The organism is Pseudovibrio exalbescens (assembly GCF_028737195.1).
GTDB classification, from domain to species: Bacteria; Pseudomonadota; Alphaproteobacteria; order Rhizobiales; family Stappiaceae; genus Pseudovibrio; species Pseudovibrio zosterae.
The window spans coordinates 1-57,671 of the sequence record NZ_JAQZAJ010000008.1 but is presented as its reverse complement, the minus strand read 5'-3'; the positions used below and the strand labels follow the sequence as shown (position 1 = coordinate 57,671).

The window sequence follows — 57,671 nt, the reverse complement described above, 5'->3', positions numbered from 1 at the left end:
CAGCTGCAAAAGGCGATCCGCGCCCTTCAGATTGAGGCCCCGACCTTGCCGGAACTGGATGAGCTGCGCAAAGCTGCGGCATCACTCCAGCGTCTCCAGATAGACACGCGGTATTTGAGCCATCTGCGCTCGCTGCGGCACACCATTGAACGCGCCAGAAGCACAGAGCAGTGGAGGGGCATCTTTGAGGCAGCCAACAGCATGAGGGCGCTCCGCAACCAGATCGCCCATTTCGAACCGGCGAGCGAACAACGCAATGCCAACCGTCCAGCCTACTCATTAGATGAGGAGGATGACGATGCCTGATGTATCCGTTTTGAGTGTGCGCCTCTATGGGGAAGAAATCGGCACGATCACCCATGTGGGAGCCGAAAAGACGCTTTTTGCGCTCAACGATGCCTATGTCGAAAACCATGAAAGGCCGACCCTCGGCCTCCAGTTCAAGGATGAGTTCGGCGACCTGATCACGGATTTTCGGCCATACAAGATCAAGCTGATGCCTTTCTTCTCGAACCTCCTGCCGGAAGGACATCTGCGCCGATACCTGGCTGAGAAGGCCGGCATTCATATCGACCGCGAGTTCTTCCTGTTGTGGGTGCTCGGGCAAGACCTGCCTGGCGCGATCACCGTCGTCCCAGCGGACGGCGAACAATGGCCGGACGTAGCGCACAACGTCCTGGAAGGCGAAGCGGCAAGGGAAGCAGCCGAAGACGCCATGCGGTTTTCATTGGCGGGTGTTCAGCTCAAATTTTCGGCAGTGCAAAGTGCTCGCGGCGGCCTGACCATTCCGGCGAGCGGCGTCGGCGGCAACCGGATCGTCAAGCTCCCCTCTCGCGAGTTTGCCAACGTTCCGGAAAACGAGTTCTCGATGATGAGCCTCGCCAGAATGGTCGGGATCAACGTGCCAGCAATCGAGCTGATCGATGTGCAATCGATCGGCAACCTGCCGGACGCTATTGAGAAGATCGGGCAACAGGCCTTCGTCATCGAACGCTTCGATCGCAATGAGGATGGCAGCGCCACCCATATCGAGGATTTCGCGCAGGTCTTTAACGTCTACCCTGAAGACAAGTACAAAAGAGCCAGCTACCGCAAACTGGTATCGGTGATCGCCTCGGAATCCGATCAAGATGATGTGGCCGAATTCATCCGCCGCCTGACGTTCAATGTCCTGATCGGTAATGGCGACATGCACCTGAAAAACTGGTCGCTCATTTACCCTGATCGCCGCAACGCGCGCCTCGCTCCAGCCTATGATTTCGTCTCCACGATCCCCTATATCGCGAATGACAAGTCTGCGCTGACGTTCAGCCGGACGAAGGAGTTCACCGGATTCACAGCGGACGAGCTGGCGCATCTATCGGCAAAGGCCAAACTGCCACGCAAGCTCGTGCTCGACACCGCCGAGGAAACCGTCGCGCTCTTCATGGAGCGATGGGAGAGCGAAAAGGCCAACCTCCCCATGCATAAAAATGTTGTCGAGACCATCGACAAGCATCTCCCGACTTTGCCAATTGTCACTGGCAAAGAGTGAAAGGACGCGGCCTAAGTCGCCGCCTCCATGTCACGGTGATTGGAAGCCAGAGACACCAGCCAGTTACTGGCTTCAGTGCCAAATACAGCAGAGATCGCGGAAAAGGCGCGTTCTCCAGCCTGGCCAGTCCGCTCGAACGCAGCGTGTGTTTTCGACGCTTGATCGTCACCTCAGCCACTAGGCGCGACAACGGGGGACAGTATCGGCAGGGAGGCAAGCAAGGCGGGAGCGCGGTTCCGGTCAAGCACATCGGCGGAATGAACGACCATGCCAACCATGAGAGATGGTTCTTTTGGTTTTACTTAAGGGCAATGCAAGATGGAGCCCGGGCCGTCCCGGGCTCATTGTTTTTACTGCGCACAAAGCTGATTGAACGCCTCGCGTGTCGCCATCATTTCAGGGGTGATGAGCTTGCCGTTCACTCGAAGTTCGTTTCCTGGTTCTTGCGTCAGGAAGTCTTCTCCCGAAAAGGCCATGGTTTGACAGAGCGTGGGGGTGTTTCTGATCGTGAGATCCCCGCTGATATTCTTCATCTGGCCCATGGCATGATAGATCCCGGTCGTGCCGGTCCCATCAATGACAACATTCTCCAAAGAGACGTTGGACATGCCCTCCCACATGTTCAGGAACATGCCGTTCTGCCCGATATTGGTAATGGTTACGTCTTTGAGCGCAAGGTCATCGATGCCTTGAATATACAAGCCATGACCTTCGGCGCCATCAATGCTGATGTTTTCAAAACTGTAGTTCTTGTTGGCGCTCGCGCGTGTTGCCTCATCAACTTCCGGGTCCCCCGTGTAATCAGTAATGTTGATGCCACTGGACCAGCCATATTCCGGGTTCGGAAGGTGCTTGGTGGATGCGTTGCGCACTGTGATGTTGCCGGAAACGACAAACGCCATCGCATCCTGCCCGAGAGTTTCAATGGCGACATTTTCAATCACTGCGTTCTGCACATTGTGGAACACGAAACCCTCATTCTGCGTGGAAGTGATTGAAAGACCATCTATGTTGGCGTTTCTGACCTTGTGGAACAGTGTGCCCATGGCCACTCGGTTCATATCTACCTGCGCGACATTCACATCGGTGACGTTGTAAAGCCGCAGACCAACGCCATTTTCCTTGCCATTGGGGTTGCTGTTCTGGAACTTGGAGTCATCGTCATAAGCAACTTCCCGCATGGCAATGTGCGAGATGGAAACCTCATCGCTGTTCATCACGTTGATGGCAGAGCCCGAGATATCATGGATGTGCAGGTTCGATATATGCACGTTGTCTGCGCCGTCGGCGAACACAGCGTGTCGTCCGCCCGTGATTTCAAAACCGCTCAAGCTGGTGTCGCTGGCCATGTGAACCATGTTTTGATCGTCATTCAAACCATGAAGCTGCAAAGCGCCCCCAAAAGACGCTGTGCGCTGGGTTTGTGGATGGATGACATTAAAACCCGATCCGACGGATTGGCCTGTTCGCAGTGAAATCGGGGAGGTCAAATCGATGCCGCCTGCAGGCCCCTGAACGAAAATGATGTCTCCGGTTTCTGCGCCTTCTATGCCAGCGCGCAAGGTGGTCTCGTCGCTGGCCGCAACAACCTTGACTTCTGACAGCTCGCGGCCCGTTGCGGCATCTACGCCAACTGATGTGCGTCCATAAGCACCAACGCTTGAAACGATATCAACGTCTCGTTGAATCGTATCGGTCATGCGCTGCTCAAGCGGGCTGAGTGTACCTGCCGGTTGGGCTGTTCCGTAAAGAGGCAGGCGCAGTTTGGCACCAAAGAATGTCTGGCTACCGCGTGGACTGTCGTGTTGATATTCCGCATTGATCGAGAGGCGGCTGCCAGGCGTTACAAGGTCAGCCAAAGTGTATTCAGCACGAAAGCGCGGACCGGAAATGGCGTCAACGCCGGTGTCGTCAAAATGGTAGCCGCCCGCGTAAAGGCGCAGGGCATCGGTTCCGTCCTCGGTAAGACTGGTCCATGGAACTTTCACGCCTATTTCGGCATCAAATCCCTGAAGGGCGCGTTCCTGCCCCTCTGTAAACAGTATACTTGATCCGGAAAGGGCAACCGTATCGCCTGCAGCACTGCTGTATTCGGTTGTGCCAATGGGTAGATACACATTTCCGCGCAGCTCAAAGGCCTCAGTTAGGACTTCAGCTCCGAGCGTGATTTGTTGAAATCGGTGCCCATACTCTGAGTTGCGAAGATCGTAAAAACCGTAGCCGCCGATGATGAATTGACCATTGAACAGTTTTCGCAGGCCTGCACCGACGTTGATTTCTTCAGAGCTATTGTTATCGAACCGACCTCTCACGTCACCAAACAACAGCGTTGTTTCGTTTTGGAAGAGCGGCACGAACACCGTCGTCTCGCCAATATTCCGGCTATTGCTGAATTTGCCGCCGACTTCCAGATGGGGATGCCATTTATGAGCATCGCCTGCCAGTGCCGTGCTGGCCAGCAGGCTCAGGGAGATGGCGAGGGAGGATGGTACGAGGAAATGAGCTTTTGAAAAATCTCTGAGTTGCATGGTTGGCTTTCGATTACGCATGACGTCGCCAGCGCGCCTTCCGTTGACGCGGGCGATAAAGGACGCGACCGCCTGGGATCGGGGCCTCGGGTGATCTGGGAGGGAGCTGCCTGATGCGTGGAAAAACACGTATTGGGTGGCGGTGCTTTCGCTTACCGCTAAGATTAACTTGAGTCAATAATTCATAATTATATTAAACAGTCTGGATACCCGGAAAAGCCGGTTGATTTGATGTCCAGATGAGGGCATGGCACAAAAAACCCGGCTCCTTTCGGAACCGGGTTGAACCGTTGCAACGCGCGACTAGCCCCACGTGGTTGGGGCGGGCAGGGTGGCCGCCGTTTAAAACTCCATGTTGAGGCGCACGGAGTAGGCAAAGTCCACATTGTTCTTGCCGCTCTCTTGATAGTGGGGCGTGAACATACGCGCCGACAGGTCCAGCGACCCCGCCTGCGTCACCGCATAGCTTAGTCCCGTCTCCAGATAACCGCGCAAGGCGTTGCGATCCCCGGAGAAGTCGATATCGACCGTTTCGAACCCCGGCAAGGTGGTGGTGCCTGTCAAGGTGTGGTCGTCCGACGCCAAGTCCACGTCGAAACCTGTGTCAATGCGCAGGCGGACGCTGTCGGTCAGTTGGTGCGCCACCTCAACGCCCAAACCGCCGTAAAATTCCGTCAGGTCCAGCGCGTCATAGTGGGCTGACGTATCCAGCTCCATGCTTTCGTCATAGGCCCCGCGATGGTGATGGGCCAGACCCAACGACGCGTGGGGACTGATCGTCAACCTGTCGAGGGCTTGATAGGTCAGGCGGGTGTCCAACCCCACATAAACAGAGTTGAAAGACGCATCTGCTTTGGTGGCCTGCACATTTGCATAGCCATCACCCCGCGAAATGGTGCCATCAAGCGCCGAATAGGCACCGGAGGCACGCACGTCCCACGTCCAGTTTTCCCCCATGGCCGGGCGATAGCTGGCAAAGGCGGCCAGGCTGTAGCCAAGATCAGCGGAAACCGTGTCGCCAATGCCGCCCCGGCTGGATACTCCAACCGCACCACCAAAGCCGAACCGCTCTGACAAGCGCATGCTGGCAGAAGCCATGAAGCTGTTTGACCGCGAGCCATCATCCAGAAGACCGTAGGTGCCGATGCCGATCTGCCGTTTGCCAGCTTGCGCGGGCAGGGCACCGCTGCGCGCCATCCATCTGGTCACCTCGGCCATGCGGTTGGTGGCAAGCCCCATATCGGTGGCCACGTCCTGCATGGAAGCAGCCACGTTGTAGGTGTCTTGCAAGGAATTGCGATAGATGAACGGCCGGATGGATGCATCGATTTCCCCGGAGCTGTCGGGACCAAAACCATTGTCCGTATCCGACAAACCCACAATTGTCTTGCCATCCTCGCTGATGCTGGTGGCATAGCTGGTGCCGCTGTTATCAGCCTTCAGCGTGCCCAGATTGGTTGCCACACCGTAGTTCCAAACGGTTGCCTTGAAGGCCCCGTCATCCGCCTGTGCGGCGCCAACAATGTGCTGTCCATCAGCGCTCACCGCCCGGGCAAGAGACTGGCCGCTCTGGTCGGCCCGCAGCGTGCCCAGATCCGTAATGCCGGTGCCATCCCAACGCACGGCGCGCAGCTCGTTGCTGTCATTGGACGCAAGGCCGACAATGACGGTGCCGTCTGAATTGACCGCCTGAGCAGAACTTTCCGCGCCAGCGCCCGCAGACAGGTTGTCCAGCGCCGACATGGTGCCCGCACTCCAAACAAAAGCTTGCGATCCGGCCAACGTGTAGGGTTGCCACTCATAAGGAAACAGCGTTGGCGCCATGGACGACAGCTGAGAGATGTCCGGCGCGCTATCGCCAACAACCGTGAGACCATCGCTGCTGATCGCCCGGCCATAACTTGAAGCAAGCGGTGAGCCAGAGGAGAACAGACCGCCGATATCGATCATCTGACCCTGGTCCGCCAGATCATTGGTGGACCAGTAAACGGCCGTGTACCCTTCCCCTGAATTGAACTGCATGGACCCGGTCAGGGCCATGTCATCGGCACTCACCTGACCGATGATCAAATCTTCTGCTGAAGTGGACAGACTATCGTATTCTGTAAGTGTCCATGTTGAGCTGCTATTCGGATCTACCCGGCTGAGACGCGTCGGCCTTCCTAACAAGGATGACCACGAAGAGTTCCCCGTATTGCCAATGATCAGATTCTTGTTACTGTAAGCTTCCGTGAAGAAAATCTGGATCCGAAAAGGCAAGAGCCCGGAAGCCCAAGAGGGCTCCTCTGCGAACACCCAGTCATCAATCGGATCAGCATTGGAAAACACCAGCAATCGGGTGCCGGATCGATTGACCTGAGGCAACACCGGCGCATCGATCCGAATTCCGATATGAGAACTATCAAACCATGGGTGATCCACCTGTTCGATAGCGGTCGCCGGGCTCAAGACAGCCATGCTGATGGCAGTTGTCGTCAACAAAAAGTGCTTCTTAAAAAAACCTGTACTCACCTGACACCTGTAACACTAGTGTTTTTAGTCACTATAAAATTGAGTTAGGTTGAATACACGCTTTACGGGAAAAAGCAAAGATTGCTAAACTTTTACGAATGCGAATTTCCTTGGGTTCAGCACCTACCATGCACCGGCTAGAAAAGCTGCCGATGTTCTCGCAACTTTTGCCGTAGACACTTGAAGCGGCACTCTTTTTTCCGAAGAAAAGGGGATCTAGTCTCACTATCTTGCAGGGAATTAAGGATCCGGCGCGGATGGGGTGCAGGACAGGGGCACATCATGCTCCTCCACTGATCGCGGGCTGGCTGACACCTGGTTCTCAGCAAGTTCACTGTCTCCAGAAGCTCATCGACTCCAGCATCGGGAGGGGCAAATGTATGACAGAACTTCACTGCGACGGGATATGAGCCAGAATAAGCGGGAAATGCTCTAGAAAGATATATCCTTCTACATGGCTTGCCAGCGCTTTACAGCAAAAACCTCAACTCCATCCGTTCGCCGCACCTATTTACCTGACGCCGGGCATCGTATTAAAACGGGCGGCGGCAAGTAACCCTTTCCTAGAAATTTGCGCTTGATTTCATTTTAACATGAGATTACCTTAAGTCACCAAATCCTATTCAAAGTATTAATGGGGTATAAAACTAATTTCACTAGTATAATACAAGGTCCCTGAAATACATCGCAAACTCAGCAACTCTCCGGTTGATCTAAAGTAAAAATAAAAAAGAACTGTCGTCAAAAGACAGGAGTGAACAGTGCAGCCAGAACATCAACAAGCAAGTAAGATTTCACTTTTCGCGCTGACTGCAATGGTCATTGGCTCCATGGTAGGTGCCGGAATATTCAATCTTCCTGGGCGCTTCGGCATGGCGACAGGTCCATTTGGCGCAATCATTGCCTGGTTGATTGCAGGTACGGGTATGTACATGCTCGCACGAGTCTTCCAATTTCTAGCGGAGCGTAAACCGGAGATTGACGCCGGGGTCTTTGCCTACGCGAAAGCGGGTTTTGGGGACTACATGGGCTTCCTCTCAGCCTTTGGCTATTGGTTGGGATCATGCCTTGGGAATGTATTCTATTGGGTTTTGATCGGCTCAACGCTTGGCAAGTTTTTTCCGATGTTTGGAGAGGGCAATACACTCATCTCCATTTTGGTTTCACTCGCCGGGGTCTGGCTGTTTCATACCTTAATCCTGCGCGGTGTGGAGCAGGCCGCTGCCGTCAACTTCATTGTGACTATCGCCAAGATTGTGCCTATCCTGGTCGCCATCATTGCCATGATAATTGCCTTCAACTTTGACACTTTCCGGGAGAACTTTTGGGGTGGTGTTGGAATGCCCGAAAAACCCCTGATCTTTCAGGTGCGCGACACCATGTTGATTACCGTGTTCGTTTTTATAGGCATTGAAGGAGCAAGTGTTTATTCACGCTTTGCCAAGAAGCGCTCCGATGTTGGCACTGCGACCATTCTGGGGTTCGTTGCTGTAACCGGGTTGATGGTGGCGATCACCCTGCTGCCTTATGCGATTGAGCCGCGCGCCGAGATAGCGGCCCTTCGTCAGCCCTCACTAGCCGGGGCGCTTGAAGCAGCAGCCGGTCCATGGGGACGTTGGTTCATTTCCATTGGCGTACTCGTCTCGGTGCTGGGAGCCTACTTAGCCTGGTGTCTCATCTGCGCAGAAGTCATGTTTGCTGCAGCCAAGTCTGGAGACATGCCACGTATCTTTGCTAATGAAAACGCCAATAAGGTGCCTGCCGCAGCCTTGTGGGCAACCAACATCGTGATCTCAGCATTCATAATCTCCACCTATTGGTCAGCAGATGCCTTCAATTTCATGCTCAACATGACAAGCGTCACCACCTTGTTACCCTATCTCCTTGTGGCAGGCTTTGGCGCGTTGTTGGTAAGGGATGACGCACTATATGCAGGCACACCCAAAGCCCGCCGTTCCGATATGATCGTCAGCTGGATTGCTATCCTGTATGTGGTCTTCATGTTTATCGCCGCAGGTCTGAAATACGTGATCCTCGTAACCGTGTTGTTCGCACCTGGAACGCTTCTTTATGTTTGGTCTCGTCGCGAGAACAATGCATCTCTCTTTAACAAGCGGGAAACAATGATATTTGCCGCTATTGCCATTGGAGCCATCCTGGGCATGGCCGGGCTGATAACTGGCCGAATAACACCATAAAACAAAAAAGCAGGAGGGTCAGATGACCGCACAGGCCGCATTTGGAGTCCATTCCGAAGTTGGTAAACTGAATAAAGTAATGGTGTGTTCGCCGGGTAAGGCGCACGAACGGCTTACCCCATCCAACTGCGACAACCTTTTGTTTGATGATGTAATCTGGGTTGATGTTGCAAAAAGAGATCATCTTGATTTCCAGCAGAAACTGCGTGACCGAGGAGTCGACGTGGTGGAAATGCACGACCTGTTAACTCAAACACTTGCAATTCCGGAGGCCAAGGATTGGATCCTGAACACCCGCGTAACGGAATATGAGGTTGGCATTGGGCTTGTTGAGGATGTGCGCAGCTATTTGGAGGAGCTAAATGATCGGACTCTGGCCGAGATCCTGATCGGCGGCTTGTCGGTTGAAGAATTCCCCCAAAATCTGTCTGGGCAGTTTATGGATTTGATCCGGCACAGCGGTGATTTAACTCAATACCTGATCTCCCCACTTCCAAACACACTCTACACACGAGACACAACTTGTTGGATATATGGTGGGTGTAGCGTCAATCCGCTCTACTGGCCACCACGAAAGGACGAGACGCTCCTTACTACGGCAATCTATCGTTTTCATCCAGACTTCCGTGACAAGACGAATATCTGGTGGGGAGATCCGCAAAAGAACTTCGGATTGGCTACTGTCGAAGGAGGGGATGTGATGCCTGCGGGAAACCGTACCCTCCTCATAGGAATGTCAGAACGCACGTCTCGACAAGGGATCGGGCTGCTAGCGAAATCTTTGTTCGAGCAGGATGTCGTTGATGTTGTGCTTGTGGCAGCCATGCCGAAGCTGCGTGCTGCAATGCATCTCGATACCGTGTTCACCTTCGCAGATCGCGATTGCGTCCTTTTGTATCCAGATATCGTTAACACAATTACGCCCTACTCCATTCGCCCGAAGGAAAACGGCGAACTTGATGTCAGAAGAGAAAACACAGACTGGGTGGGCGCGGTTTCAAAAGCACTCGGTGTCAAGAAAATGCGGGTCGTAGAAACTGGTGGCAATGCGTACGTTCGAGAGCGAACACAGTGGGATTCTGGCGCAAACCTCGTTTGTGTTTCACCCGGAGTCGTTTTTGCTTACGATCGCAATACCTACACGAATACGTTGCTCCGCAAACAAGGTATTGAAGTGATCACTATCTCTGGTTCCGAGCTTGGGCGCGGGCGGGGCGGCGGGCATTGCATGACCTGTCCGATCAGTCGCGACCCTGTCGATTTTTGAGCTTCGCGTCACCATGATCCAATAGCTTGGCTGTCGATCACTTCGACAGCCAAGCGCCTATGCTGGCAAACAACAGCAGCGAAATCCGAAGATCCAAAAGAATAAGAAGAGGACGGATAAATATGTCAGATCTGATTGTAATGGACTTTGACGGCATTGAGACCGCGGACATCGTATTGAGCAAGCTACGCGCCCTCGGCAAGGCTCATCTGATCGACCTAACCGACGCCGTCGTGGTCATCCGCCCGGAACAAGGCGATGTCCAGATTAAGCAATCGGTAAACCTTACGGCATTGGGAGCAAGTCACGGATTGAGCACAGGCGCATTGCTCGGAGGACTGGTCGGACTGTTGCTTTTAAATCCTCTGGCGGGTTTCGCTGTCGGCGGAGCGGCTGGCGCGGCTGTCGGTGCACTTACAGGCCGCCTTTCTGATTTCGGTATTAATGATGACTTCATTCGAGACCTCGGAAAAACCATCAAACCCGGCACTTCTGCTCTTTTTGTCCTCGTTGCGAAGGCAACTCCCGACAAGGTTATTGCCGAAATAAAAGAGCATTCGCCCCGCATTCTGAAGACCTCCTTATCGTCATCCCAAGAAGAAAAACTTCGCACGGCACTAGAGAACGATACATAATTTACACGTCACTGGCGGGGAGAGACGCAGTTAAGTGACCTTCTTGGCGTTTTACTACTTCATTCAAAATGAAGGAAGCGCGAAAGTTAGGAGTTTGCGAGAAGTCTCCCCGCATAAACCCGGAGTTCTGTGAATGCTGCTTTGGAGTGTGCTCGAGCCTTTTCTCCACACGATAAATCTCCGGCAGTCGAGACCGTGTCAGACCTTGAAACAATTTTGGTGTTTTCGAGCAGTCATCGTATGCGTGCTTATTACCTCATTCACTCTTTCCGTGAACCCGGCACAGTCTCAACTTCCAGCTACCACTATTGAGGCTGAACGCGAGGTGCTGCCGATCCGCACCGACAGCCCAAGAGCAACCTTCGAGTCCTTTCGTTGGCTTTCCCGAATAATGGAAACAGAAATTTTGGAGTATTTAGAAAACCCAACATTCTCTGGGGCCACACGGATCGCATTGGTGTCCGACCAGCTTATTGCTTTGTTCGATTTGCAGGAGGTTTCTCCGACCTCACGCAGGGAAGTAGGCATTTTGACCGCAAGTCATGTGATGGATATTCTCGGACGTTTAACCTCGTCATCCGCTCTGGATTTCCCGAATGCTGAGGAAGTTGAAGCAAGCGGTATACAAAGCTTCAGAGTTCCAGAAACCCCAATACGGATCGTTGAGATAGCGGAAGGAGAAAGAAAAGGAGAATTTTTGTTCTCCGGCCGGACAGTGCGAGATGCGCCGCGGTTTGCACGTGCAATAAGCCACCTACCACTCCAAACCCGCTTGCCGACCAACTCAATCGCCATATTCGGAAAACAACTCACCGGCCCACTTGTTCCTTCGTTTGTGGTTTCGAGTATTCCCAAACCCCTGACACTTCTTTGGCTGGACACTCCCATTTGGAAAACGCTGGTTCTGTTTATTGTTTTCGCGGCTCTAATCGTGCTGATCTTTTCTCTGAATAGCATCATATGGGCCGTTGACCCGCAAAAGCGTATGCTGGCGCTCATCCTGCAAAGTTTGCTGCCCTTGAGCCTACTATTCGCGGGCGAGATCCTACTTCCTTACTTAACCGGACAAATCAATATTTCAGGACGTTTCGCCGCGATTGTTCAAACTGCGGAGACTATCCTCGCCTACATTGGATACGCATGGCTCTTGTGGCTGGCCATCAGGATGGTATTCGAGTTGATTATTCGCTCGCCTCGCATCCCAGATGAAAGTCTAGATGCGGATATGCTGCGCTTGCTCTCCGCAACCCTCGGCATTATTGGCGTCATGACCGTGATGGCCTTCGGAGGACAAGCCATTGGCATCCCCATTTTGAGCATAATGGCGGGGCTCGGCATTGGCGGCATCGCAGTCGCCTTGGCCGTTCGTCCGACACTGGAGAACCTCATCGGTGGGGTTATCTTGTACATTGATCGTCCGGTAAAAATCGGCGACTTCTGCAGCTTCGGCGACCATACAGGAACAGTAGAACGAGTTGGCATCCGCTCCACAAAACTCAGAACATTGGATCGCACGCTCATCTCCATGCCCAATGCGCAATTTGCTGACATGCAGATCATCAACTGGGCAGAATGCGATCAAATGCTGATTGATGTTTCAATTGGCGTACGATACGAAACCACCCCAGATCAGCTGCGGTACCTCCTCGCTCAGCTGCGGAAAATGTGCCTTTCCCACCCTCGAATAGACAGAGAAACTGTACGCGTTCGCTTTTCTGGCTATGGTGACAGCTCTTTGAACATCAGCATTCGCGTTTATGCCCAAACGCGAGAGTGGAACGATTTCTTTGCCATTCGTGAAGACGTCCTACTCAGAGTTTATGATGTCGTAGGGCAAGCGGGCACAGGCTTCGCATTCCCATCACAAACCCTTTATGTTGCTCGTGATAAGGGGGTGAACACGGCTGAAAGCGAAGCAGCAGAAGCAGCTGTAGCCAGCTGGCGCAAATCCGGCAAGCTGCCATTCCCCAATCCCGCACGTGAAGAAGTAGACCAGTTGCAGGGCACGCTTGACTACCCGCCCACGGGAAGTGTGGAGGCGGGCCACCGCGAGGCTGAAACCAGCGCTAACATGGAACCCTTGTCAAACGCCGAACAGCAGTCACTGAATTCTGATCCAACAGAAGATGAGCGAAAGTAAATGTCCTTATACGAGTGGGGAAGGGGAGTTGCTGCGGTCGCTCCCAGAAGGCTCTTCGGCTAACTCACCGCGATTGAAGACGAGATCGTAAAGCACAGGCAAAACGAGAAGCGTGAGGAAAGAAGCCACTGCCAGCCCGCCCATGATGGCAAAGGCCATGGCTCCCCAGAACACAGTAAAGGCAATGGGAACGAGACCCAGAACGGTGGAGAGTGCTGTCAACAAGATGGGGCGGAGGCGGCTTGCGGCAGCCTCGATTACCGCCGCCCGCACGGGCTTTCCGGAACGACGCTCATCCTCGATCTGCTCGATAAGGATCACGGCATTCTTGGAAATCATACCCACAAGAGCAAGTACCCCAAGGATGGCCACAAAGCCAAGGGGTTGTCCGGAAAGCAATAGCGCACCTACTACGCCAATCATGCCAAGCGGTGCCATGAACAGCACCATTCCTACCAGACGAAAATCGCGAAGCTGGACCATAAGGATGGTTAGGACCAATAGGAGCATGAACGGTACGACTGCGAATACCGAGGCTTGCGACTCTGCGCTTTCCTCCACTAGCCCGCCGGTGTCTATAGTATATCCTTTGGGCAAGTCAGCCCGTAGCTCTGCGAGTTCTGGCTCGATCCGATCAACCACTGTGGCAGCCTGCAGACCGGGCTGGATATCCGCCTGCACCGTCAATGCGGCGACCCGATCCCGCCGGTGAACCAGCGGATCTGTGAGGTCGTAATCCAGCCGCGTAATCTGGGACAACGGTACCGTACGGCCACCGCCAATCGCGATTTGCAGATTGGCGAGCCGCTCAGGTGAGAGGGTTTGTCCTCCTTCAGCACGAGTGACTACAGGGATAAGGTAGATGTCATCACGGATTTGGGTGACCGGCGTTCCGGAGAGATACAGGTTTAACGCATTCGAGACCGCCGCCGCACTGATCCCAAGCCGGCGAGCTTCGTCCTGGTCCAGCACGACCCGGATATCTCGTGAAGGCTCCATCCAGTTAAAGCTCAAGGACCGGACATCGCCCACACCGGCGATGATCTCTGCTACATCACGCGCAATGGTTCGGACCTCTTCAAGGTTGCTCCCCGTAACTCGATACTGGATCGGCCATCCAACTGGCGGGCCGAGCTCCAACGCATAGACACGGGAGATCGCCTCCGGAAATTCTTCGATTAGGGTTTCCTCCAACAAAGGTTGAAGGCGAAGGCGATCCTCAATGCTGTTGGTCACCACCACGAACTGGGCGAAGAATGGGTTGGGCGTCTGTACATCGAGCGGCAAATAAAACCTGATGGCACCGCGACCAATATAACTGCTCCAGTGTGAGATGCCCTCAAGTTGTTCCAGCTTGGCCTCGAACCGATCAACTGCCACTCGGGTGGTATGGATCGAAGCTCCTTGGGGCAGGGTCAAGTCCACAAGAAGCTCCACCCGGTCGGAAGGTGGAAAGAACTGACGAGGAACCAACGACAGCCCGAGCACAGACAAGACAAACAGGCCAATCGTAGCAACCACAACCAAAATTCTGGCTCGCATGGCAAGGGCCAGCAGTGCGCGATACCCTAGCATCAAGGCGCTCTCACGGGTTTTCGCATCCGGTTTGGGAGGGCGCAGAACGGCCACCCCTACGACCGGGACAAACAAGACGGCGATCAACCATGATGCAATCAAGGCGATGGCTACTACGGCAAAGATGGAAAACGTATATTCGCCCGCCGAACTCTCAGCAAAACCAATGGGAACAAACCCGGCAATTGTGACGAATGCGCCTGTGAGCATCGCAAAAGCCAGCTTGTCATAAGCATAAGACCCGGCACGAAAGGCATCATCACCCGCAGCTAAGCGCCGCGTCATGCTGTCTACCGTTGTCATGGCATCATCCACCAGAAGACCGAGTGCAATGATGAGTGCTCCAAGCGAAATGCGTTGCAGGTCAATACCAACCAGTTGCATGGTCACGAACACCGCAGCCATGGTCAATGGAATGGCCACCGCAACCACGATGCCAGCCCGCACGCCAAGCGCGATAAAGCTTATGACCAAAACAATGGCGATGGCCTGCCACAATGACTCCGTGAACTCGGCAATCGCCGTGTCCACAATCTCCGGCTGGTTTGCTACGAGAAAACTCTCGATACCGATGGGTAGGTCCCTACGGAGTTCAGTTATTCGGGCTTCGAGGTTTTCGCCCAACGCAATCACATCACCGCCGTCCCGCATAGAAATGGCGATCCCGAGGGCGTCCTTGCCGTTAACCCGAAAGAGGGGTTGAGGTGGGTCGGCATAGCCGCGGCTGATACGGGCCACATCCCCCAGTCGCAACCGGGCGTCTCCTGCAGTCAGAACAATTTCGCGAAGATCATTTTCATCATTGAAGGCCCCAGAAACAGTGACGGTTATGGCATCCGTTCCTGTTCTCAAGGTTCCTGCTGGGGCAACCAGATTTTGCGCTCGCAAGGCATCGCGCACCGCACCAGGCGGCAACCCTAAAGCTGCGATCTCTGAGGGATCGAACTCCACGAATATGGTTTCTTCCTGGATGCCGAGGAGCTCGATCTTGGAAACATCTTCCACCCTCAGCAGTTCAGAGCGGATATGCTCGACATAATCCCGCAGTTCCCTCTGAGAAAAACCATCTGCGGTAAAGCCATAGATTACGCCGAATGTGTCGCCAAATTCATCGTTAAAGGCCGGGCCGATGACACCTTGAGGCAAGGTATGCGCCATATCTGCCACCCGGTTGCGCACATTCTGCCAGACCATTGGCACATCAGCTTTCGGGGTGCTGTCGAGCAAATGGACAAACAGCACGCTGTGACCCGGTCGGGTCTGGCTGTCTATTCGATCAAGCCCAGGCGTTTCCTGCAAAGCTCTCTCAAGCCGCTCGGTTACCTGAAGCAGGGTCTCATCGGTTGCAGCTCCAGGCCAGGCAGCCTGTACGAGCATGGTTCTGATGGTAAAAGGGGGGTCTTCATCGCGGCCAAGGTTCACAAAGGCTGTCACACCCGCCAAAATCACCAGTACCATGAAGTAGAGCGCTACCTTCTTGTTGCTCAGGGACCATGCAGACAAGTTGCCCTTCATGCTAGATCCCTCCACCAACGCGAACAGCTTGTCCGTTTCGCAAGGCTTGCGTACCCGCAGTCACGACAACTTCACCCTCAACTAGGCCAGAAATCACCATAACTTGTGACAAGTCAAATGTGCCTATTTCGACGGGACGCAGTTCCACACTTTCGGTCTCTGAATTAACGACAAATACGGCGGGTCTGCCTTCCACAGTTGTGAGCGCGGAAGCGGGCAAGGGGATCGCGGATGAGCCCTGAAGCGTTACGTTGCCCGTAACTGCGGATCCCAGTCGAAATTCTTCAGGTACGGGAGCCAGCCCCACCCGCACCTGAAACGTACGAGTAATGGGATCTGCTTGAGGGGAGACCTCTCGCACACGTCCCGTTGTGGTGATGGAGGGGTCACTGACCAACGCCACGCGAATATCCGCGTTATACGGAACCGCACGGAGTACGCGTTCGGGTACATCGAATACTGCATCCCGACCTTCTTCCCTTGCAAGTTGCACTACCATTGTGCCGGCACCAACTACCTCCCCCGGTTCAGCCCCCACAGCGGTAACGACGCCGGGTGCATCCGCGTAAAGGGCAGTGAAAGCCAGGGTCTCCCGTGCGTTCTCAAGCTGCGCTCGCGCGGCGTTTGCGCGGGCCTGTGCCTGGCGGTAGACCTGAAGGGCCGTGTCATAGCGTTGGCGGGTCGTGAAACCGCGTTCTAGCAACTCAGACTGCCGCGAATAGTCCACGCTCGTGCGATCTACATCGCCTTCAGCCGCAAACAGTTCGGCCTCTGCGCTGCGAACGTTATTCAGTTGCGTCACATCCTCAAGACGACCAATAAGATCGCCAGCCTCCACGCTCTCCCCTACACCAACGGATCGTGTGACGAGGCGACCACCTGTGCGAAAGCTAAGGACTGCCAGATCCTCCGCACGAATATCGCCCGTCAAGCGCAAGGTTTCACCGCTGGCCATGCTCTGGGCCAATATCACTCGAACCGGCCGCACTGGCTCGGATTGAGGGGCTACTTCGCCCTCACAAGCCACCAAAATCAGCAGCAACAGAAATGACAATTTTTGGGTTACGCGACGAGTTTTAAGATCGAACATGAGGCCGTCCCGGGTGTCCGGAGGACCTGGGCCATCCGGCGGTTGTTATTGTTATTGTTATTGCAGGGAAACGTTTCCCCTGAATGCTGGACCAATTAGCTGATGCTTCCACGTATGCCACGGCTCTGTCACCTTGTGTCACATGCCAATCCCTAGAATGAGCCGAGAAGACTGCCCAATAGAATGACTGCAACCAGAGCCAGCATGGCGCCGAGCACAGCGACGACAACGATATCCGCATAACTCTCCTTGTGGCTGCATCCGCACACGGCAAGCATGGTGACCACAGCACCATTGTGAGGCAAACTGTCCAACGTACCGGAGGAAATTACCGCAACACGGTGCATGATGGCCGGATCGAGGCCCGTTTGCGCAGAAATCTGCATAAAGGTGGGTCCCAGCGCGTCAAGCGCGATGGTCATGCCACCTGAGGCCGATCCCGTGAGAGCCGCGAGAATGTTTGTGGCTACGGCCAACGAGACGAGAGGCCCGCCCTCAATTCCCAACACCCATTCCTTCACCACAGAAAAGGCGGGGAGGGCTGCAACCACAGCGCCAAAGCCAACAAGGCTAGCCACGCTCATGATAGGCAGGACTGAGGCATTGCAACCCGCATCAACACTCTCGCGCAGACTTGGCAAGCGAGAGAACGAGGTTGCCAATAGCACTATGATGCCTGCAAGAAGGGCCAATGCCACCGCCCAGACCCCGCCGATGGCGCCAAGGCTGGTAGAGCCCCATTCAGGAAGTGCGAGAAAGGCAAAGTCCATTCTCGGCAGCACGAACTGCGACGCAACCAAGTTGACGAGAACCACTACACCGAGAGGTAAAACCGCAAACACGATACCCGGCGTGGTATCTGCCTTTTTTCCAGCTTGCACCTCTATTGGATCAAACTCCCGCGCCGTCGTGGCAAGTTCGCGCAAGGTTACATCCTGAACGATATTTGACTTGCCTTCCTGGGTGTCTGCTGCAGTGTCGGAACCGAAGCCTTCGCCCGCTGCCTCGGCTCGACCCTGGCGCAAACGGAGCCACCAGAAACCAAAGCCAAACATGATAGCAGCCGCAATGACCCCCAAGCCCGGCGCAGCAAACGCCGTTGTCCCGAAGAAAGGCATGGGGATGGCATTCTGGATGGCAGGTGTTCCAGGCAGAGCAGACATGGTGAAGGTTGAGGTGCCAAGAGCGATAGCCGCGGGCAGCAGCCTGCGAGGAACATTGCTGGCACGGAACAGGGCAAGGCCCATGGGCGCAATCACGAAAAACGCCACGAACAGGCTTACGCCGCCATAGGTGACAAGCGCACCAGCCAGAATAACCGCAAGTACGGCACGTTCCGGCCCGAGTTTGTACGTCATGTAATCGGCAATGGCATTGACTGAACCGCTGTCGTCCATGAGTTTGCCAAAAAGGGCACCAAGCAGAAAGAGGGGAAAGAACTGCGCGACAAACCCGGCCGCTGCGCCCATGAAAGTCTGTGTCCAGTGAGCGAGTAAAGGCTCGGCTGAGAATGCTGCGGCGATAAGTGCAGCGAGAGGGGCAAGCAGCAAGATGGACCAACCACGATAGGCAAGCGCCATCAACAGGACTAATCCAACAAGGATGCCCAGAAGTCCCATTTTACACTCCTTCCAGCAACGCGTCGAAATCAAACGAAGACCGGACGCCCACATCTTTGCCGTGATCACGCGCAAAATTGTCGGCAGCACGCTGGCCTTCTTGCTTGAGCATTTTCAGGAAGGCCCATTCGGCATTCAGCTTGGAGGAAGCGCTCAGCTCCACCATCGCCTCGCTCGAAATCCGGTGAAGGCGCATTTCACCCCATAAGCGGCCTTCGGAATTGCCCGGGTCTGCCACTTTGCGCATCAGGGCAACCATCTTCAGTTCCTTCAAAAGCGTGGCATTAAAGGACACTTCATTCACTCTATTGAGAATATCTCGGGCAGTTATGGGCACGTCTGGGCGGTTGACCGGGTTGATTTGCACCAAAAACGTGTCGAAGGACTCGCATTCTCGCACCAAAGGAGCAATCGTCGGATTGCCGGAATATCCACCGTCCCAATAGGCCTCCCCGTCTATGACAACCGGTTGATACAAGGTAGGCAAGCATGCCGACGCCAGCAGTACATCTGGCGTCACTTCATCACGGCGGAACACCCTTCCTCGCCCCGTGCGCACGTTTGTCGCCGTGATGAATAACTTGATGGGGCCCTCGGCGAGCACCCGGAAATCAATCGTTTCTTCGAGGATCCGGCGCAATGGGTTTGTCTCGGACGCAAACGGGCCAAAAGCATAGGGTGAAACGAACCGCGCCATTGTGTCTGCCATGATGTATGCCGGCGAGTAGTCCAAGGTCCAGTTGCCCATCATCCAGTCCAATGGCGTACGCTGAAACGGACTGAACCGGGCTGCCTGCGACACACTCCGCCAAAAGGTTTCCAAAGCCTTCCTGGCCCCTTCTGGCCCGCCCTCTGTCATGCCATAGGCAAACACCGCTGCATTCATGGCGCCTGCTGAAGTTCCGGATATGGCCTCCACTTTCAACCAGGGGTAATCCAGCAGCCGGTCGAGCACTCCCCAAGCGAAAGCTCCATGTGAGCCTCCCCCTTGTAGGGCAAGATCTACAAGCAACGGCTCACGTTCGCTTTGGTCTGTGTTGCCTTCTTCGCTCATCTGCAGGATCCATCTTGATTGCATTAACCTAGCGTCGTCAGCCTATTGCTAGGCTAAAAGTGTCACTATTCCGTTTGACTGGTAGATTTCAGGGAGCCTTGAGATCGGTTGAGGTACCATGCCATGCCCATCCCAAGAGCCGACAAAACTGACAGTATCCCAAAGGTGGGTTGCGTACCCCATTCACTTGCCAACCACCCAGCCAGCGAGTAGGCGACCACTAACACGGCATTTTGAATGGCAAGGCCCGCACCATAGACCTGCATCAGGCTCACATCTTGCGCCGCCCGCCTGATAACGCTGGCGGCGAGAGTCTGTATCAAGGCAACACCAACCCCAATCGCGAACCAGAGCACCAACAAGCTGTAATAGGCCTCGTGAAAGGGCCCTCCAAAGAGCCCTGCCACAATCAACACCGCGCCTGCGTTCATGATGTGGCGCTCCGTAGCAAGTGAACCAAGCCAAATGCCCGCTGTGGCGCCAACAACCACACCAGCTCCAAATGCACCAAAAGCAAATGCAATGTCGGCGCCTTGACGACTTTCATCAAGGCCGACCAACACCGGCGTGGTCGTCATAACCATTGCGATCCCCAATGCGATTGGAACCATGAGCCAAGGTAGCGGCCTGAGATTAGCCTCCCTGTAAAAGAGCTTCAGTCCCGCAAAGCTTCGCTGCGCATCAGATCTGGTAGTCTTGACCGCGATTGCAGGAAGTTGAGCTGTGAGAATACGCAACGCGGAGAGTAAGAAGGCTAAGGCGGTTGCCGCCAAAAACAGTGTCATGGGAAAGATGAACAGCAGCACACCCGCCATAAGAGGACTAATGAGGCTTTCTAGTTCATCAAGAATGCGGCTCTTCGAGATCGCCCGAGAAAAGGTCGCTTTGTCGGGTAGCATATAGGCGACATACTCAAGATAAATCACTTTAAATGAAGCTGTTGCCGCAAGAAATATACCCACCGCCAAGAGGAAACCGGCTCTTGTTTCAACGAAAATCAAAGATAAAACGGCAAGGGCACGTACCAAATCCAGTACGACCAACAAACGTCCACGCTTCAGTTGAACAACAACCAAAGACAAGACAAGCGGGGCAACAACAAAAGTCAGTGACTTGAGCGATAGCGCTGTCCCAAGCATCGCGCTTGAATCCTCACCCGCCAACTCAATGGCAACAACCGACAACTCAACCGTCGCCAATCCCGTAGCTAAAACCGTGAGCACTTTGGATTGAAAAAGCCTCACATATTGGGGGTTGCTGGGCATGGAGACTAAGCCCTCCAAAAGAGCTGGAGACGATCTCCAGAACGCTTAAACTGCACCGCACAATGCCCTTACGTCAACTATTTCGTTTTGCAAGATATGCTAAGCAAGGCCCACGCCATCTTTTCGATGAACCGTCAGTATCCAGATAGCAAACTGAGTTGCTGAATCCTGCTGATGTTAGATGGGCACGCGCAGGATAGCAGCCATGGGCGAAGACCCAGGCAAGTCCTCCTGACGAACACTGTACACCCTGCCACCCCGTTCCAACGTCCTGCAGGCAATTTCCGATAGGATATCATATGTTTCAGGCCCGGCAGCATCGGCCAGAACCACATCACCGGTGTCTTTATCGACGGTACCATGCAGTGTTGCATCCATATCGACCATCAGCATCTCGACCGCACCGAAGGTTGCTTTGCGGGAAATCTCGCTGACGCTGTCAGTTGCGCGGCGCGATCCGGCTCGAGCCGCGTAGGTCGCATGGAGCTCGCGCAGATAATCTTCATGAGAGGCATCAACCAAAGCCCGAGCAGCGGCTGTTATTTCATGGTTCGGGCTTTCTTCTGCGACCCCACTGGGTTGGTTGGGCAGTATATGGTGATAGCTGCAAATCTTCAAAAATATTGAGCGCAGCGGTTCATTTGCCACAAGAACAAGTGGTTCTTCACTGCCCGCCAGAAAGGGGCGCAACGCCGCATCCACCGCACGGGCATAAGCAACCAAATGCACCTTTTGGCCTTCACTGCCATGCAAGCGCCCTTTGGGTGAGCGCCCTAGAATACTGGCTTTTCGAGCCACACTGGCCGCATCCTCTGGCATGCGGGGCACATGGACTTCGCCAGCAGGAGTATCACCAGTCATTTCAATCACTCGCACGGCATTTTGCCCCAAAACCAAAACGATTGCGTGATGAGGAAACGTCAGGGCTCGCATGAGCGGTGTCAGGTGAAACCGGTCCGATACCTCAAACCCATCCACAAGGTGGTTTGGCAACCGAAAAGTTCTCACTTTTTTCGGCGTTGCAAACACAGCAAGGCTTTCTGCTTGATGGGCCCAGAACTCATCATCCTCAACGACATCTGCCAGATTTGCTTCTAAGTCAGCATACTCGGCCTTTGACAACTGGCCCCTATCTACCTGCTGCATGGCATCATGAGCAAGGTTTGACAGGCGCACCCGATCCTGTTGGGCCTTCTGGGTGAGGGGCGTGGTGCGCAAGAATAGGCTGATGCTCGCCGGATGACGATTATGAGCCAAGCTCTTGATATCGGCGATACTGGGTATGTCGTTGTACTGCATTAGGCCTCTCCGGCTTCTTGTGTTGTTTTAGGTAAATGCAAACACTTTATGACAATAAACAGGCATAACCGAAAAATTAAAGATCAATAAAAGCGACAATTTTCCAAATAATCTAATAGCTTTAATCGGCAAAAAGTTCTTTATCAACCTCTCGGAACTACTAGTTAAAATCAATTGACATGACACCTACAGAAGCAGGCTACCAATTAGCAAAGAAAAAACAGCAATACCGATAAAAACAATGACCAATGGCAGGATAAACCGGATATATTGATCATATCCAACCTTCGCCAATGCCAATCCTGCCATGAGGATAGCATTTGTTGGCAATATAAGGCTCATCACTCCTCCCGCGGTGGACCACGCAGTGAGGACAAGAGATCTTTCGATGCCAGCGAAATCAGCAAGTGGGGCCAAGACTGGGATCACCAACGCCGTGCCCGCAGAGCCGCCTCCAACAAGAAATGCGAGGGGCATAGACACTAAGAAAATGACGAGGGTAAACACACTTGAAGATGCTCCTGCAGTCAGCCCCTCCATGGTATGCAGGACGGTATCAATTGTTTTCGTGTTTGTCATAAGGACTGATATTCCCCGTGCGACCACTATTAGGAACGCAGGGCCGACGAAGCTACCAACACCTCTTAGAAACGCACGAGCCGTTTCAGCTTGCCCCAGTCGTCCGACAGCACCAACCACGATTGCCATGACACAAAAAAGAGCTGTCAGTTCCGGTAGCCACCAACCCAGTTCCCATGCGAACGGGCTGTTAATGCTTTCATGCTCATAGGCGTCTATCTTGGCATTACCCAAAATAGCCCCCCAGGGAACAATGGAGAATGTCATGAGACTGAATGTTCCTGCCACGAGGGAGACAATTATCTTGTCTGTTCGCGATAGCTTGGGCGGAGGGAGCGCGTCTGCTTCCGCCAAGGCTTTATCTTCCTCGCTGATGCCAGAGATTGAGGTTTGAGGATTGTTTTTTACTCTCTTGGCATACCTTAAAACATAAAGGATCAAGACGGCCATTACACAACAAAACATGACCAACCGAAGAGGCAAGCCGTCCACCAACGTTATTCCCGCTTTATCTGATCCGATGCCAATCACAAATGGATTGATTGTTGACGCCAATCGTCCAGCGAAGGGTGCAACAGTGACCACAGCCACGGTTGTCATACGATCGTATCCAAGGGCGATAATGAGCGGGATCATAAGAGCGTACAGGCCGAGAGATTCGTCACTCCAAAACATGACCGATCCCAAAACCCCAAATAGCAAACACAGAACAACGATCAGCCATTCCCCTTGCGATCGAAACGACCATGCAAGATGGTGAATGCCGCGATCCAAAGCGCCGGTAGCAAAGACAACAGTCATGAAGCCACCAATTGCGAGCACATAAAAGAAAACGGGCGCGGACCCAAACAACGGGCCAATATTAAACGGAGCAACTTGCCCCGTTTCTGGATCAACCGCCCCGTAGAGACCGTTTACGGGCGCGAGTGGCAACTCACCAAGGTGTTCTGGAAAGCTGAGTGGCTTGGGAACAGTACGAAAGCTTCCGGGTATTGGTGATCCAGTCTCATCAAGGATATATGCCCCTGAGGGGATAAAAAACGTTGCGATCCACACAACGCACAGCACTGAAACAAGGATTGTAAGCGGGGGCGGGAACTCTCGCATCCACCCATTTAAAAACCCGTTTCTTTTCACTGGGTTTGGGGAATTTGACTGATGCATATCAATTCCTTTGAAGCTTCTTTTCGGACAACGAGCGGCCGCGTCCTACATCTGCCGGAACCACACCACAATATGCCGCAATCTAATCATCGTTGGCGCAACAAGAGTTACGCTAGTAGACTTGGTTTTTATAAACTAATCAGGCAGTCAGTTGCACCTACCCTAAGTAAACCCATAGGATCTTTATACTTCTAAGATTAATTGGTAGTTTTCACAAAACTACAAACAAAAAATTAGCCTATTCCTGCCTTGACAGGATCGATCGGAGAATTCACGGAAATCCTAATAGTTGAAAACTGCAAATTATTTGTTTTTGCGATGCCTTCCTTTGGTGAATATTTCGAAATCATAACTAAGTTGGTGGATCTTGGTATATGACAAGCTCAATGCAGAATAGTGCAGCGCTGCCCATCAACGTTCCATAATATGGATTATGGGGCAATTCCGTGTTGCAGGGCGTGCGCGCAAAAATAAAATGTCCACACCTGCAAAGTAGACGTATCGCACCTCCCTGCCCAGCAAGCAGGATTGGAGTGTGCCAATGGGCGCTGGCAGGTTTGAACCTCAAGCCCCAGTCGCCGTGAAGTGCTAACACTTTACATATCCTGCCACACCCCCCTTTGCAAAAGTCTGCAAAAGTCTGCAAAAGTCCGCAAAAGTCCGCAAAAGTCCGCAAAAGTCCGCAAAAGTCTGCAAAAGTCTGCAAGAGGCCGATGAAGTTCCTCGCACCTTCCAGGACAGTGCGAAACAACTGCTCCGAATGAACAAAATCACCTCTATTGAACTTCGCTAAATGGGAACCAAGGAGTGTCGCAAGACGTGTGTGCGCGCTTTGTGAAGGCTGAGAATGCCTCAACAAAATTAGCGCGCCCCAGTTCGACCGTGGCACTCAAACTGGCCAGAAATACAAAGCCATCAATGACATTTTGCTGAACCTTGCCGAGGCACTGGAGACCGACCTGTGGACCCTCGATGTGCTTTGGTGGAGTGTTCTAGACGACGGGTTAGATCTCGATGAACCGCCTGTCACCGAGGAAGCAGCAATCGAGCGCAGGGGCTTTTCGCTGGAAAAGCAACTTCAGATTTTCCTGTTGGACAACTGGGCTCGAACCCAGATTGGCCAAGAGTGGGACCTTCTGGAAACGCCTGAAAACCCAGAGGCAGGCAGCCAGTACCACTGTCCTGCGGGCAGAATTGACTTCTTGGCCAAGCACAAAACAGATCCGCGCTGGCTGGTTATCGAGTTGAAAAAAGGCCAAACCTCCGATGAAGCAGTGGGTCAGGCCCTGCGCTACATGGGCTGGGTGAAGTCCGATCTGGCACAAGGCGAACAGGTTGAGGGTCTCATCATCGCGCTCGCGGGTGACAAGAAGCTGGAATATGCCGCCAGTATGGTGCCGCAGATTTCCTTTATGCGGTACGAGGTCAACTTCTCGCTCCGTAGCGCTTCCGAGGGCAGCGTCCAGGCAGCAGCGTGAACGGCACGCGCCGCCGGGTTGGCAACACGGCTGAGGTTGGAACACAAAGGCGGGTCGCCCGCCTGCCCCTCAGCTGGTTGTTCCGCATAAAAAACTCGTGCTAGGGTTCTTCAAGCGGCGAGACAGAAGAAGATTTCGTCTCTGTCTGGCAACCGCGATGGGACGTCGAATCTCCATCCGCGCGCCGCTGCGCCCGCCTGCCCCACCGCCACCACACTGGCCCCTTGAGCGCCGCAGCCGCGAATAGACATCAAGCAAGCTTCAGCGCTCAGCCGCCGCCGCCGCAAAGTGATATCACTTTGCCTATCCTGCCAGTCCTCGATGTGAGACCATATGAGAATTCGTGAGACAATACGAGACGATATGAGACGATATGAGACGATATGAGACGATATGAGAATATGTGAGACACAGAGAAGTCTCGGCCCGCTTTGCTCCAAAAAATATGAGAAAATAGGAGACGATGTGAGAAAGTGCGATCCGCAAAATAATGCGTTTCAGTTCCCTTAATAAAACATCAATACTGCCCGCCAAATCGGGCGAAGCCTCTCTCAGCCGCCTACCCGGCGGCGAACCACTCCGAAAATGCGCGCGACTTCCTCTTGCTTCTCTCAGCCGCCTACCCGGCGGCGAACTTGTCGGACCGGAGTGGCAGACGGTTCTTGCCTCTCTCAGCCGCCTACCCGGCGGCGAACATCGCCGGTTGCCACTCAGCAAGAAATACGAGTCTCTCAGCCGCCTACCCGGCGGCGAACAAATTCTAGGCGGTCGTCTGGCAGATCGGTGATCTCTCAGCCGCCTACCCGGCGGCGAACAGTTCCTCGAGCGCGGAAACCTTCATGATATCAATGACCTGAAACCCCAGGCGTTGTCAAAGGATCTTTTTTGCCCCCCTCCGCAACCCATTGATAGGACTGAATAATTTTTTGACCTCAAAAATTATCCTTTTCACAACAAGACCAGATGATCGACGATTTGCCTGATTTGATCTCGCATGCCGTAAAAAGCCGTGAAGAGAGGTTCTGATGGCGGTCACCATCCCCGGAACAGGTTTGGCGAAGCAGGTTTTAAGGTCCACGGCGCTGATAATTCCGGCCAGGCGAAGTTCAAATCCAGCGAAGTCGCTTTGCGCGCCACCTGGCCCTCCCTGTCGGTGCGTTCGTGCGTAACGCCTCTAAACCAACGCGTGGACTGCCCCAGATCACGCGCGCGCCAGATCCGCTTCCTCGTGCTCGAAGGCGGTCACCATCTCCCGGATCTCCCTTTCTGGCGCGCCCAAGGCACGGGCAACATCGCGCCAAGCCTTAGTCGCCTCAGCCACCTCTGCAATGATGCGATCAGCCTCCCCGCGTTCCAGAAGATAGGCTGCATGTTGCGCGCGGTGCAGGGTGATGCTGGCATCCGGATTGTCATCGTCCACATAGCTTTTGAGCACACGCGGTTGGTTCGGCACCGGGTTGATGTCATAGGCCGGTGAGAGGTGCCAGCCGCCCTGCCCCCGCAGAAATCCGTGATTGCGCATGTGGTCATCAAGGTTCGTCACGAGAATGGAAAAGGCGACCCGCCGGTAGAGTTCCTCTCGGTCTTGGTCGGGCGTGACGCTTTCTGAGGTGATGATGTCCGCCAGGTCCAAATAGCTGTAGCTTTCACCATCCTTGCCGCCCAGCATCGCCATGGCTGAGAGGAACGGGATCCGGCCGTCGTCGGTCCGGTCAAACCGATGGGACAAGAAAACCGGCTTGTCGCCCGCCATCTCAAGCGTGTGATCCGAAACCGCAATGCCTGCGCGCCTTGCCAGCTCCAATGCAATGGCTTCCCACCGTTCCACACAATAGGTGTCGGTCTCTTTCGGGAACTTCGCAACAGAAAGGCGGCCGTGTTGGTCTAAGATGCTGGCCTTCGGCCGAGCGCCGCCCAGAGAACTTCCCGGCGCAAACAGCATTTGAAGATCCTCAGCCGTCTCGTCCCCGCGCAGAACCCGTTGCGAGGCATCCAGCAAATCCCCCAGGCTCACGAGCGCAGGCACACCGATGCCCTCGGGCGCTTGAAACGCGCCATCAACCTTGAAGCGCAGCGCCCCCAGCCGGGTCTCGTCATTCACGCCAAGCAGGTAGTCTGTTTCTTGCAGCGTTGTCGGGCGTCGCCCCTCGGCCTCTGCCATGCGCCCCTCAAAACGCCGCATCACCGTTCTGCCCCAGGTATCAGGGGCGGAATCCCCAAGCGGTGCAAGCATGTCCTGCCCCGCCTCAGGCACGAACTGGCCTTTACCCAGAGGCATGCCGGGCGAAAGTCCAAAGGCATTTTCGTCGGCAAGCCAATCCTCATGATAGGTAAAGGACACCCGCTCTCGGCCGCGCCCCGCTGTGCGGTGAAGCGTGCCAACCCGTTTCAGCCCCTTCCAGTCGATCCAGACTTCAACCATTTTTCAGCCTCGCACGCTGCGGAAGGTCATCCAGGGCCATCTGCTTGCCAACCGGGTCATCGAGATCCCCCCAGCCTTTCAAAAGGCCAAGCGCCTGCAGAACGGCCACGTAAGTGCCGATCTTAACGGCGGGGTTCCCGCTTTCGATCTTGGCGATGGTCTGCCGCGTTGTCCCTGCGCGCTGCGCAACAATCTCGGCGGTCAGTTTGCGACGCAGTCGGGCAATGCGGATGTTTTCCCCGAGTGTCACAAGCTCCTTACGCGCCGCCCTGGGCATTTTGATCGCAACAGCCATAATGACACCTCCACGCAACACAAAGCCCTATAATGTTACACTGAGAAACCATTATTTTCAATGCTTGTCGCTGAGAACGACGCCTCCACGCCCACGCTCACGTCTTTTAATGTTATCTCAACATAACATTAAGCTCGTTAATGTTGCCATGAAGAAACGTCAATTGGGCTTGACACCGGCTGAGTGCAGAAGTGCCCTTGCTCAAACGCCAGAGCTGATCATATCTCGGATTTTCACGGCTTTTTCGAAGTGATCAAGCTCATGCGTTTTTATCCACCATTCCGCCGCTTCCATGAGAAGGTCCGGATCATCATTCCGATTGGCAAAAAATGCGTAGAATGAAAGGCCGACCGCTTCGCCCTTTTTGGCAATCTTTTCGTTGCAGACGGCAACGGCTTTGTCTCTCAATGTTTGTCTCATCGTGATTTCTACTTTTTATCTCGAGCTGTAATCATGAGAACATATAGTGAACTTGCAAGTGCAGCAATGCTAGTTCTACGATGGCAATGGGCTCTTTTGACACGTGAAACTTCATGGGTTTTCCGTGGCCCTCTGCCGCCACCTGTATTCGCCAGTGAGAATGACATATGCCCAGTAAAGGGGGGGGATGTGTGACAGGAGATAATCCGGTGCGTCCAACCCGGCCTTTTTGCGCGGTGCGACGGCGAAGCCGAGCTGCCGGTCGTGGGCCCGAAAGCCGCCCAAAAAGAACACTCGCCTGCCCTGCCCTGCACCAAGGACCTACCAAGTCCAAGCGGGATCGGACGGTTTAAGCTGAAAACCATAGGTCCCATTTGCGTGTATCACACACTCGGCATAAGGCCGACGCCTATCGCCACCATGCCCCTAACGCGCCGGGGATGGACGCCGTATGGCCGAGACTACAGGCTCGGTTCACGACAGCCCGCTCCCATTAATGGGGTGAACCTAAAACTCAAGAAGACCTTATTTCGGGCAGTATTTGGATTTGAAATCGCATTGCAATCAAAATTGGAATATTTGAGTATTTTCCGTCATCTAATTGCAGTCGCCAACTTTAATTAGATTGGCGCAATTGAAAAGCGCGACCTGACACCGAAGCAGACGGTATTGCTCCATTATTTCCGTTCTAATGCCTGGGCAAACAAACTTCGTGAAAACGGCAAAAAGCAAAGCTGGAATTGGGTTCGGGATTCGACACCGCGCATTTTTCCGACAAGGATGTCGCGCTCTACAACACACTAGACTATCCGTCCTATGCCCTGGCTGTTGAGAAGGTCCGACTTGCCTACCGAATGGAATATTGGCTGTTCGACAAGATCGCTTAGAAGGCTGTCCCGGCTATCACATCTCGCAAAATGAATTCGAGGTTAAGACCCTACGCGTTCTCAAACTGGCTCGCTCAGCGTTGATCTATCTGTCTCTAGCCGTTTATCGAGAGGAGCAGATGCGGCATACAGACGAACAAGGCCCCTTCCACCTTTTTTAGGGCTACCGGAGGCCTTGATTGTCGGTCATGGTCTGGCTCAAGCAGGCTCTGCAACCTTCAAGCGATCGTTGCGCAAAGCGCTGCCATTGGCGTCGAAAAAGTGCAGCAGGTTTTCATCGAACCGCAGTCCAATGCGCTCGCCCACCTTGGCGACCTTGAGACCGGACAGACGCACCAACAATGTGCCAAGCTCCCCCGCATCCACGTAAAGAAACTGGTCCGCGCCCAGATACTCCACCACGTCGATTGTGCCCGTCACGTGTCCCTCACCGACCGCACACACGTCAATATGCTCGGGCCGAATGCCAAGCTTCACCGGCGTTCCCTTGGCTAGATCAACCGGGTACGCCCCACGCCCCTGTCCCGGCAGTACGAACGTGCCGTCCTCGTAGCCAACCGGCATCACGTTCATTTTCGGCGATCCAATGAACTGGGCAACAAACAGGTTTTGCGGGCGTTCATAAAGCTCCCGAGAGGACCCCACCTGCTCGATGCGGCCCGCCTGCAACACCACAATCTTGTCGGCAAGCGTCATGGCCTCCACCTGATCATGTGTCACATAGATCATGGTGGCATCCAGTTGCTCGTGCAGTTTGGCGATTTCAAAACGCATCTCTACGCGCAACGCGGCGTCCAGATTGGACAGCGGCTCATCAAAGAGAAACGCGCTGGGTTCTCGAACGATGGATCGACCAATGGCCACCCGCTGACGCTGGCCGCCGGACAGCGCCTTGGGTCGTCGGTCGAGATGCTCTTCCAGTTTCAGAATGGCCGCCGCATCATTGACCTTGTTGTCGATTTCGGCCTTTGGCACGCCGGCCGTCTTCAGCGGGAACCCCATGTTCTCGCGCACCGTCATGTGCGGGTAAAGCGCATAGCTTTGAAACACCATAGCCAGCCCGCGGCCCGAGGGAGGCAGCGGCGTCACGTCCTTGCCGTCTATGAAGATGGAGCCTCGACTGGTTTCCTCCAGACCGGCAATCAGGCGCAGCAAGGTGGACTTGCCACAGCCAGACGGCCCAACAAAAATCACCAGTTCGCCGTCCTCGATCTCCAGATCAACCCCCTTGATCACCTGAAGATCGCCAAACCATTTCTCCACGTTGTTGAGGCGGATGGTACCCATGGTGCGTCCTCCTTACGCGGCTTGTTGGTGGCGGCTGGGAGACGCCCAGTTCAGCCAGATGGCAGAAGTCCAGGAAAAGGAGTTCCCACCCGCCCCTTGCCCGGAAATCGGGTCGAAGTATTCGGCAAAACCGCTTTTTTCGATCAGGGCAACCGTGTCCTTGCGAATGCGCTCTGCCCGCTCGGTCTCGTCAATCTCGGCAAAGCCGGTGGCGATCATGTAGTTCAAGATGCCCCAGACCGGTCCGCGCCAATACCGCATACTTTCAAAGGCCGGATGGTCCGGATCGTAGCTTGGTACGCCGTAGGTTACCTTGGACATCATGCGATCAAAGTGCGCCAGCGTAGGCTCCAGGTATCTGGCCTTGCAAATGCCGGCATAAGGAGCCAGGAAGGAGGCGCTGGAAACACCTTCACCGTGAACCCCGCTGCGCAGATCCAGCGTGGTAAAGGCACCCAGATCAGGGTTCCAGAGCAACTCAATGCCCTGTTCCGCGCGGGCAATCCACTCTTCAATTTCAGGCAGTGCCGCGGTTTCCCCCAGTGCGTGGGCGAGCGCCAGAAGGTCCCGATCCGCACGCAACTGAATGAATGTCACACCTGGATCAGCCACATAAAACGGCGCATCGCGCGCAATCTTTTCCGCATCCCAGTTGCACTCCCGGCCAAACTGAAGGATCGCCAGATAGCGGTCATAGTCCGTCTTGCGCGGCCGCATGTCCGCATTAACGAACGAGGTATCCTTGCGCACGTAGTCGCCAACACCGCTGGTGTCCACGCGGGCCGCCGGGCCATCCCAGTCCGGCAGGTTGTCTCGGCCGGACTCCCAAGGGTGCATCACGGCGATCACGCCCCGGCCATCAAAATCACGCGCGGTGTGATACCAGCGGTGCCACGCAAGCAGCTTGGGAAACACGACGCGCAGGCGCTCCACGGAAGTGGCGGATTGATCCTTTTCGAAAAGGAGACGCACCGTGCTGGCGGCCACAGGCGGCTGCGAATGCCCGGAAGACGGCAGTGCCCGGTTCTGCGTACCCCAAACGCTTGGTCCAGGGAAGTAGGTCGGGTCGTCCTTGCGAAACAGAATGTGTGGCACCATGCCGTCATCCCACTGGCCTTGCAGCAGTGTTTCGATCTCCTCCCAGCCCCGGTTGACGTCAAAGGTGGCAAACCCTTGCGCCACAAAGGCACTGTCCCAGTTCCACTGATAGGGATAAAGCCCCTTGGTTGGAATGGTGTAGCCACCCAGATCGTTGGCCTGCAGGATGTCGATGGCGATTTTGTCCAGATCAGCAGACATACTGTATCTCCATATTACATGTGGGCCCCAACGGTCTCAGCCTTTCACGCTGCCCGCCGTAAGCCCTTGAACCAAGAAGCGTTCGAACCAGAGAAAGATGACCAGAACCGGCAATGTGGCGATCACCGCGCCTGCCATCAGGTGTTGACGGGGAACCTCGGAGGAGTTCAGGGCCACAACCCCGCGCGACAGGGTGAAGATCTCCGGGTCGTCCAGAAACATGAAGGCGAACAAAAACTCGTTCCAAGCGATCATGAACACGTACAGTGAGACCGACGCCAGCGCGGGCAAGGACAGCGGCAGCGTAATCTTCAAGATCACGCCAATTCGGGACAGCCCATCCATCAGCCCCGCTTCCTCAAGCTCGGCGGGAAGACCCTTGAAGTAGCCCTGCAGCATGTAAAGCGCTACCGGAATGGTTGTCGCCGGATAGACGATCAACAGCCCCACTAGAGAATTGCGCAGGCCGAGCTGAGAGAACACGGCATACAGCGGGATCACCAACACGATGGCGGGCACCATGTAAATCAACAGTACAGAGCGGGAAAACCAGTCGCGCCCCGGAAACTTCAGCCGCGATACCGCATAGGCTCCTGGCACGGAAAACAGTAGCGTCAGGCATACCGTCGCCACAGACACGATGGCGGAGGTCAAAAGGTAGTCACCAAAATTGAACAGAGTAAACAGCTCGATGTAGGAGCGAAACAGCCCATAAAAACCGCCGGCAAAATCGATGGAAAGATCCAGCGGGTTGGCGAGCAACGATTGCTGGCTCTTCAAGCTGGTCATCACCATCACGTAAAACGGCAGGGCCACCATAATGGTGAACACCACAAAGCCGATGCCTTTGGCCACTCGCAGATACAGCATTTCGCGTTCGTAGCGGGTCAACTCACCCCTTGGCAGGCCATAGGTGGTGGCCCGGCAGCTCCAGACCACCGCCACCACAAACGCGGCAATGCCGCCAAGCTGCCATAGGGTCGAAACCTCCAGCGACAGCGTGAAGGGATGAGCGAAGGTCAACAGGATCAAAGTGAACAAACACACCAGCGGCGCGGCCGCCCTTTGGCCAAGAGACAGGTTTGGGGTTTGGAACCAGTAGGCAACCAGCCCGGTCAAGCCCCCCACAATGGCGGCCATGCTGACCTGAGGACTGGCCACATTACCGGTAATCAAAGTGAGCGTAACGCCAATGACCAACATGGCGATGGCACCCCAGATGGCCCCTGCAATAGCGGAAAGCGTAAAGCCGTTCAGCAGCCTCATAGTCCTTCCTCCTTGGCCGAAAACTTGATGAAAAGCGTTGCAAAGGTGACAAGGACAACAAACACCACTACGGCCACCGCCGCCCCAGCACCCAGATTGGATAGGGCAAAGCCCTGCTCATACACATCCACGGTCAGTGTGCGGGTTCCGGCATTGCCGCCGGTCAGCAGAAAGATGTCGTCGAACTTGTTGAAGGTCCAAATGAAACGCAGCAGGAACAGCACCGAGAGGATGCCCAAAAGCTGGGGCAGCGAAATCCACCGGAACTGCTGAAGCGGCGTGGCCCCGTCCATTTCGGCGGCCTCGTACATATCCGAGGAGATGGACTGCATCCGCGCCAGAATGAACAGGAATGACAGCGGGAAATAGCGCCACGCTTCAAACGCGATCACCGTGGACAGCGCCAGCGGAAACTCCAGCGGCAGGCCGAAGAGCGAAAACTCGATGGCGCGCTGACCGAAAAAGTTGATCGGCTCAGAAACCACGCCCATCTTGGTCAAAAGGGCATTGACGGTGCCGGAGAACGGATCAAGCAGCACCAACCAGGTAAACGCCACGGCGATCACCGGCGACACATAGGGAAACAGGAATAGCCCGCGCAAGAACCCGCGACCCTTGAAGGACGTGTTGAGCAACTGTGCGGCAAACAGGCCAAGCACCAGCGCCCCGGCCGTGCCAAACACGGTGTAGTAGAACGAAACCCGCAACACGCTCCAGAACTCGTCAGCATCAAAAATGCGCCTGAAGTTGTCCAACGTGAAATCGAGGTTAGTCAGCACATTGTCCGCTTCCCCTGTGTAAACAAGTTCTGTGTCCTTGATCTGGCTGCGGTACTCGGCAAAGGCGGCACCAGCCACGCCCTCAATATCCAGCCGTTCGCGCCATTTGCCGGGAATATCGCCCAGTGTGCAGCTCAAGCGCGTGCCATCTACCGAGCAGGCCTCAGGCCAGGCGGTGGGCTTGAAATCAGAGGGCAATGTGTCGGTAAATGACACCTCGAAAATGGAATAGTCCTGTGACGAATTACGCAAACGATATTGCAGGGTAACGGGATCGCCGGCGGCTTGCGGCTTGCCGCGCACGCGCTCATTGACCAGCAGCGTTGGTGCGCGCAGGTCGCCCAGTTCAACAGGCTTTACACTGATCCAGAAGTTGGCCAGCAACGGCCCCAGAACAATCAAGAAAATGATCAGGAACGTGGGCGCCAGCATAGAAAAGGCAAGCCGCGCCTCGCGCTTCTGCATGGGGCCGGTAGTCTGGGGAGGGGCTGCAGAGTTGGGAGCAGACATGGCTGCTCCATTGCCCGACGGTTCTGCGCTCACGCTCATAACCTTCGTTCTCCTGAGTTGTCGCTGACTGGCGGGCGATGCGCCCACTCAAGGGCGCATCCGGGCCGCTTCATCAGTCGACCTTGGCAAGTTCTTCGTTGATTTTCGCAACAGCGGTTGCCACGTCGATTTCGTCATCGATGAACTGGCGGGTATACCGGTTGATCACCTGCGAGTTGACAATCTTGGAGGCAAGGGCCAGCTGGCCGACGTCCACTCCCCAACGGCTCGCCGTGTCGAGACCGGTAGTGATCGCGGCAACGGTTTCTTCTGGATACAGCTCTGCGAGAGGCGCCTTGCGGTCAACTCCCACGGGCAACGTGGCCCAACCTTCCACGAACTCCTTCGGGTTTTCCGGGGTGCCCCGGCGAATGGGGAACTTGCCCTCCGGTGCGATGGACAGCGTGGTCATGTAGCCTTCATTCATGGAATACTCCACGAATTCCTGAGCTGCTTGCGTGTCTGCATCGTTGGTGATGCCGAAGTAGCGAATGTCCGCCCACGCGGCACCAGCCGGGTTGGACGGGCCGGAGAATGTGGTCACGACATCTGTTTTGGACGCCAGTTCGCCAGATGTCGGGTCGTCATTGATGGTGGGCGGGGCGCTGTCGCGCAGGCCGGCCAGTTCATCAAGAATAAAGGGCGACCAGATGATCATGGCTGCCTTGCCTGCGAAGTAAAGTTCGCGCGATTGCTTCCAGTACAGATCGCCCGGAGGAGACGCCTTGGCGATGGCCTTGTAAAACTCCAGTGCCTCAGTCAGCTTCTTCTCGTCAAAGCCGGTGAACCCTTCTTCACCAACCGGCGTTGCGCCATTGGCTAGCAGCACGTGCTCCAACACCTGGCTCATGAAGTTCTCGTCGATCTTGGTTGCAGCGACAAAGCCGAACTGCTCCGGCGGATTGTGCAGTTTTTCGATCGCTGCCAGAATGGCTTTGTAGGTGGTGGGCGCTTCAAGGCCGGCTGCATCAAACAGGTCCTTGCGATAAACGATCATCTGCGTCCACCCATCCACGGGCACAGCGGCGTAAATACCCTCAGAGGAGGCCATTTGCAGGGCGCCGGGCGCGAATGTCGAAGCGCCGAGCATGTCAATCACTTCTGATGCGGCTTCAATGTCCAGAATACCAGCTTCCGACCACGGCAGAACATATTGCAGCGGGTGGTAGATCACGTCCGGCAGGTCGCCAGCGGCGTAGGCCGCGGTTGCACGGGTGCCCAGATCCTTTTCGGTCACCGGAATGATCTCGACGGAAATGCCAGTTGCCTTCTCAAAATCAGCGGCAATCTGCGCCTGTTTTGCCAGGCGCTCCGGCTGTTCTTCCGTGGTCCAGAACCGCAGGTCCTCCGCCTGCACCGAGCTCATGCCCATTGCCATGAAACCGGCAAGTGTTCCCATTAATAGCTTCTGTTTCCTGAACATAACTTCCTCCCTTTACGTTACAGGATCTAAATTGCTTTTCTGATCTTCCCCGCAAGGTCTTGCGAGCTCAGACGGGGTGGCCCGTCCGAGTTACGCCGAACCATTGCGGCCGGGACCAGCCTTTGATGGTTTTGCGGATCATCGCCGCGCAAAATGGCGTCGAGGCTCCGCGCAATGTTTTTGCCCGCATCCTCCATATGCTGGGCAAAAGTGGTAAGCGGGGTGTCCAGATGAGCACCCACCGGCAAGGCGTCATACCCAATGACTGTCAGATCGACACCCACCTCAAGGCCCAGCTTTCGAGCGCAGTTGATGGCGCCAATGCCAAGTTCATCGGTCATGCATAACAGCGCTGTTGGCGGAGCTTCCTGCATCAACAGCGCCTTGGCAGCTTCTTCACCGCCCTGTTCACTCAGTTCGCTGGTGCAAGTCAGCTCCGGATCAAAAACCAAGCCGCAGTCTTCAAGACCAGCGCGGTAGCCTTCATCGCGCTGGCGCGCAAAGTTCCACTTCAATGAGCCCCCAATGAAACCGATACGCCGATGGCCCAACTCGAAGGCATGGGCAACGGCCTGATGCATCGCGCCCTCATTGTCGACATCAAACCAGGCGTGTTCGCTACACCTGCTGTCCCGACCGTGGGTGACAAATGGCACGCCGCGCTCCAGCAGATAATCCACCCGCGGGTCCTCATAGAGCGTCCGAGTGATGATGATGCCGTCCACCTTGCGTGCCGCAAGCATACGGCCATAGGCCGCCAGGGCATCCTCGGCCGTTGCGGCAGTAGACACCAGAAGGTCCTTGTCCAGTTTGCTGAAGGCGTAGGAAATACCGTTCAGAAATTCGGAGAGGAACGGATTGGTGGCATTTGCTCCGGCGATCGGCAGCACCATGCCGACCGTATCAACACGGCCCCGTTTCAGGTTTCGGGCGAGCGAACTGGGACGATAACCAAGCTCCTCAATGGCCTTGAGCACCTGTTGCCGGGTGGCCTCGGAAATATCGCTGTAGTTGTTCAGAACGCGGGACACCGTGCCCTTGGCTACGCCCACATGGCGCGCAACATCGGCAATGGTCACTGCTCGTGTCTCGGCTTTCACCCGCCTTCTCCCCGTCTACCTCCAAACGCTGCAGCTTTTTCCGCTTCATGCTGTTCGGATCTCCCAATAAAAGACTACAAAATCGGTTTTGGAAGTCAACAAAATCGGTTTCGGCGCGGTATTTTTGTTGTTTTCAGCATTTCTACGAAACAAGGTTTCGGTGCATGGAGAACAGGTTGCTTTGTTTAAAAAACCGCCCCTCATCTCCCGCAGAAACAGTCATAATGAAGGTGCGGCCCGCCCCTTGAAGGGGCAAACCCGATACAACTGAGTCGCTCAAGCCACGAACGGCGCAGGGCACATGCTCCTCTCCCGCTTGGGTTCAAGGGGCTCGATCCAGCCTGACCGCCCTATAAATCAGGCAAGGTCACTCCGCCTACAATCAGCGCTGCGGCTGCTTCTTTCGTCACATGGAAATCCGCCCGAACAGTTCTCTCAGCGTCTCCTTGGAGGCGGAAAACGCTTGATCAGCTGGCAAAATCCGGCGATCTTCACGTCAGACCGCAGGCCACTTGGAGAATGTCGGGCCTGAACGAACTGCACCTTTCAGAGGATGCATTTGCGCGGTCTGCCACCGGCAAGGAGCACGGCATGCAGGGAATCAAGAGCACTTTGTTTCTGTTTATTGTTGTTGGTGTTCTGGCGTTTTCTTCGCCTGGCCATGCAACTGGCGCCTGGACAGTGGAGAAGCTTCCGGATGCTCAGGGCCTATACCCGGGCGAGGAAATGCTGACCACCAACGGCATTGAGACACTGTCTTATTTCAAGAAAGGCGATCCGGACAAACCTCTGGTCGTTTTTGTGCCAGGCGGATTTCATCTGGCACGCGTCGCCTATGGCTATCCGGGCGGAAATGAGCGGGATTTTTTGGCCTACTGGCTTGCTCAAGAGGGCTATTCGTTCCTCGGCGCGTCCTATCCGACGGGCAACAAGGTCTATTCCAACGTCTATCCGGCGTTTTCGATCCGTGATTGGGGCAAGCAGGTTGCCGCAGTCGCCAAGCATTATTCCGATGAGAATGATCTTTCAGGCGAGATCATTGTGCTCGGCTGGAGTGCCGGCGGACAAATTGCACAATCAGTCTATGAGGCGTCTCAGGCGGCCGGCCTCGACATGAGCCTTTATGTGTCCATCGCCTCGACCCCGCCGATCCCGTTGCTTCTGGCCGCGCCCGGCGCAATATCCAAGGCGGAAAATGGGCTGTCTGCCGCACCGCAATTCTACGACCTGTTCAAGAAATATGTTCTGGCGCAGGACGCGATGAACGGCCATACGATCATGCCCTGGGACACGTTCGAGAGCCAGGTGCTGGGCGACATTCCAGTGGCGATGAATGCGATCATGATGGCATCGCGCTATGAGAATGGCGAGTTTGTCGAAGATCTGGATTGGTCCTTGGCCGACACCGGCGGGTTGAAAGTGACTGATTTTCCGTTCGTGGTGACAATCTCGGGAAACAAGGTTCTGGACAACGATCACGCGCTCACTGATCGCGGAAACTGGGGCATTTACCAGATCCAGCATCTTTACCGGAACATTGTGCTGCCGGTCCTGTCAAAGTCGGAGGATATTGATCCGGCGAACTGGCAAAGCCTGATGGACCGGATGAATTATGCGACTTCCGGGGCATTGAATGCGCGTGTTCCGGGAAACCATTTCTTCTGGTACGGCGAAGTCGGTGCACGTGAAACCGTTCAACAGCTCGACATGCTGCGTTTGCGGGCCGCCAATCTCATTTCCGATATAGAGGCGGCCGTCGCAACGGTCTCTGCCAAGCAGTGAGGCCAAACCTGCACCTGGCAGCCTAGGCCGCGCCGGGCTCCCTAGGCTGCGCCGGAGCCTCGGACAGTAAGAACATGGCGGTGGCAAATGCCGCCACCAGCAGCGCGGCACATACGCCAAACACGAAGGGGATGCTGAAACCGGCTGTCAGCATCGCACTTGAGGCGGCCACGCCGATGGTCGACCCGAGCAACCTGATGGTAACAACCGTTCCGCTCAGCTGGCCCTGCTCGTTGGCCGGTGCAGAGTTGACCGCGATCCGGCGCGAAGGTCCGGCGATGCACACCATCGCAATGCCCCAGGGGACCAGCGCGCCCGCAAACAGCCAATAGGACTTCAGCGGCATCAGGACAGCCAGGCAGACAGTGGCCAGCGCTCCCAGAACGGTTCCGGTTATCACGATCGGCCTCGAGCCGATCTTGTCGGCAAGCCGTCCGACTTGGGCAGAGATGAGGGGGATTGGTACCACGGCGAGGACCACCGCCAAGCCGGCCTGGGCTGCCGTGTAGCCCATTTCGGATTGCAGGAAGATCGGCAAAAAGACCGCCATCACGATCATGACGTATTGGCAGCACATGAAAACGAAGCAGGCCGATGTGAACGCGGGCACCCGAAACAGGTGGACGTCAATCAGGGGGTTGCGCTGGCGCAGTTCAAATCGGTCGAACAAGAACAAGCCTAGGAGGCCAGCGGCAGCACTCGCAAGCACGATGATGTTCAGCCACCCGAGGCTGGAGCCCTCCATCAGTGCAAACACGAGCCCGCACAAGCCGATGAGCATCAAGAGTCCGCCTACCCAGTCAAGACCTGTTTTTTCTGGCGGGTGGTCCGGTTCTTTCCAGACACTGTAGGCAATCGCCCCGGCAAGTGCGACAATGGGAATGTTCAGCCAGAAGACCCAGTTCCATGAGACGTAATGTGTGATAACGCCGCCGATGAGTGGACCGATGGCAAGGGATGTTGTTGCAATGGCGGCATAAATTCCGATGCCCAGACCACGCTTTTCCGGCGGGAACGCCATGTTGGCGCCGGCCTGTGACAAAGCAAACAACAGGGCCGCCCCGCCCCCTTGAAGCGCCCGCATGGCGATCAGCATGGGTCCGCTCTCGGCCAATCCCGCTAAAAGGCTTGCAAGGGCAAAAACAGTTCCGCCAGCAATCAGGACGGGCCGCAAGCCAAACAGGTCGACACACTTTCCACCCAGCGCGGCCAGGCAGGTCAAGGTGAGGAAATAGGCATTCACGATCCAGTGCGTCGTGCCATGAGACAGACCGAGGGCCGTCTGAATGGACGGGATCGCGACACCGAGCACGGTTTCGTCGAGCAAGACCAGGCCGGACAAAGTCCCCATGGAGCAGATGATCCACAAGCTCCGGTTTTCATCCGACAGAGGCTTCATGACCGTGTTTCCTGTTTGACGACCCGCTGGAGGCTAATGGGAAACCGCCCAAAACGAAACAGATGGAGCGGCGCTCGCTACACAGCCTCAAGCGCTGCGCTTGCCGGTTTCGGTCTGCCGCTGGACGGTGAGGCCCGTACCGGTTTGCGGCCGGGGCGCTGTTGTTTGGGTGCGGTTCGGATCGGACGTGCCGCGCAGCCGGGCGTTGCCGTCGGTCTCGGTGGTGAGCGCTTCATGATGCGCGGGCTGTGTGCTGGCCGGTGCGGCCTGGCTCCAGCTTCTCACCAGCATTTGCGCGGCCGACAAGCTGAGGCGGGCGTGCAGGCGCATCAAGCCGCGGATTTGCTCCAGTCCCATGCGGCTTCCGAGCCGGCGGACAAAGATGTTTCCGGCCACGGCTTCGCTGATATTGAGCGCCTTCAGAGCAATGGCCAGCGCATCGCCGCCCGGATCCTGACTGACCTCATTGGCCAGTGCCCGGGGCAGCCGGTTCATCTGGTTGCGGCAATTCGAGGTGGGTAAGAACTCTGCCGACATCAACCGCCAACTCGACCGGTTGGAATTTCTGCAACGGATTGCACTATCTCCCGCAATCCTGGACGATGTTCCTGCACACCGGGTCACACAATTTAGTCGCGAGGGCGAAAGGTACTTCACAGATGGGCTGCGAGACATCACGAGTGATCGCCGTTTGGCCATTCTTGCGATCTGTGTTGTGGAGTGGTCGGTCGCCATCGCTGACACCGTTGTCGAAACCCATGACCGGATCGTGGGATCGGTCGGTCTGGCGGGGAGGCACAGAAGATCTTCGACGCCCGTGTTGCCGAGGCGCAATCAAAGATTGCTGCAACCTTGGCCGGGTGCGAGACACTGGGTGCGACATTGTTATTGGCTAAAGGTGATGAAGTGGCAGTCGCTGGTGCTGTTGATGCGTCCTGTGGTTGGGCGTGCCGGAAAACCTCGTCGCAACGGCAGCATCCATGATGAGCAGGCGTAGACGGCGATCGAACACATAGCGGTCGAGAACCCTCTCAAATTCTGTTCCTGGGCGGAAATTGTCATGATCTGGACCATCATCGCGATACTGGAAGGGAAACCAATAACCCGAAAGCCGATAATAGCCAATGAAGCGCAGATAGTGCTCCGCCCGGGCACGGTCCTCTAGGATCATGCCGCGCTGCTCCAACAGGTTGAGCTGCGCATCGATATCAAGAGCTGGTTTTTGATAGGGTATTGTAGACAATAAAAAACCCACCTGTTGCGCCTCGTTGAGAGGCGTGGCGGGTCTGTTGGATCCTATGTGCCCAAGATGCTCAAAATGTCAATTAGTTGTGCGAGCCCAATGTGATGGTTCTGCCCGAAAATGAAGAGTGGATGAAATAGATCCCGATCCTCGCACAATTGCATGAGTACAATCAACGGCGATTTCTGCAACGCGGCTAGCGTACGACTGGCCTTGCCCTACTCCACCCCTCATGGTCAGGGTGTTGGCCCGGCCCTCAGCAACATCAGGGCGGTCTACCTCGTTCATCAAACGAGAATAGAGCAGAGCCTCGATAAGGCTTGAACCCCTAGGATCTTAGGGCGGTTGTGCCGATGCACCGTCTCGCGAGATTGGATGCAGGAACAAACTTACAGTTGGGAAACGTCGCTCAACCAGGTTCCTCACGCTCAATCTTTGCAGCACGTGCTCTCAGGTCGCCTTCTTCCTCATATTGAGCCATCGTGTCGCAAAACAGCTTTGCAAGTTCGCCTCCAAGCCGCTGCATGTCGGCGCGCCTTAGTAGTAGCGACTCTCCTTTAATTCGAATGCTCTGACCAGTTAAAACGTTCCCCTCATTCAACGGCGTGATATTGCGTGCATCACCGTGGGCGACGGCATTGCGGACCTCAACGAAAAAATCAAATGCCGACATTTCTGGAAAGCGCTTTACTTCCCATGGTTCATCACTGATCCGAACTCCCTGCAAGGCAATCCCAACTTCACGCGCCTGCACATTATTGGGGCCATTCTCGTCGTCCCGCGTACGTGCTCGTTGCATCACCCAGCATACGATAGTGGCGAAAAGCGCATAGGACTCGGTGGTCTCGTAGTCTTCTTTTGTGGTTCTCAGCATGTCACCAAGACGGCGAACAGTTTCATATTCGAAGGCGTGTTTCGGTATCTCTACCATTCTTCCCCCTGTCATGGGCCCGTATATCATTCCAGAGCCAACTTGGCGCGAAACTCTTTGCTCTCGGGCAGCACACTTGGACTGAGGCTTCAGTACCTGCTTTTTCTTGCCCTATTGAAACTTGAAGGCTGGCTCTAACTCTTTGCGGAACGGTTTGTTCAATGGACCATGCACCGTGGTCTTCACGGATCTCACATCGGGTTGGATCATCAACGCGCAGCTTCCCCCTTTGCTTCCATGTATTGAAAGGCCCAACGCCTGGCCTCTACATATTGTTCTTCGGTCAGAACCTGTCTCAATTTTCGAAGATGGTGGTCGGATCTGTGCGAGCCCCAAAAAGCGGCGATGGTGTACCACATGCAGGCCATTTGCAAATTTTGTTTGACGCCATCGCCATGCTCGTACATCACGCCGATGTTGTGCTTCGCTTTATAGTTTCCCTGTTCCGCGGCCTTCATGAACCATTCCATTGCTTTTTGAGGGTCGCGTGCCACCCCACCCCTGCCGAACAGATAGCCGGCACCGACTTGATACTGGCCTTCGTCAGACCCCCTTCGCGCAATTTTTAGGGCCCATCGGAATGCTGCACGCTCATCTTTCTCTACGCCGTTCCCATCCAGCAGCAAATTCATGAGGCGGACCTGCGCCTCATGGTGCCCCCTCCATGCTGCAAGGCGATAAAGCTGAAACGATTTTTCGCTATCCTGTAAAACGCCCCTGCCCCTGGCATAAAAAAACGCCGTCATCACTTGCGCCTCCAAATCCCCTTGCAAAGCCGCAGCCCGCATCCATTTTGCCGCGCGTGGAAAATTCTGGCGAACGCCCTTGCCTAGATAGTACATCTCACCGAGCGCGTATTGAGCCCCAACGTGACCTTGTTCTGCCGCCATTCGATACCACCTGAACGTGCGGACAGAGCTCTTAACGACCCCCTCGCCTTCAGCATACTTTTTAGCGAGCAAAACCTGGGCTTCAACCTGTCCTTGCCTGGCGGCCATTTTGTACCAATGCAAGGCATCCGCTTCGTGATGAACCTGTTCCTTCTGTTGTTCGAAGTATTGCGCCAGACGGAACGCAGCCTCCACATCCCCTGCTTGAGCTCGAAGATAGGTCTCAACAAAAGGTTCTGCTCGTGCCGAACCAACAAGGCTAGCAACAACGAGAACAAGGGGAATAAGAAATCGCATGGGCTGCTCGCTGGATAAATAACAGGATTATCCCGCAATGATAGCGCCTGACCAGACGCGCTACAACCTATTGGAGATCCGGCACCCAAATGCCGGCATGAAACGCAGACACACCTCCCTACCCGTTTGAACGCTCAACATCCGCGTTTCGTTCAAACCAACGCTGAACGCGTGCAATTTCAACGCAGAACGGCGGATTGCGGCGGGGTAAAAAACCTATCCCATTGTTTTATATGGTCTTTTTGCGGAATGGTGCACGCGTGCACCCCTCGCCGGTTTTGATGCACGCGTTCAAGCGCCGTTTGCCAGGCCAAACAGAGATTTGTGCAAGGCCAGCTCACCATCCATCGCCCGGTCAATACAGGCGCGGAAGTACCCGCCTGGGCTGGAGATCAACTCCGGATCGCGCAGCGCCTTTTCGGCGGTGGTTGCCAACACCGCGGCCGCCACATAGCCCCCTGCCCGCTTTTCAGCTTCAGCCAGTCCGGCTTGAGACAAGCCAATGAGCAGCGCCATCTCCGTGGTGTGAGCCGTCACATCCTGCCAGCGATTGAACTCCACCCCAAGCGTCACCTGAAGTTCTGTTAGCGCCGTTTTGAGAAGTCCAACTGAAATGTTTTGCAGCTTGTCTTCCTGGGAAGGCTCAGAGGGCTTGGCCCAAACCTTGCGGCTAGGCGCTTTTTCAAAAGCCCGTTTGATCCCGGCTTTGTCGGGATCTTCATGATTTGATTGATCGGCGTGAGCCGATCTCCGTTTCATACTAATATTTTCAAGAGATTGAGGGTTTGTATTATTATAAGGGGTGTCGCAAATGTCACCCGCGGGTGGCGTTTCTTCAAAAGAAGAACAGGCATTCGCATCACACTCAGCCTCTTGAGCTGCAAACGCGCCCAGTGCCATTTCATAGAGGCCCTGCATTACGTCTGCTTTTTGAACAATGGGCATGGGCGCATCCTTGGCCTGATTGACCGCGTGCAACACCTCAGAAAAGTCCAAGCCTTCGTTTGCCGCCAGAACGGCCATGTCTTCAATGGAACGCAGCAACCGGTTCACCGTACGGCGGGCGTCTTTTTCCTGCTTTAAGCGCCGCGCAAACGCTTCGCCCAGCTCCTTCAACTCGGCAACACGCTGGCGCGCCGGTGAAAAGTCAAACCCGAAGCCGCGCTCAATCTCCCCCAGCTTGCCCTTGTGAAACTCGCCGCGGTGAACATAGCGCCGCCCTGTTGGGCTGTCGCGATAGGCCATCACACCCGCTTCAACCAGCCGCTTGAGACAGCGCATGACGGTGCGCTTGGAGCGGCACACATATTCAGCGAGCTTCTCATTGGAAATGGCCACAATGGGCTTGCGGTTCGGGCGCCAGTCGTCTGCCACCGTCAAGCCAATGAGAATGTCCAGGATGTGATAGCAAGTGCCGTCGATGCCCAGGGCAGGGGCGGCCTTCTTCAAAGCCATGGCCACTTCGCCCTTGCTGGTTTCAACAATGTCATTGGCCAGCGCCAACTGCTGTGCGCGCATCATGGCAGGGGTCAGCTTGCGGAATGAAGCCACACCCGTTGAATTTTGCATAGCAAAACCCTCCCACGTCCCGTTCGAAGACGCGTTTAAAACGCACGTTTGATGACGTGCTCCACATGTTTCCAGCGGTTCAGAGGGCAGGGCGCAATAAATCGATTCGCCTCCGCGTGAAGGCGATTGATTTTGTCGGCGCATCGAAGTACGGTGAGAGTGCTAGTCGGGTACTTCGGAGTTGCGGCTCTGAATGCCTCTTGAATTCAGGCCTTGCAGATTGCCGTCTGCAGGGCCTAATTTTTTCCAGCCTACCTCATGGCGTGTCCCTTTCGGTCTTACCGGCGTTCGTGTGTTCTTTCTCAAACTCTTTCAAGAGCGCTTCCATCTTGCCACTCAAGAAGCTGGAGAACGCCGCCGCGCGGGCTTCATCCTGCCAAACAATCTTGAAGGTGCGCGTGCCGCGCGCTTCCACCAGCGGCTTGCCGTCCGCTGCCTTCAACACCACGGCCTTGCCAGAGCCAGCCTTCAGGCGTGAGTTTACTTCCTCATTGGGGGAGGGGGATAACTCCCCGTCAGTGACCTCTGTAGAGAGAGCCAGATCGTGCAACCACGCGAACCGATCGGCACTCGCCATGGCCTCCCACTTGCCGGAGGCCTTCAGGCTGGCCACGCTCTTGCGCAAGCGGGCAGGGAGTTTTTCCTCCTCACAAGCCTTGGCGAGCGCTTCCCACTTCACCCGGCCAATGCCCGGCGCAGAGCCAATGGATTCAATAAGATCCACCGGAACCCGGCGGATGATGCTGGTGAGTTTAGACACCCGCGTCTTGTCGCCTGCGCCCACGGCGGCGGCCACCACATCGCGGGTAAACGTCTTGGAAAGCTCGGCGGCAAAGAAGCATTGCTGAATGTAGGTCAGGTTTTTGCGTTCTTCGTTTTCCTTGCCTTGAGCGATAACAAGTTGCTCATCGCTCATCTCTTCCACGACGGCCCGCACGGCAATGTCCAACTGCTGGCAGGCCTTCACCCGGCGGTGGCCATAGGCAATCTGATAGTACCCGGCGCGGTCCGGGTGAGGGCGCACCAGCACCGGCACCTGCTGGCCGTTCTGGCGAATGCTCTCCACCAAGGTGTCCAGCTCCTCGTCCACCAGCTCAAAAGCGCGGTCCAGCGCCAGCGACGGCAGCAGCAGCTTGGCGTCCAGGTTCTTGATTACAAGGCTCGGGTCCACCGGCTCCGTGCGCTGCTCGGTGAGGGAATGAAGCGCGGCCCCCAACCGGCCAACGGCGCTTTTCTCCCGTGGCTTCGGGCGCACGTCTTCCGGCTCCACGGCGGGGCCGGAGCGCGCCATGGCGGCGTTGTTGCCGGTCATGATGGCGCTGAGCTTGCTCTTGTTCTGTTTGCGCTTGTCGTTCATGAGCGTCCCCAATAGGCCTTGAGCAGGTCTTCAATCTCGCCGTTTACCTTGTTCACCGAGTCCAGCGCCCGGTCATAGGTCTTGCCGTTAAAGTTGGTCCGGTCGGCTTCATAAAGGGTCTGCTGCACGTTGCCTGCCTCTGCAATGGCCGAGCTGCGCAACATGGTGTTGGTCAGCACGTTCTGCAGCTGACTGCGCAGCATGGTCACCACATCCGTTTCCGGCCGGCTGGTGTTGTCATGGCGGGTGATGAGATACTGCAGGCTCTTGGGCGCCAGATATTCCGGGCCCAGCTGCTTGGCAACCGTTTCCTCAAAAAACTCGTTATGGGCAATGGAGGTGGCCAGATACTGGGCCATGGACTCGCAGTCGATCCATTGCGGGTGGATGGTCACCAAAAGGTGGTCCGCGGCAAACGAAGCGGCATTGGACAGATACCCAAGGCTGGGCGGCGTGTCACAGATGATGACGTCGTAATCCGGCTCCACATTTTCAAAGGCCAGCTGCAAGCGGGTGAAATACAGCTTGCGCTGCAAACAGTCAGAAAGCGCCGCGTTTTCACGGGCCAGCTCATCCTCCAGCTCGCGCAGGCGGGCGTTGGAAATGCCCTTTTGCTTGCGCTCGTCTTCAATGTCGGCAATGCGGTTGCGAATGCCGGGCTCTTCCTGGCCGGCGAGGGTGGCGTAGTGCGGGGCAAAAAACTCCCACTCGGTCAGGAACGGGCTGCCCACCGCAAGGTCCAGATTGTCAAAATAGGTTTTTTGCACCACCTCCCGCAGCGGCCGCGGGTCCTGATAGCGAATGGCGGCGTAAAGGCTCTCGTCTTCGGCCACCAGCTCTGGCACCACACCCAGCATGGAGGAGGCAGAGCCCTGCGGGTCCAGATCCACCAGCAAGATACGATAGCCTTGCAGGGCCAGATACTGGGCCAGATGCACGGAAGTGCAGGTCTTGGCGGAGCCGCCCTTGAAGTTGGAGCAGGCGAAGATCTGCAGATCATCGCCTTCCCGGCGGCGCGGGTCGTAGTTCAGCGCCTTGGCCGCATCATCTCCCGCCTTTTCCGCAAGATAGCGGCGGATCTGGTTCATCTGCTCCAAAGAGTAGAACCGGCGTTCGCCGCGGCCGATCTTGGCAATCTCAAGGCCCATTTCGTCGGCAGAAAGCGCCAGATAGCGCGGGGTGATACCCAGATAGCTTGCCGCTTCAGACGCCGGAAACTTGCGCAGTATCTTCTGCGCTTTAGGCGGGAACTGAGACTGGGCAAGGGCGGCCAGCGTGCTGGACAACGCCTTGTGGTCTGCCTTCATCTGTGAAAGCATGAGGCCGTGTTCTGATGCGCTGACTGCCATTTCTCAAATGATCCGAATTTTTTGAATAAACAGGAATTCAAGAAATAATCAGCACTTCTGGCTTTGAAGTCAACGGCGCTTTGGTTAACGAAACCTTAACCCGCCGCCCCGCCTCTTAACGAACCGCCTCAGGCAGCAGGGCAGGGGTCTTTAGTCCGTTGATATTTAACGTTTTTTTAACTGGCGCTCGCCCGCTCTTCAACAGCCCATGCACCGAAAAATAACAGGAGATAACGTTTCTCGTGAAGTGAATTTACGGCGGGAATCGGGGAGAGAGCCGACTCTCTTCTCAAAGCGATCGGCAATGGAGATGCGAGGGCTTTGCGTCGGGCCTGGATGCAACCAGTTGGTTTTGGATGCACTCAATTTCAAGTTTGCAGCTCAAACCAATACCTTGTAAAGCTCACGGTGGGTTTGTTTGGGATTGGCTGTCGTCCTCTATTGGTTTAAGCAGCGAAATGAGTATGTAGGGATGCCTGTTGCAATGCAGGCCCAACAACAGCGCTCTAAGGGCAAGATAGCAGGTTTGGGCACGAGGATGCCCCACGAATGTATGGTAAAGTAAGCATGAAAACAAAACGAATAAACCTTCTAAACTACTTTTTTGTTTTCACCGGCGTTCTGTTTGTGTCTCTGTTCTTGGCAGTTGATCTTTTTGGACTCAATGTATTCCATGATTTTATCATGAGTCTTGACTTTGGGTTTCCTGCAATAGAAAAAAATGTCGCGGCACTTCAGGCCTGCGGCTTACCTGAGCACGCATGGAAGTTTAAGTATGCGACGAACTTCTCTTGGTTGATATTCTTTGGCTTACTTCCATTTTTGTTTTTGCTTACATTCTTATATCGATCTTTTCATCACTTCGACAAACTCAACCGTTCATATCCATTTTATCTTGCACTTTTCATGATATTTATTGGATCTTTCATTGTTTGCTGTGGGACTTTTTATTGCGAGAATGGAATGATAACCACGCCAGGGCCAAGAGTTGGATGGATGCATTTTTATTTTTTTTCTCTAATAACTTATATGCTTTTTTTCCTTTCTTCGGTGATGTTTGGTTTGATTGTTTGGAATTTGAAGAAAATAGCGGGCGGCGATAATGAATAATTATTCCTATAGTTACACCAATGGTTATCCTGCAGCCTCAAGCGCCTCTAGTTCATTCGACTACTTTGCCGGGGTCGGCGCTTACATGGCTGGTAAAGAATATGCAATCAACACCTACCTGAATCCCGGGACAGTCGGTAAAACTGCCCTAAAAGTTACGGGACGTGCGGTTACTGTCGTCTCAGAAGCGGGGGAACTCGTAGACGGTTACAACAAGGGTGGCGAAGCGTTTGCCAGAGAAGTCGCTGGGGCAGGCGGCGCTATTGTGGGCGCAGAGCTGGGTGGAAGTGCTGCTGCATGGGTAGTTGGTGCGGGTGCAGTAGCTCTAGGTGCTCCTGTAGCGCTCACTACGGTCGCGGTTGTGGGAGCGGTCGCTATTGGTGCTTACGTTGGTGGACAGTATGGAGAGATATACGTTGAAGCAGGGTTTGACTGGATGGTCGATCCAGATCGGGTGCCTCCGCCGCCGAAAGGCTTCAACCCGTACACTACCGGCTACTATGGTGCCAAGAACTCCCCCAATACGGGCAATAACTACCCCCTGACAGGCCTGGACCACGAAGGCAGGCAAGCTGATGGCCGAACACACACCAAGACCGGTGTGGATAATGTTTCCAATGGTCTCAACTCCCGTGATGCGAAGCCTGTGAATGATCGGATTGCAGACGCTTTTTCTGTCTTGGAAGATGCACGGCGTGCAAATGATCGGGTTTCAGACGCTTTCTCTGTATTGGAAGATGATTTCAACGCCCGCGATGCGAGACTTCCGGGCACTTTAGACAAGCTTGACGATCCTCTCGATCCAGTATGGAACAAGCCGCTTGGCGACATCTCTTGGCCCGACGTTGGGGACACTAAGGATAACTTTTCCAAGACACCCTCAAAAGACACTGGTCGTGACCACGTCAGAACTCCAGTTCCCAAACCTGATCCATCTGATAGAAGCGATCCGGGTCGACACGACCCGCCGGTTCCGACTCCAAAGCCCAACCGAAACAAGAATAAAGACGGGGACAACACTACACCTGACCGCTCAAGACCTGATGATAACGATTCTTACATCGGGACAACTCCTCGCTCCAAGCCCGATATAGGTTCTCGTGAAACCAGCTTTAGGGACAATATGAGCTGTTTTGCCAGCAATACATTGATCCTGCTGGCAGATGGGACTGAAAAACCAATCTCCGAAATTGCCCTTGAAGACAAGGTTATGGCGTTCGACGGCCTTGGGGTGCTTGAGCCGCGCGAGGTAACAGACCTTTTTGTTCATGGTAAGCGCCGCGTTTTGAATGTGGATGGCACGCTGGTGACACCAGAGCACCCATATCTAATGGCAGATGGCAGCTTCCGGCCGATCGGTGAGCTCTCTTCCGGGGATATGGTGGTGCAGGCTGATGGTTCCTTGAAAGCCATTGAACGCATTGCAGAAGAGCCGGGGCTCCACACCGTCTACAACTTTACTGTTGAAGGGTTGCACACCTATGTGGCCGCCGGACTGCGCGTTCACAACATAAAGCCAGTGTTACTGGATCTCAACGGCAATGGTCTGGAAGTGACCGAGCTCACCAAATCTGACGTTTTCATGGATACCGGTGGCGATGGTTTCTTGCACCGCACCGCTTGGGCTGGTGCAGGAGATGGCATCCTGTTTTTTGACCCAGATGGACGGGACGCCATTACAGAAAAGCGTCAATTCATCTTCACCGAATGGGATCCCACGTCAACGAGCGATCTTGAGGCGCTCGCCGCTGTATTCGACAGCAATGGGGACGGGGTCTTGAGCGCGGCGGATGCGCAGTTCGACAAGTTCAAAGTGCTGGTGACCAATGCGGATGGCTCTCATACCTCGAAAACCCTAGCAGACCTTGGTATCAAGTCCATAGGCCTGACAGCGGATGCCAGCCATACGGAACTCGCCGACGGGTCGTCAATCAGCGGGCGCGCTGTCTTTACCCGCACAGACGGAACAACAGGCACATTGGGGGATTTGACGCTGGCCTCGGAGAATCTGGGGCACCGGGTGGAGCAAGAGGAGCGGATTGAGGCCAACGGAACGCGGCTGCTGACGATTACCGCCTATGCACTTGGTGGCGAAATTGCGTATCGCATCTTCTCACAAACCTCTGAAGATGGCTTGTCCAAACTTCTGCGTTATGACGACGACGGCGACGGGGTCATTGATCGCATCCAGACCATCAATACAACCCGTCGGGCTGACGGCAGTCAGGTTGAAACCGAAACCCTGTCCCTGGGCAGCGATGCAGATACCGCAGTGTTGCGACGGACGGTTGTAACCGAGCGCAGCGCCGATGGAAGCACTGTGATTATTGAGCGTGATCTTACAGGCGGTGGCTGGTTTAGCCAACGTGAGGCACGTGAGACGGCAGACGATGGCACCCTGACCATCACGGTAAGCGATCTGACGCAAGATGGCTCGGTGATCCGAAGCCGTTTTGAAACAGTTTCTGCAGATGGGTCTTTGCGCATTGACGCCGCTGACCTTGATGGAGACGGGCATGCTGATGAAACGGTGACCCATCGTGTGACGGTGGCAAATGATCAGTCGCGCACAGAGAGCATGACGACAACCAATCGGGACGGCTCAATACGCGATCATGTCCTGCAGGAGGTGAGTGCTGATGGGCGGCAGAAGACGATCTCTCGTGATCTTGATGGAGACGGTCGAGCAGATGTCCAAGAAGAACTCAGCATAGTAGTGGCAGCTGACGGCAGCTCGACCTCCACGCTCGAGGTGAAGAACGCTGACGGATCCCTGCGCTCCAGCGTGACCACCACACAATCCGCAGATACCTTAAGCAAAACGGCTGAGAGCGATCTTGATGGGGATGGGGACGTGGACCTGCGCGAAACCGAGCAGGTTACCCTCCTTGCAGATGGCACTCGCGAAACGGTAATGCGCTCAGAAAACGGTGATGGCTCTTTGCGCAGCTACGAAAAGCAAGTTCTTGGCGCAGACAAGGTCACCCACGAGCGCTTTGTGGACCTCGACCTGAACGGGAGCCTTGAGGCAAACGAGCTTGTGTCTTCAGTCGTGACCAACTCTACAACTCAGGAGCGAGTTGAGACGGCATGGACACGAAATGCGGATGGATCTGTCCAATCCAAGAGTGTTTCCACGACCTCTAAAGATGGTCTCAAAACCGTTACGAACCGGGACATTGATGGAGATGGGGACATTGATGTGTCCATTACCGATGTTACGGAAGGTGGGGCAGATGGCATTTCAACACGTACGGTGACCGCCCGCAATCAGGATGGTTCGCTTCGGAGCAACGTTGTCACCTCAACAAGTTCTGACGGACTGACAACAACTACCCAGACGGATCGGGATGGGGATGGCCGGTTTGAAAAACGCACCGTCGACCATCTGGTAAAAGACGCGGATGGGGCCACAACCCGTGAGCTGTCCGTTTTCGCAGAAAAGGCAGGCAGCTTGCTGTCTCGAGTTGTGACCGAGGTTTCCGCCGACCGGCGCACCAGTACAGTGACATCTGATGTGGATGGGGACGGGCATGCAGATCTGGTCACAGTGTCCGAAGAGCAGGCAGATGGCACAAAGACTGTCACACAAACCGCAACCACAGCCATCGGGACGGTACTGAGCAAGACCACCACAACCACCAGCGCCAATGGGCTGATGATCTCGACCGCCAGAGACCTTGATGGAGATGGCCAGGACGATCAGGTGGCCGATACCGAAGTGGTGCTGAATGCCGATGGAAGCAAAACAACAAAGTCAGAGGTCAAGAACGGAAATGGCTCTGTGCGCAGCGCTACCGAAGTGACCGTGAGTGACGACGGCCTTGAGGTGACCACCAAAAGCGACGCGGATGGCGACGGTGTTTTTGAACGGGTCATCTCCGACAAGAGCACACTGGACACAGATGGTGGGGTAACCAGAACCGTTGAGAGCCATAGCACAGATGGCTCCCTCTTAAGCCGGAGTCGCACAACGACGTCTGATGATGGTCTTGAAACCACGATCAAACGTGACACCGACGGAGATGGCACTTTTGACCTCGTAGAGAGCACGCGAAAAGAGCTACGCGCCGATGGTTCAATTGTAACCTCCACCGAACTTCGGGATGCAGAAGGGGCCTTGCGCGAGAAAACCACGCAAACCCTGAGCGCAAATGAAAGGCGCACCGTAACCCATTCAGATTTGAACGGGGATGGCCGAACAGATCTCAGCATCACAGAGGTTGTTGGGGAGGATGGCGCCACCAAGAGAACGGTCCAGTCTCTCAACACGGCTGGCATAACACTCAGCCAGAACCGGACAGAAGTGAGCGCTGATGAGCTTTCCTCGGTTTCGTACAGCGATCGGGATGGCAACGGTGTATTTGAGACAAGTTCTGAAACCACGCGCCATTTAAATTCAGATGGCTCACAAACCACCATTGAGGTGCAAACGGGCAGAAACGGCTCTTTGAGCAAGAAGACCATCACCACCGTAAGTGACAATGGACTCTATGAAACGCGCAGAGCCGACTTGGACGGTGATGGCAAGATTGATCAGCAGGAAACCCTGAACAAAACCATCGCGTCTGATGGCAGCGTTACAACCACATCAATGGTATCCTCTGGAAGCGGCAAGCTGATCTCCAAAGCCATCGATACCGTCAACGGATCAGGAACTACCAGCACACGGCAATTTGATGCAGATGGCAATGGCAAAAACGACCATGTAGCCACCACGAAGGTCCGCGCTGATGGTTCTACAATTCAGACTTCTGCCTATTATGATGAGGCGGGACAGCTTCTGTCCAAGACCACATCAACAGAACACGGCAATGGCCTTGCTTTCAAAGTTGAGCATGACCTCAATGGCGACGGCAAGACAGACCGGACCGTGCTCAACGAGACCACGCTTGGCACAGATGGCAGCAAGGTCAAAACCATCACCCACAAAGCAGGTAATAATAGCTTACTGGCCCAGGAAGAATACCGCAGCTCCGATAATGGTCTGACAACGCGAGCATCTCTTGATCTTGACGGAGATGGAAAGTTTGAAAGTGTCACCCTCAAGACCACAGCTTTCTCCAATGACGGTGCAACAGTAGAAACTTGGACCACATCCGGCTCCGGAGGAAAGGCGTCAGCAACTCAAACAACCAGTGGCGATGGCCTGGTCGTTACAAGCGCGGTTGATCTTGACGGCGATGGGAAAGTTGACCGCGAGTCTCTTGTCAAAACGGGCACTTCTGGCGGGGCGACGGAAACCTTGAGGGAAATGTCCGAAGGAGTCCTGAGGCAGGAAACCACTACCACTACCAGCGCAGACGGGCGTGAGCAAGTCACTCGCATTGACATGGATGGTGATGGTCAGGCTGACCTTGAGCTTCGCTCAGTAACCGATCTCAACGGTACGGAAACGACCACTTACAAAGACCTTTCTGCACACGGAGAAGCGAAGGCCATCATTACGCTGGCCCGCACCGCGAATGGAACCAAAGAAACCGAACATCTGGACGTGGATGGAGATGGTTCCGTTGATATCTTCCGCACCACAAGCGTTTCCTATGACGACGCTGGTCAAGAAGTCAGTGTTTTTGAAGAACGCACCACCACAGGTGAGCTGGTTTTAAAAAGTACGACAACCACTTCGGTCAATGGATACACGTCGACCACCCAAACGGATAGCAATGGGGACGGCGAGATTGATAGCATCACGAAGATTGATCGTTCCTTCAATGAGGATGGCAGCGCCACAACAACCACAGCGCGCTTTGATGACTTAGGTGAGTTGACATCGCGCTTTGTCGACACCGTGAGCGGTGACGAACGCAAGCTAGAAGAAGTCTTTGACTTCGACGGAGACGGTCGCGCTGATCTGGTTCGTGTCACTGAAATGGCGGCCGACGGTCAGCGTATTGTAACAGAGACCGCGCGAGGTGGAGGAAGCAGCGTCACTACAACTTCCGCAGACGGCCTTGTAACAACTGTCGAACGAGGAGGCCTTACGGAAACACTGACACGCTCAGTAACGGGCAATGGCAGTTACTCATGGGATAATGGTGTGAGCGGTTCGCTTACACAACCTCGCATCACGGTTGAGCACAAGGTTAACGCTCAGGGTATTGAGACCTGGGAGATGACTAGCGTGAGGGACGGGTCGTCTTCTCATTTCATTCAGCAATTTGATGAAGCCGGGCGTGCACGCCTTCTCGCGGAAGCGGCGAAACTATATGACAGCGTTTTTGACCGTGACATGGAGCGTGTAGAAGTCGAAACCTTGGTGCAATATACGACGTCGGGAGAACTTAACTTGGTGGAGCTCGCCAGGGATTTGCTGTCGTCGACAGAGTTTTCTGTACGTTATGGTACCTTGACCGATGCGGGCTTTGTGGCGCGCGCATACCAAAATGCGTTTGGACGTGAGCCAACACTCGCAGAACTCCAAGAACATCTCAATGAACTCTCGGAGAAACCCAACAGCCGAGCAAACCTTGTCGCCGAGCTTTCTCAGTCTGCAGAACATCGCGCGGTTGGCAACAGCCACGGCCATACCAACAATCATGATGTCTCTGTCATGCCAATTGTCAAAGAAGACGATTTGCGTATGTCTTTCGGGGCTCATGGTTTTGATCTCACAACAAACACGGCAGAAGTCGTTGTCGGCAGTGAAGGTAACGATGTATTGGCAGCTGGCGACAATACGGCTGTGTTCGGAGGCAAAGGGGATGATGTTCTTACAGCCGGCACCAAAGATGACACGCTTGTCGGCGGCCAGGGGAAAGACACCCTCAAAGGCGGAAAAGGCGATGATACATATGTCTACAGCCGCGGCGATGGCCACGATATCATCACGGACAGTGGTAGTTCCGCCGATGGCGGTGATACACTGCGTTTCGGCAAGGGTATTCGGATTGAAGATCTGAACATCACCCTTCAGGGAACTGACCTGAAAATCGGTTTCTTTCTGGAAAACGGTGTAGATGCATCACAAGCAGCAGAACTTGGCCTTCCAGCTCTGGATGGGTCAATTACAATCAAAGGATGGAACACCGCGAGCAATCCCATCCAGATTATCGGTAGCCATTGGATAGGCAATCTAGATGCTTTCCAAGGAGGGAACACCGGGGGCAATCGCATCGAACGTATCGCTTTTGAAGATGGTGACAGCTTTTGGATAGGCCATCTAAATGCTTTCCAAGGAGGGAACAACGATGCGCGTTTCCAAAACCTTGGCGATGGCGATGATACCTTCACCGGCACCAGAGGTGCGGATCTGCTCATTGGTGCGGAAGGCAACGACACTCTCAACGGGGGCGATTGGCATGACACTCTGGTCGGCGGTGAGGGCAATGACACACTCAATGGCGGCAATCACAATGATCGGTTGGTGGGTGGTATCGGCGACGACACGTTGAATGGCGGTACCGGCGATGACATCTACACCTATTCTCGCGGTGATGGCCACGACACGATAAGCGACGGCGGCGGTAGCGAGGATCAAATTTATTTGTCAGATCTTTCGCTTGATGACGTCAGCCTGCGCAGAGTGGGCAACGACCTTCTCATCTACATTCTGGATTCAGATAATCCGAAGACGCCACTCGAGGAGCTTGAAGGATCAATCCGTATCAAGAACTGGCATGCGGCTGCAAACCGCATCGACAAGCTACAGTTTGAGGATGGCCAGAACATCGATCTTGGGACCTTCGACAGCGTAATCCGCGCGGAGGATGTCGGCAGCATACACGTAAAAGATGTTGTGGCAGAAGCCCATAATGGCGTTTGGATTTGGGGCAAAAATCCGCGGTCATTGATCGACATAGCCGCTGACCGAGAGCCAAACAGCACGTGGACAGAAGAGACCCTACGGGGACATACGGCGGAAGGCCAACTTCGGAAGTTCAGCGGTGAAATCTACCTTGAGGCCGACAAACAGTATACATTCCGGGAGGTCGTTGACGACTACTCTTTGCTAATGATCAACGAAGATGAGGTTCTGAATAGCAAAGTCTGGAATGATGCGTCGACTGGCACTTATAGTGTCAGCCATAGTGGCTATGTCAGTTTTGCGTTCTATGCTTGGAACAACCGTCATGGCGGCAATTATTCTCTAACTTATTCCGATGATGGCGGAACTTCCTACAAGAGTTTTCAATTCGCCCAGTCTACTTCTGAAGTAACGGAAAACTTGGCTCTTCAAGGAACTGCACAGGCTGATTGGATGACCGGAAGTGCATCTGATGACGCACTTTGGGGTCTTAATGGGAATGATCTGATCTCTGGAGCGCAGGGCGATGATGTTCTAAAGGCTGGTGCCGGGGACGACACCTTGATTGGCGGCGAAGGTGATGACCGCCTTGAAGGTGGCGCAGGCAATGACACCTACATCTACCGGCTGGGAGATGGCCATGATCACGTTGTTGATACCTCAGGCTCTCTCGACAAGTTGGTGTTCGAGGAGGGCATCACACTAGCTGACGTCGCAGCTGAACAGAGTGGTGACGATCTTATCCTCAGGATCGCTGTCGGCACGCCGAAAGAAGGCTCTGTACGCATCGCAAACTACTTTAGTGCTACCCCTGCAATA

At 54.9% G+C, this 57,671-nt stretch carries 38 protein-coding genes and 1 CRISPR repeat array (1 of these 39 running past the window's edge); of the genes, 12 read left to right on the top strand and 26 right to left on the bottom strand.

Annotation, left to right across the window (positions count from 1 at the left end):
* Positions 1 to 306, top strand: the 3' portion of a protein-coding gene (locus PUV47_RS18875; RefSeq protein WP_274220159.1) for a helix-turn-helix domain-containing protein. 291 nt of this gene lie to the left of the window's left edge; the window shows 306 of its 597 coding nt (coding positions 292–597); its start codon lies off the left edge, out of view; its stop codon occupies positions 304 to 306.
* Entirely contained in the window at positions 299 to 1,534 is a 1,236-nt protein-coding gene (locus PUV47_RS18870) for a type II toxin-antitoxin system HipA family toxin (RefSeq protein ID WP_274220158.1), read from the top strand. Before PUV47_RS18875 ends, PUV47_RS18870 begins: the two co-directional genes overlap by 8 nt.
* A gap of 350 nt (positions 1,535 to 1,884) precedes the next feature.
* Here PUV47_RS18870 and PUV47_RS18865 read toward each other — a convergent pair whose 3' ends face one another.
* Both PUV47_RS18865 and PUV47_RS18860 read right to left on the bottom strand, forming a co-directional pair.
* Positions 1,885 to 4,062 carry an inverse autotransporter beta domain-containing protein gene (locus tag PUV47_RS18865; protein ID WP_274220157.1) on the bottom strand — a complete coding sequence of 726 codons (2,178 nt, stop codon included), beginning with the start codon at positions 4,060 to 4,062 and terminating at the stop codon, positions 1,885 to 1,887.
* A 342-nt stretch (positions 4,063 to 4,404) separates the two neighbouring features.
* On the bottom strand, positions 4,405 to 6,543 hold the full coding sequence (locus PUV47_RS18860; RefSeq protein ID WP_274220156.1) for a hypothetical protein: 2,139 nt from the start codon (positions 6,541 to 6,543) through the stop codon (positions 4,405 to 4,407).
* Between the two features lie 845 nt (positions 6,544 to 7,388).
* Here PUV47_RS18860 and PUV47_RS18855 point away from each other — a divergent pair.
* The 4 genes from PUV47_RS18855 to PUV47_RS18840 all read left to right on the top strand — a co-directional run bounded on the left by PUV47_RS18855 (position 7,389) and on the right by PUV47_RS18840 (position 12,813).
* Entirely contained in the window at positions 7,389 to 8,771 is a 1,383-nt protein-coding gene (locus tag PUV47_RS18855) for a basic amino acid/polyamine antiporter (RefSeq protein WP_413697843.1), read from the top strand.
* A 22-nt stretch (positions 8,772 to 8,793) separates the two neighbouring features.
* Positions 8,794 to 10,038: an arginine deiminase gene (locus tag PUV47_RS18850; protein ID WP_274220154.1), complete on the top strand. Its 1,245-nt coding sequence runs from the start codon at positions 8,794 to 8,796 to the stop codon at positions 10,036 to 10,038.
* Positions 10,039 to 10,160: 122 nt separating this feature from the next.
* A complete protein-coding gene (locus PUV47_RS18845) occupies positions 10,161 to 10,673 on the top strand; it encodes a DUF1269 domain-containing protein (protein WP_274220153.1) in 513 nt (170 codons plus the stop codon).
* 205 nt (positions 10,674 to 10,878) lie between these two features.
* Entirely contained in the window at positions 10,879 to 12,813 is a 1,935-nt protein-coding gene (locus tag PUV47_RS18840) for a mechanosensitive ion channel family protein (protein WP_274220152.1), read from the top strand.
* Positions 12,814 to 12,819: 6 nt separating this feature from the next.
* Here the strand turns inward: PUV47_RS18840 and PUV47_RS18835 are convergent, their stop codons facing one another.
* From PUV47_RS18835 to PUV47_RS18805, 7 genes are all read right to left on the bottom strand, one after another.
* Entirely contained in the window at positions 12,820 to 15,903 is a 3,084-nt protein-coding gene (locus PUV47_RS18835) for an efflux RND transporter permease subunit (RefSeq protein WP_274220151.1), read from the bottom strand.
* A gap of 1 nt (position 15,904) precedes the next feature.
* Positions 15,905 to 16,993 (bottom strand): efflux RND transporter periplasmic adaptor subunit, encoded by a 1,089-nt coding sequence (locus PUV47_RS18830; RefSeq protein ID WP_274220150.1) that lies wholly within the window; start codon positions 16,991 to 16,993, stop codon positions 15,905 to 15,907.
* A 152-nt stretch (positions 16,994 to 17,145) separates the two neighbouring features.
* Positions 17,146 to 18,612 (bottom strand): GntP family permease, encoded by a 1,467-nt coding sequence (locus PUV47_RS18825; RefSeq protein WP_274220149.1) that lies wholly within the window; start codon positions 18,610 to 18,612, stop codon positions 17,146 to 17,148.
* 1 nt (position 18,613) lies between these two features.
* Positions 18,614 to 19,666 (bottom strand): patatin-like phospholipase family protein, encoded by a 1,053-nt coding sequence (locus PUV47_RS18820; RefSeq protein WP_274220148.1) that lies wholly within the window; start codon positions 19,664 to 19,666, stop codon positions 18,614 to 18,616.
* 65 nt (positions 19,667 to 19,731) lie between these two features.
* On the bottom strand, positions 19,732 to 20,931 hold the full coding sequence (locus PUV47_RS18815; RefSeq protein ID WP_274220147.1) for an MFS transporter: 1,200 nt from the start codon (positions 20,929 to 20,931) through the stop codon (positions 19,732 to 19,734).
* A 177-nt stretch (positions 20,932 to 21,108) separates the two neighbouring features.
* Positions 21,109 to 22,230, bottom strand: a complete 1,122-nt coding sequence (locus tag PUV47_RS18810; protein ID WP_274220146.1) for a hypothetical protein — start codon at positions 22,228 to 22,230, stop codon at positions 21,109 to 21,111.
* A gap of 186 nt (positions 22,231 to 22,416) precedes the next feature.
* Entirely contained in the window at positions 22,417 to 23,973 is a 1,557-nt protein-coding gene (locus PUV47_RS18805) for a YfcC family protein (protein WP_274220145.1), read from the bottom strand.
* A 926-nt stretch (positions 23,974 to 24,899) separates the two neighbouring features.
* On the opposite strand from PUV47_RS18805, the gene PUV47_RS18800 reads away from it, so the two are divergent.
* Complete coding sequence (locus tag PUV47_RS18800) at positions 24,900 to 25,451, top strand: endonuclease NucS domain-containing protein (RefSeq protein ID WP_274220144.1); 552 nt, start codon at positions 24,900 to 24,902, stop codon at positions 25,449 to 25,451.
* Between the two features lie 547 nt (positions 25,452 to 25,998).
* Positions 25,999 to 26,266: a CRISPR direct-repeat array (repeat unit 28 nt; unit sequence TCTCTCAGCCGCCTACCCGGCGGCGAAC).
* 386 nt (positions 26,267 to 26,652) lie between these two features.
* Here PUV47_RS18800 and PUV47_RS18795 read toward each other — a convergent pair.
* From PUV47_RS18795 to PUV47_RS18785, 3 genes are all read right to left on the bottom strand, one after another.
* Entirely contained in the window at positions 26,653 to 27,873 is a 1,221-nt protein-coding gene (locus PUV47_RS18795; RefSeq protein WP_274220143.1) for a type II toxin-antitoxin system HipA family toxin, read from the bottom strand.
* Complete coding sequence (locus tag PUV47_RS18790; protein WP_274220142.1) at positions 27,866 to 28,168, bottom strand: helix-turn-helix domain-containing protein; 303 nt, start codon at positions 28,166 to 28,168, stop codon at positions 27,866 to 27,868. The genes PUV47_RS18795 and PUV47_RS18790 overlap by 8 nt, the downstream gene beginning before the upstream one ends.
* Before the next feature lie 201 nt (positions 28,169 to 28,369).
* On the bottom strand, positions 28,370 to 28,588 hold the full coding sequence (locus PUV47_RS18785; RefSeq protein ID WP_274220141.1) for a DUF6500 family protein: 219 nt from the start codon (positions 28,586 to 28,588) through the stop codon (positions 28,370 to 28,372).
* A gap of 740 nt (positions 28,589 to 29,328) precedes the next feature.
* On the opposite strand from PUV47_RS18785, the gene PUV47_RS18780 reads away from it, so the two are divergent.
* Together PUV47_RS18780 and PUV47_RS19910 are read left to right on the top strand one after the other, a co-directional pair.
* Positions 29,329 to 29,475: an LA2681 family HEPN domain-containing protein gene (locus PUV47_RS18780; RefSeq protein WP_274220140.1), complete on the top strand. Its 147-nt coding sequence runs from the start codon at positions 29,329 to 29,331 to the stop codon at positions 29,473 to 29,475.
* Positions 29,451 to 29,636 (top strand): LA2681 family HEPN domain-containing protein, encoded by a 186-nt coding sequence (locus PUV47_RS19910; protein WP_425313793.1) that lies wholly within the window; start codon positions 29,451 to 29,453, stop codon positions 29,634 to 29,636. The genes PUV47_RS18780 and PUV47_RS19910 overlap by 25 nt, the downstream gene beginning before the upstream one ends.
* Before the next feature lie 37 nt (positions 29,637 to 29,673).
* Here PUV47_RS19910 and PUV47_RS18775 read toward each other — a convergent pair whose 3' ends face one another.
* The 6 genes from PUV47_RS18775 to PUV47_RS18750 form a co-directional block, all read right to left on the bottom strand.
* On the bottom strand, positions 29,674 to 30,762 hold the full coding sequence (locus PUV47_RS18775; RefSeq protein ID WP_274220139.1) for an ABC transporter ATP-binding protein: 1,089 nt from the start codon (positions 30,760 to 30,762) through the stop codon (positions 29,674 to 29,676).
* A 12-nt stretch (positions 30,763 to 30,774) separates the two neighbouring features.
* Positions 30,775 to 32,061, bottom strand: coding sequence for an MGH1-like glycoside hydrolase domain-containing protein (locus tag PUV47_RS18770; RefSeq protein WP_274220138.1), 1,287 nt, complete (start codon positions 32,059 to 32,061; stop codon positions 30,775 to 30,777).
* 36 nt (positions 32,062 to 32,097) lie between these two features.
* On the bottom strand, positions 32,098 to 33,327 hold the full coding sequence (locus tag PUV47_RS18765) for a carbohydrate ABC transporter permease (protein WP_274220137.1): 1,230 nt from the start codon (positions 33,325 to 33,327) through the stop codon (positions 32,098 to 32,100).
* The gene (locus PUV47_RS18760) at positions 33,324 to 34,655 is read right to left on the bottom strand and encodes a carbohydrate ABC transporter permease (RefSeq protein WP_274220136.1); all 1,332 of its coding nucleotides are present in this window, start codon (positions 34,653 to 34,655) and stop codon (positions 33,324 to 33,326) included. Before PUV47_RS18760 ends, PUV47_RS18765 begins: the two co-directional genes overlap by 4 nt.
* Positions 34,656 to 34,728: 73 nt before the next feature.
* Positions 34,729 to 36,078, bottom strand: a complete 1,350-nt coding sequence (locus PUV47_RS18755; protein ID WP_274220135.1) for an ABC transporter substrate-binding protein — start codon at positions 36,076 to 36,078, stop codon at positions 34,729 to 34,731.
* A gap of 26 nt (positions 36,079 to 36,104) precedes the next feature.
* Positions 36,105 to 37,178, bottom strand: a complete 1,074-nt coding sequence (locus PUV47_RS18750; RefSeq protein ID WP_274220134.1) for a LacI family DNA-binding transcriptional regulator — start codon at positions 37,176 to 37,178, stop codon at positions 36,105 to 36,107.
* Between the two features lie 519 nt (positions 37,179 to 37,697).
* Here PUV47_RS18750 and PUV47_RS18745 point away from each other — a divergent pair.
* A complete protein-coding gene (locus PUV47_RS18745) occupies positions 37,698 to 38,960 on the top strand; it encodes an alpha/beta hydrolase (RefSeq protein WP_274220133.1) in 1,263 nt (420 codons plus the stop codon).
* Between the two features lie 22 nt (positions 38,961 to 38,982).
* On the opposite strand, the gene PUV47_RS18740 is transcribed toward PUV47_RS18745, so the two are convergent.
* From PUV47_RS18740 to PUV47_RS18705, 8 genes are all read right to left on the bottom strand, one after another.
* Complete coding sequence (locus PUV47_RS18740; RefSeq protein WP_274220132.1) at positions 38,983 to 40,359, bottom strand: MFS transporter; 1,377 nt, start codon at positions 40,357 to 40,359, stop codon at positions 38,983 to 38,985.
* Positions 40,360 to 40,446: 87 nt separating this feature from the next.
* Positions 40,447 to 40,896 carry a hypothetical protein gene (locus tag PUV47_RS18735; RefSeq protein ID WP_274220131.1) on the bottom strand — a complete coding sequence of 150 codons (450 nt, stop codon included), beginning with the start codon at positions 40,894 to 40,896 and terminating at the stop codon, positions 40,447 to 40,449.
* Between the two features lie 355 nt (positions 40,897 to 41,251).
* Positions 41,252 to 41,602: an Abi family protein gene (locus PUV47_RS18730; RefSeq protein ID WP_274220130.1), complete on the bottom strand. Its 351-nt coding sequence runs from the start codon at positions 41,600 to 41,602 to the stop codon at positions 41,252 to 41,254.
* Between the two features lie 409 nt (positions 41,603 to 42,011).
* Positions 42,012 to 42,533, bottom strand: coding sequence for a hypothetical protein (locus PUV47_RS18725; protein WP_274220129.1), 522 nt, complete (start codon positions 42,531 to 42,533; stop codon positions 42,012 to 42,014).
* Positions 42,534 to 42,742: 209 nt separating this feature from the next.
* Positions 42,743 to 43,720: an SEL1-like repeat protein gene (locus PUV47_RS18720; RefSeq protein ID WP_274220128.1), complete on the bottom strand. Its 978-nt coding sequence runs from the start codon at positions 43,718 to 43,720 to the stop codon at positions 42,743 to 42,745.
* Between the two features lie 291 nt (positions 43,721 to 44,011).
* On the bottom strand, positions 44,012 to 45,289 hold the full coding sequence (gene repC, locus PUV47_RS18715; RefSeq protein WP_274220127.1) for a plasmid replication protein RepC: 1,278 nt from the start codon (positions 45,287 to 45,289) through the stop codon (positions 44,012 to 44,014).
* Positions 45,290 to 45,545: 256 nt separating this feature from the next.
* Complete coding sequence (gene repB / locus PUV47_RS18710) at positions 45,546 to 46,646, bottom strand: plasmid partitioning protein RepB (protein WP_274220126.1); 1,101 nt, start codon at positions 46,644 to 46,646, stop codon at positions 45,546 to 45,548.
* Positions 46,643 to 47,995, bottom strand: a complete 1,353-nt coding sequence (locus PUV47_RS18705; protein ID WP_274220125.1) for an AAA family ATPase — start codon at positions 47,993 to 47,995, stop codon at positions 46,643 to 46,645. The genes repB and PUV47_RS18705 overlap by 4 nt, the downstream gene beginning before the upstream one ends.
* Before the next feature lie 549 nt (positions 47,996 to 48,544).
* Here PUV47_RS18705 and PUV47_RS18700 point away from each other — a divergent pair.
* Positions 48,545 to 49,105 carry a hypothetical protein gene (locus tag PUV47_RS18700; RefSeq protein WP_274220124.1) on the top strand — a complete coding sequence of 187 codons (561 nt, stop codon included), beginning with the start codon at positions 48,545 to 48,547 and terminating at the stop codon, positions 49,103 to 49,105.
* Positions 49,098 to 57,671 (top strand): DUF4214 domain-containing protein (locus PUV47_RS18695; protein WP_274220123.1); only part of this gene is annotated, 8,574 nt, incomplete at its 3' end. The genes PUV47_RS18700 and PUV47_RS18695, both read left to right, overlap by 8 nt.

Coding starts and splice junctions, on each gene's coding strand:
- PUV47_RS18785 (WP_274220141.1), bottom strand. CDS start 28,588: ATGAGACAAACATTGAGAGACAAAGCCGTTGCCGTCTGCAACGAAAAG.
- PUV47_RS18735 (WP_274220131.1), bottom strand. CDS start 40,896: ATGTCGGCAGAGTTCTTACCCACCTCGAATTGCCGCAACCAGATGAAC.
- PUV47_RS18760 (WP_274220136.1), bottom strand. CDS start 34,655: ATGAGCGTGAGCGCAGAACCGTCGGGCAATGGAGCAGCCATGTCTGCT.
- PUV47_RS18850 (WP_274220154.1), top strand. CDS start 8,794: ATGACCGCACAGGCCGCATTTGGAGTCCATTCCGAAGTTGGTAAACTG.
- PUV47_RS18775 (WP_274220139.1), bottom strand. CDS start 30,762: ATGGGTACCATCCGCCTCAACAACGTGGAGAAATGGTTTGGCGATCTT.
- PUV47_RS18835 (WP_274220151.1), bottom strand. CDS start 15,903: ATGAAGGGCAACTTGTCTGCATGGTCCCTGAGCAACAAGAAGGTAGCG.
- PUV47_RS18855 (WP_413697843.1), top strand. CDS start 7,389: ATGGTCATTGGCTCCATGGTAGGTGCCGGAATATTCAATCTTCCTGGG.
- PUV47_RS18865 (WP_274220157.1), bottom strand. CDS start 4,062: ATGCAACTCAGAGATTTTTCAAAAGCTCATTTCCTCGTACCATCCTCC.
- PUV47_RS18805 (WP_274220145.1), bottom strand. CDS start 23,973: ATGCATCAGTCAAATTCCCCAAACCCAGTGAAAAGAAACGGGTTTTTA.
- PUV47_RS18820 (WP_274220148.1), bottom strand. CDS start 19,666: ATGAGCGAAGAAGGCAACACAGACCAAAGCGAACGTGAGCCGTTGCTT.
- PUV47_RS18725 (WP_274220129.1), bottom strand. CDS start 42,533: ATGGTAGAGATACCGAAACACGCCTTCGAATATGAAACTGTTCGCCGT.
- PUV47_RS18870 (WP_274220158.1), top strand. CDS start 299: ATGCCTGATGTATCCGTTTTGAGTGTGCGCCTCTATGGGGAAGAAATC.
- PUV47_RS18765 (WP_274220137.1), bottom strand. CDS start 33,327: ATGAGGCTGCTGAACGGCTTTACGCTTTCCGCTATTGCAGGGGCCATC.
- PUV47_RS18815 (WP_274220147.1), bottom strand. CDS start 20,931: ATGCCCAGCAACCCCCAATATGTGAGGCTTTTTCAATCCAAAGTGCTC.
- PUV47_RS18790 (WP_274220142.1), bottom strand. CDS start 28,168: ATGGCTGTTGCGATCAAAATGCCCAGGGCGGCGCGTAAGGAGCTTGTG.
- PUV47_RS18720 (WP_274220128.1), bottom strand. CDS start 43,720: ATGCGATTTCTTATTCCCCTTGTTCTCGTTGTTGCTAGCCTTGTTGGT.
- PUV47_RS18770 (WP_274220138.1), bottom strand. CDS start 32,061: ATGTCTGCTGATCTGGACAAAATCGCCATCGACATCCTGCAGGCCAAC.
- PUV47_RS18745 (WP_274220133.1), top strand. CDS start 37,698: ATGTCGGGCCTGAACGAACTGCACCTTTCAGAGGATGCATTTGCGCGG.
- repB (WP_274220126.1), bottom strand. CDS start 46,646: ATGAACGACAAGCGCAAACAGAACAAGAGCAAGCTCAGCGCCATCATG.
- PUV47_RS18830 (WP_274220150.1), bottom strand. CDS start 16,993: ATGTTCGATCTTAAAACTCGTCGCGTAACCCAAAAATTGTCATTTCTG.
- PUV47_RS18740 (WP_274220132.1), bottom strand. CDS start 40,359: ATGAAGCCTCTGTCGGATGAAAACCGGAGCTTGTGGATCATCTGCTCC.
- PUV47_RS18700 (WP_274220124.1), top strand. CDS start 48,545: ATGTATGGTAAAGTAAGCATGAAAACAAAACGAATAAACCTTCTAAAC.
- PUV47_RS18825 (WP_274220149.1), bottom strand. CDS start 18,612: ATGGGACTTCTGGGCATCCTTGTTGGATTAGTCCTGTTGATGGCGCTT.
- PUV47_RS18845 (WP_274220153.1), top strand. CDS start 10,161: ATGTCAGATCTGATTGTAATGGACTTTGACGGCATTGAGACCGCGGAC.
- PUV47_RS18755 (WP_274220135.1), bottom strand. CDS start 36,078: ATGTTCAGGAAACAGAAGCTATTAATGGGAACACTTGCCGGTTTCATG.
- PUV47_RS18810 (WP_274220146.1), bottom strand. CDS start 22,230: ATGCAGTACAACGACATACCCAGTATCGCCGATATCAAGAGCTTGGCT.
- PUV47_RS18705 (WP_274220125.1), bottom strand. CDS start 47,995: ATGGCAGTCAGCGCATCAGAACACGGCCTCATGCTTTCACAGATGAAG.
- repC (WP_274220127.1), bottom strand. CDS start 45,289: ATGCAAAATTCAACGGGTGTGGCTTCATTCCGCAAGCTGACCCCTGCC.
- PUV47_RS18795 (WP_274220143.1), bottom strand. CDS start 27,873: ATGGTTGAAGTCTGGATCGACTGGAAGGGGCTGAAACGGGTTGGCACG.